This is a genomic window from Acidovorax sp. 62 (assembly GCF_002754495.1).
GTDB lineage: Bacteria > Pseudomonadota > Gammaproteobacteria > Burkholderiales > Burkholderiaceae_C > Acidovorax.
Window position 1 is genome coordinate 961,906 of sequence record NZ_PEFJ01000001.1, and the last position, 56,673, is coordinate 1,018,578.

The 56,673-nt window shown below is 65.7% G+C and carries 50 protein-coding genes and 1 pseudogene (2 of these 51 cut by a window edge); 23 read left to right on the forward strand and 28 right to left on the reverse strand.

Going from position 1 to position 56,673, the window contains the following annotated elements; translation table 11 throughout:
• The 6 genes from modC to CLU86_RS04360 all read right to left on the reverse strand — a co-directional run.
• Positions 1–570, reverse strand: partial view of a molybdenum ABC transporter ATP-binding protein gene (gene modC, locus CLU86_RS04335; RefSeq protein ID WP_099740761.1) — the 5' portion only. It extends 558 nt beyond the left edge of the window; only the first 570 of its 1,128 coding nucleotides appear in the window; it begins with the start codon at positions 568–570; its stop codon lies beyond the left edge, outside the window.
• Between the two features lie 2 nt (positions 571–572).
• Entirely contained in the window at positions 573–1,253 is a 681-nt protein-coding gene (gene modB, locus CLU86_RS04340; protein WP_099740762.1) for a molybdate ABC transporter permease subunit, read from the reverse strand.
• 28 nt (positions 1,254–1,281) lie between these two features.
• Positions 1,282–2,049, reverse strand: coding sequence for a molybdate ABC transporter substrate-binding protein (gene modA / locus CLU86_RS04345; RefSeq protein WP_099740763.1), 768 nt, complete (start codon positions 2,047–2,049; stop codon positions 1,282–1,284).
• A gap of 82 nt (positions 2,050–2,131) precedes the next feature.
• Complete coding sequence (locus CLU86_RS04350; protein WP_099655009.1) at positions 2,132–2,377, reverse strand: DUF2798 domain-containing protein; 246 nt, start codon at positions 2,375–2,377, stop codon at positions 2,132–2,134.
• Positions 2,374–2,973 carry a flavodoxin family protein gene (locus CLU86_RS04355; RefSeq protein ID WP_099740764.1) on the reverse strand — a complete coding sequence of 200 codons (600 nt, stop codon included), beginning with the start codon at positions 2,971–2,973 and terminating at the stop codon, positions 2,374–2,376. The genes CLU86_RS04350 and CLU86_RS04355 overlap by 4 nt, the downstream gene beginning before the upstream one ends.
• A gap of 46 nt (positions 2,974–3,019) precedes the next feature.
• The gene (locus tag CLU86_RS04360) at positions 3,020–3,517 is read right to left on the reverse strand and encodes a DUF2938 domain-containing protein (protein WP_099740765.1); all 498 of its coding nucleotides are present in this window, start codon (positions 3,515–3,517) and stop codon (positions 3,020–3,022) included.
• A 94-nt stretch (positions 3,518–3,611) separates the two neighbouring features.
• On the opposite strand from CLU86_RS04360, the gene CLU86_RS04365 reads away from it, so the two are divergent.
• Positions 3,612–4,055, forward strand: a complete 444-nt coding sequence (locus CLU86_RS04365; protein WP_099740766.1) for a helix-turn-helix domain-containing protein — start codon at positions 3,612–3,614, stop codon at positions 4,053–4,055.
• 48 nt (positions 4,056–4,103) lie between these two features.
• Complete coding sequence (locus CLU86_RS04370; RefSeq protein WP_099740767.1) at positions 4,104–4,949, forward strand: TOBE domain-containing protein; 846 nt, start codon at positions 4,104–4,106, stop codon at positions 4,947–4,949.
• 31 nt (positions 4,950–4,980) lie between these two features.
• Here the strand turns inward: CLU86_RS04370 and CLU86_RS04375 are convergent, their stop codons facing one another.
• From CLU86_RS04375 to CLU86_RS04385, 4 genes are all read right to left on the reverse strand, one after another.
• Positions 4,981–6,096, reverse strand: coding sequence for an ISAs1 family transposase (locus CLU86_RS04375; protein ID WP_099740747.1), 1,116 nt, complete (start codon positions 6,094–6,096; stop codon positions 4,981–4,983).
• Positions 6,097–6,391: 295 nt separating this feature from the next.
• Complete coding sequence (locus CLU86_RS04380; protein ID WP_158235567.1) at positions 6,392–7,258, reverse strand: SPFH domain-containing protein; 867 nt, start codon at positions 7,256–7,258, stop codon at positions 6,392–6,394.
• Positions 7,259–7,266: 8 nt separating this feature from the next.
• Positions 7,267–7,458, reverse strand: a complete 192-nt coding sequence (locus tag CLU86_RS22790) for a hypothetical protein (protein WP_158236308.1) — start codon at positions 7,456–7,458, stop codon at positions 7,267–7,269.
• 486 nt (positions 7,459–7,944) lie between these two features.
• The gene (locus tag CLU86_RS04385; protein ID WP_099740769.1) at positions 7,945–9,018 is read right to left on the reverse strand and encodes a sigma-54-dependent Fis family transcriptional regulator; all 1,074 of its coding nucleotides are present in this window, start codon (positions 9,016–9,018) and stop codon (positions 7,945–7,947) included.
• 226 nt (positions 9,019–9,244) lie between these two features.
• Here CLU86_RS04385 and CLU86_RS04390 point away from each other — a divergent pair, with 226 nt between their 5' ends.
• From CLU86_RS04390 to CLU86_RS04420, 7 genes are all read left to right on the forward strand, one after another.
• On the forward strand, positions 9,245–9,715 hold the full coding sequence (locus CLU86_RS04390; protein WP_099655016.1) for a (2Fe-2S)-binding protein: 471 nt from the start codon (positions 9,245–9,247) through the stop codon (positions 9,713–9,715).
• 18 nt (positions 9,716–9,733) lie between these two features.
• On the forward strand, positions 9,734–12,121 hold the full coding sequence (locus CLU86_RS04395; RefSeq protein WP_099740770.1) for a xanthine dehydrogenase family protein molybdopterin-binding subunit: 2,388 nt from the start codon (positions 9,734–9,736) through the stop codon (positions 12,119–12,121).
• An 11-nt stretch (positions 12,122–12,132) separates the two neighbouring features.
• Positions 12,133–12,924: a xanthine dehydrogenase family protein subunit M gene (locus CLU86_RS04400; RefSeq protein WP_099740771.1), complete on the forward strand. Its 792-nt coding sequence runs from the start codon at positions 12,133–12,135 to the stop codon at positions 12,922–12,924.
• Between the two features lie 218 nt (positions 12,925–13,142).
• Positions 13,143–14,045 carry a MoxR family ATPase gene (locus CLU86_RS04405; RefSeq protein WP_099740772.1) on the forward strand — a complete coding sequence of 301 codons (903 nt, stop codon included), beginning with the start codon at positions 13,143–13,145 and terminating at the stop codon, positions 14,043–14,045.
• A gap of 20 nt (positions 14,046–14,065) precedes the next feature.
• Positions 14,066–15,280 (forward strand): VWA domain-containing protein, encoded by a 1,215-nt coding sequence (locus CLU86_RS04410; protein ID WP_099740773.1) that lies wholly within the window; start codon positions 14,066–14,068, stop codon positions 15,278–15,280.
• Between the two features lie 42 nt (positions 15,281–15,322).
• Positions 15,323–15,982: a CoxG family protein gene (locus CLU86_RS04415; protein ID WP_099740774.1), complete on the forward strand. Its 660-nt coding sequence runs from the start codon at positions 15,323–15,325 to the stop codon at positions 15,980–15,982.
• Positions 15,983–16,021: 39 nt separating this feature from the next.
• A complete protein-coding gene (locus CLU86_RS04420; RefSeq protein WP_099740775.1) occupies positions 16,022–17,095 on the forward strand; it encodes an XdhC family protein in 1,074 nt (357 codons plus the stop codon).
• A gap of 14 nt (positions 17,096–17,109) precedes the next feature.
• On the opposite strand, the gene CLU86_RS04425 is transcribed toward CLU86_RS04420, so the two are convergent.
• The 3 genes from CLU86_RS04425 to CLU86_RS04435 form a co-directional block, all read right to left on the reverse strand.
• The gene (locus CLU86_RS04425) at positions 17,110–17,799 is read right to left on the reverse strand and encodes a glutathione S-transferase family protein (protein ID WP_099740776.1); all 690 of its coding nucleotides are present in this window, start codon (positions 17,797–17,799) and stop codon (positions 17,110–17,112) included.
• Positions 17,800–17,887: 88 nt separating this feature from the next.
• Positions 17,888–18,679: a two-component system response regulator gene (locus CLU86_RS04430; RefSeq protein ID WP_099740777.1), complete on the reverse strand. Its 792-nt coding sequence runs from the start codon at positions 18,677–18,679 to the stop codon at positions 17,888–17,890.
• On the reverse strand, positions 18,676–19,347 hold the full coding sequence (locus CLU86_RS04435; protein WP_099740778.1) for a response regulator: 672 nt from the start codon (positions 19,345–19,347) through the stop codon (positions 18,676–18,678). The genes CLU86_RS04430 and CLU86_RS04435 overlap by 4 nt, the downstream gene beginning before the upstream one ends.
• A 151-nt stretch (positions 19,348–19,498) precedes the next feature.
• On the opposite strand from CLU86_RS04435, the gene CLU86_RS04440 reads away from it, so the two are divergent.
• The 3 genes from CLU86_RS04440 to CLU86_RS04450 all read left to right on the forward strand — a co-directional run bounded on the left by CLU86_RS04440 (position 19,499) and on the right by CLU86_RS04450 (position 23,336).
• Positions 19,499–19,870: a response regulator transcription factor gene (locus tag CLU86_RS04440; RefSeq protein WP_099740779.1), complete on the forward strand. Its 372-nt coding sequence runs from the start codon at positions 19,499–19,501 to the stop codon at positions 19,868–19,870.
• 134 nt (positions 19,871–20,004) lie between these two features.
• Positions 20,005–20,799, forward strand: coding sequence for an ABC transporter substrate-binding protein (locus CLU86_RS04445; protein WP_099740780.1), 795 nt, complete (start codon positions 20,005–20,007; stop codon positions 20,797–20,799).
• A 2-nt stretch (positions 20,800–20,801) separates the two neighbouring features.
• Complete coding sequence (locus tag CLU86_RS04450) at positions 20,802–23,336, forward strand: ATP-binding protein (RefSeq protein ID WP_099740781.1); 2,535 nt, start codon at positions 20,802–20,804, stop codon at positions 23,334–23,336.
• Positions 23,337–23,421: 85 nt separating this feature from the next.
• On the opposite strand, the gene CLU86_RS22885 is transcribed toward CLU86_RS04450, so the two are convergent.
• The 4 genes from CLU86_RS22885 to CLU86_RS04465 form a co-directional block, all read right to left on the reverse strand.
• Positions 23,422–23,592, reverse strand: coding sequence for a hypothetical protein (locus CLU86_RS22885; RefSeq protein WP_162995995.1), 171 nt, complete (start codon positions 23,590–23,592; stop codon positions 23,422–23,424).
• Positions 23,593–23,740: 148 nt separating this feature from the next.
• Positions 23,741–24,331, reverse strand: a complete 591-nt coding sequence (locus tag CLU86_RS04455; protein WP_099740782.1) for a histidine phosphatase family protein — start codon at positions 24,329–24,331, stop codon at positions 23,741–23,743.
• On the reverse strand, positions 24,331–25,299 hold the full coding sequence (locus CLU86_RS04460; RefSeq protein WP_099740783.1) for an MBL fold metallo-hydrolase: 969 nt from the start codon (positions 25,297–25,299) through the stop codon (positions 24,331–24,333). Before CLU86_RS04460 ends, CLU86_RS04455 begins: the two co-directional genes overlap by 1 nt.
• A gap of 112 nt (positions 25,300–25,411) precedes the next feature.
• On the reverse strand, positions 25,412–25,780 hold the full coding sequence (locus tag CLU86_RS04465; protein WP_099740784.1) for a hypothetical protein: 369 nt from the start codon (positions 25,778–25,780) through the stop codon (positions 25,412–25,414).
• A 128-nt stretch (positions 25,781–25,908) separates the two neighbouring features.
• On the opposite strand from CLU86_RS04465, the gene CLU86_RS04470 reads away from it, so the two are divergent.
• The 6 genes from CLU86_RS04470 (at position 25,909) to CLU86_RS04495 (ending at position 37,735) form a co-directional block, all read left to right on the forward strand.
• The gene (locus CLU86_RS04470; protein WP_099740785.1) at positions 25,909–26,544 is read left to right on the forward strand and encodes an ATP-binding cassette domain-containing protein; all 636 of its coding nucleotides are present in this window, start codon (positions 25,909–25,911) and stop codon (positions 26,542–26,544) included.
• A 146-nt stretch (positions 26,545–26,690) separates the two neighbouring features.
• The gene (locus tag CLU86_RS04475; protein WP_099743273.1) at positions 26,691–27,323 is read left to right on the forward strand and encodes a LysE family translocator; all 633 of its coding nucleotides are present in this window, start codon (positions 26,691–26,693) and stop codon (positions 27,321–27,323) included.
• A gap of 125 nt (positions 27,324–27,448) precedes the next feature.
• Entirely contained in the window at positions 27,449–28,924 is a 1,476-nt protein-coding gene (locus tag CLU86_RS04480) for an MdtA/MuxA family multidrug efflux RND transporter periplasmic adaptor subunit (protein ID WP_099740786.1), read from the forward strand.
• A gap of 72 nt (positions 28,925–28,996) precedes the next feature.
• A complete protein-coding gene (locus tag CLU86_RS04485) occupies positions 28,997–32,104 on the forward strand; it encodes an MdtB/MuxB family multidrug efflux RND transporter permease subunit (protein ID WP_099740787.1) in 3,108 nt (1,035 codons plus the stop codon).
• A 931-nt stretch (positions 32,105–33,035) separates the two neighbouring features.
• Entirely contained in the window at positions 33,036–36,209 is a 3,174-nt protein-coding gene (locus CLU86_RS04490) for an efflux RND transporter permease subunit (RefSeq protein ID WP_233194784.1), read from the forward strand.
• A 68-nt stretch (positions 36,210–36,277) separates the two neighbouring features.
• Positions 36,278–37,735: an efflux transporter outer membrane subunit gene (locus tag CLU86_RS04495; RefSeq protein ID WP_099740788.1), complete on the forward strand. Its 1,458-nt coding sequence runs from the start codon at positions 36,278–36,280 to the stop codon at positions 37,733–37,735.
• A gap of 74 nt (positions 37,736–37,809) precedes the next feature.
• Here CLU86_RS04495 and CLU86_RS04500 read toward each other — a convergent pair whose 3' ends face one another.
• The 5 genes from CLU86_RS04500 to CLU86_RS04520 form a co-directional block, all read right to left on the reverse strand.
• Positions 37,810–39,078, reverse strand: a complete 1,269-nt coding sequence (locus tag CLU86_RS04500) for a putative Na+/H+ antiporter (RefSeq protein WP_099740789.1) — start codon at positions 39,076–39,078, stop codon at positions 37,810–37,812.
• A 148-nt stretch (positions 39,079–39,226) separates the two neighbouring features.
• The gene (locus CLU86_RS04505) at positions 39,227–40,165 is read right to left on the reverse strand and encodes a LytTR family DNA-binding domain-containing protein (RefSeq protein WP_099740790.1); all 939 of its coding nucleotides are present in this window, start codon (positions 40,163–40,165) and stop codon (positions 39,227–39,229) included.
• Positions 40,162–41,343, reverse strand: a complete 1,182-nt coding sequence (locus tag CLU86_RS04510; protein ID WP_233194786.1) for a sensor histidine kinase — start codon at positions 41,341–41,343, stop codon at positions 40,162–40,164. Before CLU86_RS04510 ends, CLU86_RS04505 begins: the two co-directional genes overlap by 4 nt.
• A gap of 70 nt (positions 41,344–41,413) precedes the next feature.
• Positions 41,414–41,740: a 2TM domain-containing protein gene (locus CLU86_RS04515; RefSeq protein WP_099740791.1), complete on the reverse strand. Its 327-nt coding sequence runs from the start codon at positions 41,738–41,740 to the stop codon at positions 41,414–41,416.
• Between the two features lie 79 nt (positions 41,741–41,819).
• The gene (locus CLU86_RS04520) at positions 41,820–42,242 is read right to left on the reverse strand and encodes a DUF2306 domain-containing protein (RefSeq protein WP_099740792.1); all 423 of its coding nucleotides are present in this window, start codon (positions 42,240–42,242) and stop codon (positions 41,820–41,822) included.
• A gap of 259 nt (positions 42,243–42,501) precedes the next feature.
• On the opposite strand from CLU86_RS04520, the gene CLU86_RS04525 reads away from it, so the two are divergent.
• Entirely contained in the window at positions 42,502–43,326 is an 825-nt protein-coding gene (locus CLU86_RS04525) for an undecaprenyl-diphosphate phosphatase (RefSeq protein ID WP_099743277.1), read from the forward strand.
• Positions 43,314–44,249, forward strand: coding sequence for a MipA/OmpV family protein (locus CLU86_RS04530; protein ID WP_099743278.1), 936 nt, complete (start codon positions 43,314–43,316; stop codon positions 44,247–44,249). Before CLU86_RS04525 ends, CLU86_RS04530 begins: the two co-directional genes overlap by 13 nt.
• Before the next feature lie 119 nt (positions 44,250–44,368).
• Here CLU86_RS04530 and CLU86_RS04535 read toward each other — a convergent pair whose 3' ends face one another.
• From CLU86_RS04535 to mutS, 6 genes are all read right to left on the reverse strand, one after another.
• Positions 44,369–46,135 carry a diguanylate cyclase gene (locus CLU86_RS04535; protein WP_233194789.1) on the reverse strand — a complete coding sequence of 589 codons (1,767 nt, stop codon included), beginning with the start codon at positions 46,133–46,135 and terminating at the stop codon, positions 44,369–44,371.
• Positions 46,136–46,227: 92 nt separating this feature from the next.
• Entirely contained in the window at positions 46,228–47,664 is a 1,437-nt protein-coding gene (locus CLU86_RS04540) for an oxygenase MpaB family protein (protein WP_099740794.1), read from the reverse strand.
• Positions 47,661–48,476, reverse strand: a complete 816-nt coding sequence (locus CLU86_RS04545) for a carotenoid biosynthesis protein (protein WP_099740795.1) — start codon at positions 48,474–48,476, stop codon at positions 47,661–47,663. Before CLU86_RS04545 ends, CLU86_RS04540 begins: the two co-directional genes overlap by 4 nt.
• Positions 48,477–48,619: 143 nt before the next feature.
• Positions 48,620–49,474 carry an alpha/beta fold hydrolase gene (locus tag CLU86_RS04550; protein WP_099740796.1) on the reverse strand — a complete coding sequence of 285 codons (855 nt, stop codon included), beginning with the start codon at positions 49,472–49,474 and terminating at the stop codon, positions 48,620–48,622.
• A gap of 298 nt (positions 49,475–49,772) precedes the next feature.
• Entirely contained in the window at positions 49,773–50,600 is an 828-nt protein-coding gene (locus CLU86_RS04560; protein ID WP_099740797.1) for a proteasome-type protease, read from the reverse strand.
• Between the two features lie 218 nt (positions 50,601–50,818).
• Positions 50,819–53,446 (reverse strand): DNA mismatch repair protein MutS, encoded by a 2,628-nt coding sequence (gene mutS, locus CLU86_RS04565; RefSeq protein WP_099740798.1) that lies wholly within the window; start codon positions 53,444–53,446, stop codon positions 50,819–50,821.
• A 714-nt stretch (positions 53,447–54,160) separates the two neighbouring features.
• On the opposite strand from mutS, the pseudogene CLU86_RS23270 reads away from it, so the two are divergent.
• The 3 genes and pseudogenes from CLU86_RS23270 to CLU86_RS04575 all read left to right on the forward strand — a co-directional run.
• Positions 54,161–54,493, forward strand: a pseudogene (locus CLU86_RS23270) (PAS domain-containing protein); the annotation flags it as partial.
• 105 nt (positions 54,494–54,598) lie between these two features.
• Positions 54,599–56,209 (forward strand): putative bifunctional diguanylate cyclase/phosphodiesterase, encoded by a 1,611-nt coding sequence (locus CLU86_RS23275; RefSeq protein ID WP_369803872.1) that lies wholly within the window; start codon positions 54,599–54,601, stop codon positions 56,207–56,209.
• A gap of 204 nt (positions 56,210–56,413) precedes the next feature.
• Positions 56,414–56,673 carry the 5' portion of a PAS domain S-box protein gene (locus CLU86_RS04575; RefSeq protein WP_099740799.1) on the forward strand. 4,633 nt of this gene lie beyond the right edge of the window, so 260 of the gene's 4,893 nt are visible here — the first part of the coding sequence; the start codon lies at positions 56,414–56,416; its stop codon lies off the right edge, out of view.

A 56,673-nucleotide genomic window follows, 5' to 3' on the forward strand; every position in this document is an offset into this window, starting at 1 on the left:
CAGCACCTCGGCCTTGCGCTGGGCGTCCAGCGCGGCCAGCGGCTCATCCATCAGCAGCAGGCGCGGGCTGGTGGCCAGGGCCCGTGCGATGGCCACGCGCTGGCGCTCGCCGCCCGACAGCGTGGCGGGCTTGCGCTCCATCAGGGCGCCAATGCCGAGCAGCTCCACCAATTGCTCCACCGCCACCCTGCGCTGCGCGGCCGGGGTGCGCTGAAGGCCGTAGCCAATGTTGCCGCGCACGTCCAGGTGCTCAAACAGCTGCGAGTCCTGAAACACATAGCCCAGCGCGCGCTGGTGCGCGGGGCGCCAAATGCGGGGCGCGCCTTGCACGCCATCGTTTTGCCACACCTCGCCATGCACCCGCACCCAGCCCAGGGGCGCATGCTCCAGCCCCGCCATGGCGCGCAGGCAGGTGGTTTTGCCGCAGCCCGAGGGGCCAAACAGTGCGGTGATGCCGCGCCCGGGCAGTTGCATGTCTACATCCAGCGCAAAGGCGCTGCGCTGCAGTTGCAGGCGCACTTCGATGGGCGGGGCGGGCGAAGTCGTGGGCGCGCTGTGGGGGTTTTGCATGATCAAAACGCTGCAGCGGCTTTGCGGCGGGTGAGGTTCAGGCCCAGCAGCACCACGAACGAAAACAGCACCATGCCCCCTGCCAGCCAATGGGCCTGGGTGTACTCGAGCGCCTCCACATGGTCATAGATTTGCACCGACACCACGCGCGTCACGCCGGGGATATTGCCCCCCAGCATCAGCACCACGCCAAACTCGCCCACGGTGTGCGCAAAGCTCAGGATGGCGGCAGTGATGAACCCGGGCCCTGCCAGCGGCAACGCCACGGTAAAAAAGCGGTCCAGCGGCCCGGCACCCAGCGTGGCGGCGGCCTCCAGGGGTTTCTTGCCGACAGACTCGAACGCGTGCTGCAGTGGCTGCACCGCAAAGGGCAGGGAATAGATGAGCGAGCCCACCACCAAGCCCCAAAACGTGAAGGGCAGGGTGCCCAGCCCCAGCCATTGGGTGAGCTGCCCCAGGGCTCCGTTGGGCCCCAGCGTCACCAGCAGGTAAAAGCCGATGACTGTGGGCGGCAACACCAGTGGCAAGGCCACCACCGCCGACACGGCGCCGCGCCAGCGCGAGGGCGTGTGCGCCAGCCACCAAGCCAGTGGTGTGCTCAGCACTAGCAGCAGCGCCATGGTGGTGCCCGCCAGCCGCAGCGTGAGGCCAATGGCGGCAAGGTCGGCGCTGGAAAAAGGCATGGAGCAGGGCGGTGGCTGGGGAGGGGGGTTAGAAACTATAGCCGTAGGCCTGGATGATGGCGCGGGCTTTGTCACCGCGCAGGTACTTCAGCAGCGCCGCTGCCGCCGCGCTGTCTTTGCCTGGCAGCAGCAGCGCGGCATCCTGGCGGATGGGGTCGTGCAGTTGTGCGGGCACCTGCCAGGCCGATCCCTGGGCGATCTTGCCGTCCACCATCACCTGAGACAAGGCCACAAAGCCCAGCTGCGCATTGCCGCTGGCGACAAACTGGTAGGTCTGGGCAATGTTCTCGCCCTGCACCCAGCGCGGTTGCAGTTTGGCAGTCAGCCCCAGTTTGTCCATGGCTTGCGTGGCGGCCAGGCCGTAGGGGGCCAGCTTGGGGTTGGCCAGCGCCAGGTGCTTGAAATCTCCGGTCTGCAGGACCTGGCCCTGGGCGTCCACATAGCCGGGCTGGGCACTCCACAGCACCAGCGTGCCGATGGCGTAGGTGAAGCGCATCTGGGCCACGGCTTTGCCATCCTTCTCCAGCTTGGCGGGGGTGGTGTCGTCGGCCGACAGCAGGATCTGGAACGGCGCACCGTTGGTGATCTGCGCATAAAACTTGCCCGTGGCACCGAACGACAGCTCGGCTTTGTGGCCGGTGTCGGCTTCAAAGGCGGCCGCAATCTTCTGCATGGGGGCAGTGAAGTTGGCCGCCACGGCAACCGAGACGGTGTCGGCGTGCGCGGCCTGCAGCACAGAGAAGGCGAACCCCGTCAGCAAAAGGTGGCGGGTCAGGGGCGCGACGCGATGGAGCATGGGGTGGCGGCGTAAAACGCTATTCATTAATGGAATAGCGAGAGTATAGGCACTGGCCTGCAATCACCTTCTGGGCGCATTGCTATGGGCTGGGTTTTGCAGGGTTTGGACGGGTGAGCCAGGCCACCACCCGGCGGGCCAGCGGCGCGGCCAGCATCACCGCTGGGAAGGCGAACAACCACCCGCTCAGCCAGGCGTTCATCCACAGGCCTGCAAAGCCCGGGTGCAGCGGCAGCGTGCGGTAGGTGGCAATGCCCGACACCAGCAGCGACATGGTGCCCGACAGGATCAGGCTGAACAGCACGGGGCCATAGCGGGCGGGGATCATGCGGCGACCTTATCTTTTGGCTGCAGGGTGGCCGCAGCCCCCAGGCGCTGCAGGGTTTGCGCGAAATGGTGGCCAAACATCCGGGCCGTTTTCACATCGCCCGGGGCAAACGCATCAGCGGGCGAGCCATGGCCTGCCTGCGCCATCAGGCCCGACCAGGAGCCCAGCCGGTTGGCGGCTTCGTCGTACGGCACGCCCGCATGCTGCTCAGGCAGGATGGGGTTGCCCACCCACACCATGCCGTGCTGCATGGCAAACACAAACATCGACAGCAGGGTGGACTGCTTGTCGCCCGCAGGCAGAGATGACACGGTGAAGCCCGCCGCGAGTCGGCTTTTGAGCTGCTGCGTTTTCCACAGGCCGCCAGTGGCGTCCATGAAGGTTTTGAACGGCCCGGACACCCCGCCCAGGTAGGTGGGCGAGCCGAGGATGAGGCCGTCGTAGCGCAGCAGTGCATTTGGATTGAGGGCCAGGTCTTCGGCCCGAAGCAGCTCGGCCTGGATGCCTGGAACGCTTTGGGCACCCTCGCAGACCTGCTGCGCAATGTGGGCGGTGTGGCCGTGGGCGCTGTGATAGGCGATGGCTATGTTTTGCATGGTGTGATTTCCTTGAAGGGCTTCTGGGGGTTGAGCGTGATAGCGGTCATCGTGAAACCAGTCCGATGGCCAGCGCGGACAGGTACAGGCCGAAGCCAAACACGGTGTGGTTGGCCAGGCTGCGCAGGCAGTTTTTGAGTGGAGTGGGTGTGCGCGATGCGGCAAAGCCAGAGCCCATGGCCGGTTGCATCACCAGCAGTGGCGCAGCCACGGTGACAACGCCCATGGCCAGTGCGGGCAGCAGGGTGGGGTGGTGCACCCAGTCCGCGCCCACCATGCCCAGCAGCACGGCGGCAAAGCCCACACCCACGGCGTAGTGCGTGAGCCAGCCCCAGGCCAGCTCGCCCCAGATGGGTGGCGCCTTGGCGATGGCGGTATGGGCGATGCGGCCTTGCAGCAAATGCCCGACCCAACGGCCGATGAACGCGAAGTTGAGCGTGGGCACGCCCAGGTGCCGCAGCAGCACCAGCCAGGTGTCCATGACGGCGGTGGCGCCCACGCCCATGAGCAGGGCGAGCGGAAAGTCTTGCCATTGAAAAGCCATAAAAACCCCTTGAACCATTGACGCAGGAACGGTATGAATTCACTATAGAAGTTCAAGTCAACTTGAAGTCAACAGATTTCTAAGAGGTTTTTTCATGGACATTTCGGAAGTTGCCAAACGCTCGGGCCTGCGGGCATCGACGCTGCGCTACTACGAGGAAAAGGGGTTGGTGAGTTCGGTGGGGCAGCCGGGTGAGCGCCGCCGGTTTGCCCCGGGGGTGCTGGAGCAGTTGGCATTGATTGCGCTGGGGCAGTCGGCGGGGTTCTCGCTGGACGAGATCCGCTCCATGTTCCTGCCCAGCGGCCAGCCCAGCATCGACCGGCAATTGCTCTCGGCCAAGGCCGATGAGATCGACGTGATGGTCAAACGCCTCAAGGCCATGAGCCATGGCCTGCGGCACGCAGCGGCCTGCCCGGCCGAGAGCCACGCGCAATGCCCGTCGTTCCAGCGGCTGCTCAAGGCCGCTGCGGCGGGCGCGCTGGAGCGCAAACAGAAGTCTTTGAAGCCCGTGACTGGGGCGCGGCGCAAGCCTTCATGAGTTGCGGGAGAGGCCTGCGCGCCATCACCGCTCAGGCATCATCGACCCATGCCTGCTTCTCTTTCTCTCTCTGACGCGCTGGGCCATGCGCTGTCTGACAAACGCATCGACATCCTGCGCCAGATTGGCCAGGGCGGCTCCATCTCGCAAGCTGCCCGAGCCGTGGGTGTGAGCTACAAGGCCGCGTGGCAGGCGGTGGACACCCTCACCAATCTGGCGGGCACCCCCCTGGTCAAGCGCGCGGTGGGTGGGGCAGGCGGCGGCGGTGCGGTGCTGACCGAGGCGGGCCAGCAGCTGCTGACCGCAGCCGATGCCATGGCCCAGGCGCGTGGCGCCGTGCTGGCGCGCTGGCAGGCCGACCCCCATGCAGGCCGTGCGGTGGCCCGCTTGGCGGTGCGCACCAGCATGCGCAACCAGTGGCCTTGCCTGGTGCAGGGCCTGCAAGTGCATGGGCAAATTGTGCTGGTGCACCTGGGCTTGGCCCTGGCTGCGGCGGGCGAGGGGGCCTGCGAGCCGCCCGAGAGTGACAGGAGCGACGGCGCTGATTTTCTGGCCGCGCGCATCACGCGCGAAAGCGCCGAGTTGCTAGGCCTGCAACCCGGCCTTGCGGTGCAGGCGCTGTGCAAGGCCACCGCCGTGCGGGTAGAGCGGGCGGCGCCGGGCGCCCCCGTGCCGCAGGCCCCCGCCAGCACCTACCGCCTGCCCGCCAAGGCGGTGCGGGTGGTGCGCGGTGCCTTGGGCGATGAGGTGGCCGCTGAGCTGATGCTGGGCACCCGTGCCACGGGCGTGCAGATGGTGGGCTTTGCGGCGCCGGGCAGTGGCTTGCGCGTGGGCAGCCGGGTGGTGCTGGTGGTGGAAGACACGGCCGTGGTACTGGCCCTGTCGGGCCTGTGAAACGCAGGCCATGTCATCAGGGCAATCGCATCTAAACCCTGATGCCCAGGACATGTGCCAGATAGCCCACATCCCAGCCAGCGCGCTTGCGCTTTGCCTGCACACCCACCTTCACCGACGTGTCACTCTTGAGCAACTGCAGCGCCATGCGCCGCAGCAGCGTCTGGTTGTGCTGTCCCTGGTCTTTATAGGACTGCGCCGCATCCTCGCGCATCGCCACATCCAGACTCCAGTGCAACTGGTTCTCCACCGCCCAGTGCGAACGGATACTGTGCGCCAGCACCCGTGCAGGCGTGTGCACTGGCAAGCTGCTCAGGTAGTAGCTGACTTCTTCGCTGGCCTCGCCTCCTGTTTGTTGGCGCTGGCGCGTGACTTGCACCACGCTGGCCAGCCCCGGCCAGTGCACTGCCGCTCGCTGCAATGCCTCGGGCACGGGGCTGAGCCGGTAGCTGCGCAGCTCCTGGCGCCCATGGCCGCTTGAGCGCTCGGTGTAGGTGTTCTCATCGGGCGGCTCTTGGCTCGCCTGCACTTCAAAGTGCTTTTGAACCACTGCGTGCATGTGCCGCTGGTTGCCTTTGAGGGACAGAACATAAGCCGCACCATGCTCGTGAAGCTGCTGGGCGATGCTCTTTTGGCAGCCGATGGCATCGATGGTGACGATGCAGCCTTTGAGGTGCAGCAGCCTGAGCAACTCGGGGATGGCGGTGATCTCGTTGCTCTTGCCGTCAACCTTGCACTGGCCCAGTAGCAATCCCATGTCTGCAGCCCAGGCGCTGACCATGTGCAGTGGCCTGCGAGCGTCCCCTTTGCTGCTGCCGCGCACGCTTTTACCGTCAATCGCCACTGTGCCGTATACCCGGCCCGCCACTTGGGCCAGCCACTGTTGGCAGGCCAGCTCCAGTTGCTTGGCGTCAAGCAGGCGAAACACTCGCGCGAAGGTGTCGTGCGAGGCAATGCCTGAGGGCAGCGGAACGAAACGAATGAACCAGTCGTGGAGCAACTCGCCGAACTCGGCTACTTCCACCCAGTTGTCTGCGCCTGCGATGGTTGCGCACAGCGCTATGGCCAGGATGGATTGGAGTTCATGGCGACGCGTGCGCTCTAGGCGCGGGTCGGGGATGACTTGCAGGTGCTGCAGCAGGGTCACGGGAGCGTTGGTTGGGTGATCACACGCTGCAGTTTCGCCGCAAATAGCTGCATCTATTTAGATGCGATTGCCCTGGCCATGTCATGGATTCGCTATATATTTGATAGCTTGTAGCGCTTGCTTCATAAGCGCTAGAGGCCAATTTCATCTGATTTTTGGCCTGCCTCAGGCTGCTCAGGCCTCATTTTTTTGAGCTGAGCCCGTCGAAGTTTTTGCGCCGGGGAGCCCTTCACTGCGGGCCCGGGGCGAGTGCGGGGCCTGCCTTCACCCGCCGCAACCAGCAAGCCGCGCCTCGTTACTTGCTGCCGCCCACACTGACCAACGGCGTGCCGCCATTGAGCAGCACCGTGTTGCCCGCCTTGCCTGCGATGGCGATGGCCGCATCGCGCTGCAACTCGGCCAGCTTGATCTCCTTGAGGGCCGGGGTGAGCGAGCGGCTGATGATCTCGTTGGCTTCGGCCTGGCCCTTGGCCTCCACCACCAGGCGCTCGGCTTCGGCCTTGGCCAGCTCCACCTCTTTGCGCTTGCGCTCGATGGCCTGGTCGGTCTCGGCACGTTGGCGTATGGCCGCTTCAATGGCGGGGTCCGTCAGCAGATTGCGCACGTTCACGGCCGTTACGGTGAAGGCGCCTTTGTCGTTGGCGTCCAGCTCTTTTTGCAGCCCGTCGCGCACCATTTCGGCCAGCTCGGTGCGCTTGGTGTGCATGGTGGTGGCGTCCAGCTGGGCGATGGCCTTGTAGATGGCCTCGCGGGCTTCGCGGGATACGCGGCTGTAGGCAATCACGTAGTCTGCAGTGCCTTCGCGCACCACTTGCCGGTGCTGCACCATGTCGCCCTGGTACTTGGTGAACAGGCCGGGCACGGCACTGGGGGTGGTCTTGTAATAGATGTCGATGTCCACGTCCTTCATGGTGAGGTTGTCGCGGCTTTTCGGGGTCAGGTTTTCCAGCGAGAAGCTGACCTCTTTGGCCGTGAACTCGTCCACCGTTTTGAACAGGGTGAAGTAAATGCCCGGGGGCAGCGCCTCAGGGCTGACCTTGCCCAGCGTGCGCTCTACGCCGACGTTGCCGGTGTCGATCTGGCTGCAGGCGCTCAGCCAGGCGGCTGCAACCAGCAGCAAAGGGGTGCGCAGGTGGCGGGTGATGGTTTTCATGGATGGCATGGTGGTCTTCACAGAATGGGGAGGGCGGGCAGGTAGTAAGCCAGTGCCAGCAGGGCCAGCAGCAGTGCAACGATGGCGGCAACGCGGCGTGCATGGGTGTGCAGCAGCCGCTGCGTGCGTTGGCGGGCAGAGGCGCCAGCCAGTTGCCATGCGCCATACAGCCCCAGGGCGATGGCCAGCAAAAGCAGCAGGTGCTTCATGGTTGGCCTGGGTGGGCGGTGTTGGTCTGCTGGCACCACGGCCAGTGGGTGCGGTCCTGAGGGTGTGGCATGGTTCTCCCTTTCCTGTTGTTGGTGTGTCTTTGGGTGCCAAAGATACCGCAGCCAAGGCGGTGCGGTGCCAGTGCCCCTTGGGCGCAAAAGGCATCCACTATGGCGTCACGCGCTGCGGGCGCACTGCGGGTTTGGGGGCAACCAGGGGCGATCCCGCAGGGCTGCAAAGAGGTGACCCGTGGCGGGGTGACCGGCCTTGGGTGTGCTATTTATTTAATAGCTGCTTGCGATTGTTGAATAAGCGCTGGAGGTCGTTTTTGTTTTGACCTTTGATGCCCCAGGGGGCTTTGCGCACCACGGCGGCAAGTGAGCGTTGCAGATCGGCAGGGGCGGCGAGGCTTGGCAGCAACGCAGGCTGCCCGAGGCTGCAGGCGCACGCTGCGCGGTGATGCGTGGTGATGTATGCAGAGGGCCCTAATGCCTGCCCAGCTTGCGGTACACCGTGGCGCGGCTGATGCCCAGGGCGCGTGCGGCCTGCGCCACGTTGCCACGGGCGTCTTGCACCGCTTGGTGGATCAGAGCGGCTTCCGTCGCGCGCAGCGGGGTGGGTGCGGTGGCGCTGGGGCGCTGCGCCAGGGCATGCAAGCGCAGCCCTGACCACAGCGGCAAATCCAGCGGCGCAGGGTGGTGGCGCGCTGCTGCGTCAAACAGCTGGGCCCAGGGCAGGGCCAGCACATCGGAGCAGTGCATGCGCGTGCCTGGCGGCTGCAAAGGCGTGGGAATCAGCTGGCGGGCGGTGCTGTTGCTGCCGAGCAGGTAGCCGTCCGCGTCCAGCAGCACCAGGCCGTCGTTGTCTCCCCCCAGCGGGCTGCCGGGCCAATTCAAGCGCAGGCGCAGGCTGTGGGGGCGCTGCAGCAGCAGGGCGTCTTCCATCGCTCGGGCAGACCGCGCCACCAGGTGCCGCAGTTCAGGCCGCTCGGGCACGTCCACCCCCGTCAAGTCCAGCATGCCCACGCAGTGCCCTTCCGGGTCAAAAAGCGGGGCACCTGCGCAGCTATAGGCTCCGTTGTCGTCGCAAAAGTGTTCGCCCCGGTGCAGCCAGACGGGCGCCAGCTCGTTCAATGCCGTGCCGATGGCGGTGGTGCCCACGGCGGCTTCGGACAGGTCCACCCCCACGCGGCCGATCAGCCGGGTGCGTGGGTCTTGCCGGTCTACGGCACCTTGCACATCGATCACCACGCCGCGTGCGTTGGTGAGCATGGCGAAGTAGCGCATGCCTGCGATGGCGCGGGTGAGTTGCTCCAGCACCGGGCGCGCTGCATGCACCAGCGCATGGCTCTCCTCGGCCAGGTGGCGCAGCGTGGGGCCGGTGATGGGCTCGAACACCACGCGCTGGCCGGGGCTGAGACCGGCCGCCAGGCAGCGTTGCCACGAGCGGGTGATCCACGGCTCCAGCGGCGCCTCGCCGCCCGCGCCCAGCAGCACGCTTTGCCGGGCCCTCTGGATCAGGGCCTGGCGGTGGGATGGCGGATCGGAAGCAGCAAGCATCGAAGTCCCCGGGGCAGGGCCTGCGGCGCGCCGGGAGGCGGGGGCGTGCGAGGCTGGGTGGCAAGGGCGTTCCATGCTGGGCGGGTGTGCAGTGCAGCATGTTTCATTTTGAGAATATCCCGTGCGGCGCTCGGCGTTTCTAGGGTTCTCCCTAGGGAGGCGGGGACAGGGGCGTTTCAAGATGCTGTGTGCGAATCCAGCCAACCCCCCTCCAGGAGACAGCCAGATGCAAGTGCAGTTCACCGTCAATGGCCGTGCGGCCAGCGTAGATGTGCCTCCCAACACCCTGCTGGTCCATGCGCTGCGAGAGCACCTGCTGCTGACCGGCACCCATGTGGGCTGCGACACCAGCCAGTGCGGCGCGTGCACCGTGCACGTCAACGGCCAGGCCGTCAAATCCTGCGCCATGCTGGCTGTGCAGGCCCAGGGGGCCGAGGTGACCACCATCGAAGGCATGGCCGCCCCCGACGGCACCATGCACCCCATGCAGGCAGCGTTCAAGGAATGCCACGGCCTGCAGTGCGGCTTCTGCACGCCGGGCATGGTGATGAGCGCGGTGGACCTGTGCAAGAACCACCCGAACGCCAGCGAAGGCGAGATCCGCGAGCTGCTCGAAGGCAACATCTGCCGCTGCACGGGTTACCAGAACATCGTGCGCGCAGTGCAGGTCGGCCAAAAGGCCATGGCTTCCGCTTAAACACAAAGGAGAAGAACCATGGGTGCATCCGACTTTTCCAAGCTGCCGCACATTGGCGAATCGCTCAAGCGCAAGGAGGACTACCGCTTCCTCACCGGCGCGGGCCAGTACACCGACGACGTGGTGCTGGCCGCTCAAAGCCATGCGGTGTTTGTGCGCTCGCCGCACGCCCATGCCGCCATCAACAGCATCAACACCAGCGCTGCCAAGGCCGCGCCCGGTGTGCTGGGTGTGTTTGTGGGCACCGATGTGGCCGCCGACAACATCAACGGCCTGCCCTGCGGTTGGCTCATCACCAGCACCAATGGCGAGCCCATGAAGGAGCCGCCCCACCCCATCCTGGCGCAGGGCAAGGTGCGCTACGTGGGTGACCATGTGGCCATGGTCGTGGCGCAGACGCTGCAGCAGGCGCGCGATGCGGCCGAGCTGGTGGAGGTGGACTACGACGTGCTGCCCGCCGTGGTCAATGTGGCCGATGCCGCTGCGGGCGCGGTGGCGGGTGCGGCGCTGCACGACATTGCGCCCGACAACCACTGCTTCAAATGGGCCATTGGCGACAAGGGCGCGGTGGACGCCGCGTTTGCGGGCGCCGCCCATGTCACCCAGCTGGACCTGATCAACAACCGGCTCATCCCCAACGCCATGGAGCCGCGTGCCGCCATCGGCAGCTACAGCCGTGCCAATGACGAGTACACGCTGTACGTGAGCAACCAGAACCCGCACGTCGAGCGCCTGCTCATGACGGCCTTTGTAATGGGCCTGCCCGAGCACAAGGTGCGTGTGATTGCGCCGGATGTGGGCGGCGGCTTCGGCTCCAAGATCTACCTGTATGCCGAGGACGTGTGCCTGACCTGGGCCGCCAAGAAGCTCAACCGCAACATCAAGTGGGTGGCGGACCGCAGCGAGTCCTTTCTGTCGGACGCGCATGGCCGCGACCACATCAGCCACGCCGAGATGGCCATGGACAAGGACGGCAAGTTCCTCGCCATGCGCGTGCACACCGACGCCAACCTGGGTGCCTACCTGAGCACCTTTGCCAGCGCTGTGCCCACCATCCTGTACGCCACGCTGCTGGCGGGGCAGTACACCACGCCGCAGGTCTATGTGGAGGTGGATTCGTGGTTCACCAACACCGCGCCGGTGGATGCCTACCGGGGCGCGGGCCGGCCCGAGGCCACCTACCTGCTGGAGCGCCTGGTCACCCGCTGCGCGTGGGAGCTGGGCCTAGGCCAGGACGAGATCCGCAAGCGCAACTTCATCACCAGCTTTCCGTACCAGACGCCGGTGGCGCTGCAGTACGACATTGGCGACTACCACGCGTGCATGACGCAGGCGCAGCAGCTGGCCGACGTGGCCGGGTTTGCGGCGCGCAAGGCGGCCAGCGAGGCCAAGGGCTTCAAGCGTGGCCTGGGCTATTCGTCGTACATCGAGGCCTGCGGCATTGCGCCGTCCAACATCGCAGGCGCCCTGGGCGCACGCGCCGGGCTGTTTGAATGCGGCGAGGTGCGCGTGCACCCCACGGGCAGCGTGACGGTGTTCACCGGCTCGCACAGCCACGGCCAGGGGCACGAAACCACGTTTGCGCAGGTGGTGGCAGCGCGCCTGGGCATCCCGGTGGAGAACGTGGACATCGTGCACGGCGACACGGGCCGCGTGCCCTTCGGCATGGGCACCTATGGGTCGCGGTCCATCAGCGTGGGCGGTGCGGCCATCATGAAGGCGCTGGACAAGATCGAGGCCAAAGCCAAGAAGATCGCCGCGCACTTGATGGAGGCCAGTGACGCCGACATCGACTTCAGTGGCGGCGAATTTACCGTGCGCGGCACCGACAAGAAGATCCCGTTCGGCCAGGTGGCGCTCACGGCCTACGTGCCGCACAACTACCCGCTGGACAAACTGGAGCCGGGCCTGAACGAAACGGCCTTCTACGACCCGACCAACTTCACCTTCCCTGCAGGCACCTACATCTGCGAAGTGGAAATCGACCCCGCAACCGGCAGCACACGCGTGGACAAGTTCACGGCCGTGGACGACTTCGGCACCATCATCAACCCCATGATCGTCGAAGGCCAGGTGCATGGCGGCCTGGTGCAGGGCATTGGCCAGGCGCTGCTGGAGAACTGCGTGTACGACCGCGAGACGGGCCAGCTGCTCACCGGCAGCTTCATGGACTACGCCATGCCGCGCGCCGACGACTTCCCCGAGTTCAAGCTCGGCCATGTGTGCACCCCCTGCACGCACAACCCCCTGGGCACCAAGGGCTGCGGTGAGGCTGGGGCCATCGGCTCGCCACCGGCGGTGATCAACGCCGTGCTCGACGCCCTGCGCCCGCTGGGCGTAAAGGACTTCGACATGCCCGCGTCACCGCACCGCGTCTGGGAAGCGATTCAACACGCCAAGGCATAAGGAGACCCACCATGTACGCATTCACCTTTGAGGCTCCTTCCTCCACCGCTGCGGCCGCGCAGCTCATCGCCCAGGGCGGCAAGCTGCTGGCGGGCGGGCAGAGCCTGTTGCCGTCCATGCGCCTGCGCCTGGCCAACCCCGAGAAGATCGTGGACCTGAACGGCGTGGCCGAGCTGGCGGGCATCCGCCGCGAGGGCAACGCGCTGGTCATCGGCGCCATGACGCGCCATGCCGACGTGGCATCCAGTGCGGATGTGAAATCCGCCATCCCTGCGCTGGCCGACCTGGCTGCCCACATTGGCGACCGCCAGGTGCGCGCACGCGGCACGCTGGGCGGCTCGGTGGCCAACAACGACCCTGCGGCCTGCTACCCCAGTGCCGTGCTCGGGCTGGGCGCTACGGTCATCACCAACCAGCGCGAGATCAAGGCCGACGACTTCTTTGTGGGCATGTACACCACAGCGCTGGAAGAGGGCGAGATCATCACCGCCATCCGTTTTCCGATTCCGAAACGCGCGGCGTACCTCAAGTTCAAGCAGGCGGCGTCGCGCTTCTCGCTGGTGGGCGTGTTTGTGGCGCAGACGGACAGCGGCGTGCGCGTGGCCATCACTGGCGCGGCCACCAGCGTGTTCCGCCACGCCGGGCTGGAGGCAGCGCTCAACCAGAGCTTCACCCCACAAGCCGCCGCTGCCGTACAGATCGACGCCAGCGACCTGAACAGCGACATCCACGCGAGTGCCGCCTACCGCGCCAACCTCATCAGCGTGCAAACCCAGCGGGCGGTGCAGAAGATGCTTGGTTGAGCAGGGCGCGTAACACCGTAGGTCGGGTTAGCCCGCAAGGGCGTAACCCGACAACGCAGCCGGGGGCGCGGCGACCCTAAGGCCTGCGGCGCGGGCCGCGCCAACCGTTCGGGCGGAGCTTGCAGGAGCCAGGGCGCCGCATTGGAAAGAGTGATTTATAGCCAAATTGGCCTCTAGCGCTTATCTATCAAGCGCAAGCAGCTATCAAAAGAGAAGCAATGAGTTCCCCAGCCTCTGTTGATGCCCTGGTGCAAGCCCTGCAAAGCGTGGGCTACTTTGCCGACCGGCGCCTGGCCACGGCGGTGTTCCTGGCGCTCAAACTCCAGCGCCCGCTGCTGCTCGAGGGCGAGCCCGGCGTGGGCAAGACCGCGCTGGCCAAAGCCCTCTCGGAAGTGCTTGCGCGCAGCCTGATTCGCCTGCAGTGCTACGACGGCCTGGAGCAGCGCGAGGCGCTGTACGAATGGAACTACGCGGCCCAACTGCTGCACATGCGCGCCGCCGAAGGCAAGGGCAGTGCCGACATGGCGCAGGTGGAGCGCGAGGTGTACCAGGACCGCTACCTGATCCGCCGCCCCTTGCTGCAAGCGCTGCAGGCACCTGCGCCGGGTGCGGTGCTGCTCATCGACGAGGTGGATCGTGCCGACGAGCCCTTCGAGGCCTTTTTGCTCGAATACCTGGGCGAGTACCAGGTCAGCATCCCCGAGATCGGCACGGTGCGCGCCACGGCCACACCGGTCACCATCCTCACCAGCAACCGCACGCGCGACCTGCACGACGCCGTCAAGCGCCGCTGCCTGTACCACTGGCTGGACTACCCCGAGCGAGAACGCGAGTTGGCCATCGTGCGTGCCCAGGTGCCGGGCGCTAGCGCAGCGCTGGCCCAGCAGGTGGCCGAGTTTGTGGGCCGCCTGCGCAGCCAGCCGTTTGCCAACGCTTTTCAGCGCGCGCCGGGCATTGCCGAAAGCGTGGAATGGGCCAAGGCACTGGTGGCGCTCGACACCATCGTGGTGGACCCGGAGGTGGTTTCCGACACGGCGGGCATCTTGTTCAAGCAGCGCGAGGATGTGGCGGCGCTCACGCGCGACATGGCGGCGCAGCTGCTGCAGCCCGCAGAAGCCTGAGGCGGTGTGAAGGCGCAGCCATGGCCCAAGGTGCAACCATCTCCCAGCTCGGCGATGCCCGCACGGGCAAGCTCGCCGACAACCTGAGCGGCTTTGGCCGCACCTTGCGCCGCGCCGGTGTGCGCGTGGATGCCGCCCGCATGGCGCTGGCCCAGCAGGCCGTGATGCTGGTGGGGCTGCAGCGCGAGGACTTTTGCGCCGCGCTGGAGGCCGTGCTCGTCAGCCGAGAGCAAGACCGGCTGGTTTTTCGCGAACTGTTCGATGCCTACTTTCGCAACCCCAACGTGGCCCAGAAGCTGCTGGCACAGATGCTGCCCAGCGCCGAGTCCAAGGCCGAGCCCGCCAAGCGCCGCCCGCGTGTGAGCGAGGCACTGGCCCCGGTGCGCGCCGCGCGCAACGCACCGCCGCCGCGCGAAGAAGACAAGGTGGACTTCGATGCCGCCATGACGGCCAGCGACCTGCAGCGCCTGCGGCAGGCCGATTTCAACCAGCTCTCGGCCAGCGAATACCTGCTGGTGGAGCGCCTGGCCCGCGAGGTGCCCTTGTCCCTGCCGCACTACGCGGCCCGCCGCACCCGGCCGGGTGCACGGGGCCACCGCCCGCACTGGCCGGGCGCTATGCACCTGGCGGCGTGCAGCGGTGGCGAGGTGCTGCGCGTGCCGTTGCTGCAGCGGCGCCAGCAACCCTTGCCGCTGCTGGTGCTGGTGGATGTGTCGGGCTCCATGGAGCGCTATGCGCGGCTGCTGCTGGCCTTTTTGCATGCCGCCACCGCGCCGCGCAACATGGGCGCAAGTGTTCGGCGCGATGTGTTCGCGTTTGGCACGGGGCTTACGGACCTCACGCCTGCGTTCCGCCTGGCCGACACGGACGCCATGCTGCAGGTGGCCAGCCATGCCATCAACGACTTTGCAGGTGGCACTCGCATGGGCGACAGCCTGGCGCAGTTGCGGAAGCAGCACGCCCGGCGCCTGGTGGGGCGGCGCACGCTGGTGCTGCTGATCAGCGACGGGCTGGACACGGGCGAGCCCGAGGTGCTGGCGCAGGAGCTGGGCTGGCTGCGCCGCCACGGTGGCCGCCTGCTGTGGCTCAACCCCCTGCTGCGCTTTGAGGGTTATGCCCCCACGGCGCGGGGTGCCAGCGAGCTGCATCGCCAGGCCCATGGCATGGTGGCGGTGCACAACCTGGGCCGTCTGCAGGACCTGGCGGCCAGTCTGGCCAGGGTGCTGCGGCTGTGACCGATTTCAGAAAAACCCGCCCAAAACCAAGAGGAAACCACCATGGAAATGCAAGCCAGCCGCACCCTTGCCGTCAGCCAGCAGCAGGCTTGGGATGCCCTCAATGACCCTGAGGTTCTCAAACTATGCATCCCCGGTTGCGACAAGGTAGAGGCCAGCGGCGAGAATCAGTACGCCGTGGCCATGGCGCTCAAGATTGGGCCCGTGTCTGCCAAGTTCGCCGGCAAGATCACCCTGGCAGACATCGTGCCGCCCGAGAGCTACACCATTGCCTTCGATGGCTCGGGTGGGGTGGCCGGATTTGGCAAAGGCCAAGCGCAAGTCAAGCTGGTGCCCTTGCCCGCAGATGCCGCTGGGCAGTCCAGCTGTGAGCTGCACTACACCGTGCATGCCACGGTGGGCGGCAAGATTGCCCAGCTGGGCCAGCGGCTGATCGATGGTGCCGCCAAGACCATGGCGGAAGATTTTTTCAAACGGTTCGACAACGAAATGCAACGCCGCTACCCCCGAGACGCCGCCGACACCCAGATCCAGGACACCCTGTTGCAAGACACGGTGATGCTGGAAACCCCCACCCAGCCCGATGCGCTGCAGGTGCTGCCTGCAGCGGCAGCTGCCAACACCCCCAGTGTTTTCCCCCCTTGGGTGTGGGTAGCCATTGGCGCGGGGGGAATGGCGGCACTTTTCTGGCTGGCCAAGTGAGCGATCGGCGTTGCCAAGTGCGTGGATGACGGAGGCCGTATGGAAAACCTGGATGTGATGGTGCTGCGCACTTTGCTGGGCTGGCGCGTGGCCGGGCAGCGCGCCATGCTGGCCACGGTGGTGCGCACTTGGGGTTCTTCCCCCAGGCCAGTGGGCTCCATCATGGCGCTGTGCGAGACCGGGGCGGTGGTGGGTTCCGTGTCTGGCGGGTGCATTGAGGACGACCTGATCGACCGCCACACCCGCGCCTATGCCCAGCCCGCCGCGGCCGACCGGGGCTTGCCCCACACCATCCCCAGCGGCCCGCCCACGTTCGTCAAATACGGCATCACCGCCGACGAAGCGCACCGCTTTGGCCTGCCCTGTGGGGGCACGCTGGAGCTGTTGCTGGAATACGACCCACAGCCCCAAAGCCTGGCCCAGCTGGTGGCGCAGCTGGAGCAGGGCCAGCTGGTGCAACGCACCGTGCAGCTGGCCGATGGGGCGGTGAGCCTGCAGCCTGCTGCTGCGCCCGCCGAGCTGACGGTGGACGCGCAGCAGCTCACCAACACCTTTGGCCCCGAGTACCGCATGCTGCTCATCGGCGCGGGGCAATTGGCAGAGTACCTGGCCACCATGGCGCTGTTCAATGGTTTTGCCGTCACGGTGTGCGACCCGCGTGAGGAATACCGGGGCAGCTGGAATGTGCCGGGCGCCAAGGTGGTGAACGACATGCCTGACGATGTGGTGACGGCCTTTAAGCCCGATCGGCGCAGTTGCGTGGTGGCCCTCACGCACGATCCCAAGTTGGACGACCTCGCCTTGCTGGAGGCCTTGGCCTCTGAGGCGTTTTACATCGGTGGCATTGGCTCCCGGCGCAACAACGAGGCGCGCCGCGCCCGCATGGTGGAGCACTTCGGGCAGACAGAGGCGTCACTGCAGCGCTTGCGTGGCCCTATCGGCGTGTACATCGGCAGCAAGACGCCACCCGAGATCGCTGTGAGCGTGATGGCGGAGATCCTGGCCGTCAAGAACGGGGTGGCCTTGCCCCGCGACATGGCCGTGGCCCAGGCCAAGAACGAGCGCGAGGTGCTGCACAACGATGCAGGCGCGCTGGTGTGCGGGGTGCGCTAAGAACCTGTTCAAAGTCAGCTGGACATCACCACGGGCCCGCCCTTGGCGATGCCACGCTGGTAGGCGGGGCGGGCCAGCATGCGTTGTTGGTAGGCCAGCAGGTGCGGGCGGGGCTTGCCCGGCTTGGCGCGAGAAAGCGCAGCCTCGACCGCAAAGCTCATCTGAAAGTCAGCCATGGTGAGGTGCTGGCCTGCAAACCAGGGGTGCTGTGCCAGATGGTCCTCCATGAAGTCGAGGGCCGTGTCCACATTCGGGTCCACCAGCTTTTGCTGCACGGTGCCGCACAGTGCCTTGGCGATGGGGCGCACAAAAAAGGGCATGGGCTGCTTGGGGATGCTCATGAACACCAGCTTCATCACAAGCCAGTTCATCAGCGAGCCTTCCGCATAGTGCATCCAGAAGCGGCATTGGCGGTACTCTGGCGTGCCCAGGGCCGGTTGCAGCGTCGGCATGGCTTGTGGGGCCTGCGCTGCGTAGGTCTCTACCAAATATTCAATGATGGCCCCGGACTCTGCCACCACGGTATCCCCGTCGGTGATCACCGGGGATTTGCCCAGGGGGTGGATTTTCTTGAGTTCCGGGGGCGCCAGCTTGGTGCGCGGATCGCGCTGGTACACCTTGAGTTCGTACGGAAGCCCCAGCTCTTCCAGAAGCCACAGGATGCGCTGCGAGCGCGAAGTTTCGAGGTGGTGAACGGTGATCATGGTGGCGTATTGGAGCAGCTTTACTCGCTTTGTCCACACGCCCTTGATCCCGTGGGTGACAGCGAATAGGCGCTGCCTGGGCTGCGTTTCAGATGCTGGTGCCCAGGCGGGTGCGCAATTGGCCCCAGCCTGTGAGGCAGGCGGGTGCTGCATTGGCCGCTGCAGCGTCTTCCAGGGCGCGGGCGGTCAGGCTGTCTTCGGGGCGGCCCAAGGTCAGCAGCACGGTGGCCAGGCTGTGGGCCAGCCTGCGCAAGGCAGGCCAGTCTTGCGCTTGTGCAGCCGTGTCCCCTGTGTGCACATCGGCGGCAAATTGCTTGAGGCAGGCGGCTCGGTAGGTGGTGAACAGCTGGGCATCGCCCCCAAAGTGGGTGGTGATGGCCAGTTTTTCTGCTGGTGTGCAAGGCGCGCCGGCCCCCTCTGCATCGATGGGGTTTGGCGGTGGCGGTGGGGGAAAGGGCGCTGGAGCGGATGCTGGAGCCAAGGCGTCTGCAGCGGCTTGGGTTGCCAGCGCATCGCGCACGCAGTTTTCCAGCTCTTGCACCGCAATGGGTTTCGACAAAACGCGCCAGAGGTTCAAGTCCTCCAGCTGGTCTTTAACAACAGGCGTCAGGCCTGCGCTGAACACCGCCACCCGCGTATCGCGCCCCAGCAGGGGGTCTGCTGCCATGCGCTTTACCAGCGAAATGCCTGATTCGCCTGGCAGCATCAAATCGGTGATGACCAGCTTCACATCGCGTTGTTGCAGTAGCGCGACAGCGGCAGGCACGGTGGTGCAGGTCAGCAACTCAATGGGCAGCTGGTCCAGAGCCATCTCAACAAAGCGGGTAATGGAGGAGTCGTCCTCCACCAGCAAAACGCAGGGGGCAGCGGCGTGGCTCATGCGGCTTTGGCTGGCAGGGTTTGCGCCAAGGCTGCCGGCAGCTCTGCGACCAGTTGGGGCTTGTGGATGACGGTCACGCCTTGCAAGGCAAAGGCGTAAGGCTCCCGCTGCTGCTCGTCCAGCGAGGTCACCACGATCAGGCGGCTGCGTGCAAATTGAGGGTGCGAGCGCAGGGTGGTGATCAGGGTGGCGCCGTCAATGCCGGGCAACAGGATGTCCACGATCAGTACGTCGGGCTGAATCTGGCCGTACATGGCCAGCCCCGTGATGCCATCGTTGGCCGTGTGCAGCACGGCGCCAGGAAAGTGCTGGTTGACGAGCAGCGTCACCAGATTCTGGAAGTGGATGGAGTCCTCGATCAGCAGAATCTGGGCACTGCCACGTGCGCGGGTGGATGGCGCGCTTGAAGCGCTGCCATCCGCAGCGTGCGCCGCTGCTTGCGGCACTGCAGCGGTTTTGCCACTGGCGCCTGTTCGTGCATTGATCCACTGTTCAACCGAGGCCCGCGAAATGCGCCGGTGACCGCCTGGGGTCTTCCAGGCTTCCAGTTCATTGCGGTCCACCATCAGCTGCACCGAGCGCACCGCCAAGCCCAGCATGCTGGCGACTTCCAGGGTGGTGTAGTGATCCTGTACCAAAGAAGGTGGTGGAGTTTTTTCAGATTTCATGAGTTGCGCATTTTCCTCTTTTTTTTATCGCTTTAAAAGGATTTGCATTTGATACAAATGATTGATATGATTGCTTTACGTCGGGTTTAAGCCCTGGCGCCAACCGGCTTCGCTGTGGAGCAGATTGTTAAAACATTCGCAAGAGCATGCCATGAAAAAAATTCTGATCGTTGAAGACCATGCCGACATTCGCAAACTGTTGAAGATGACGCTGGAATTCGATGATTTCGAAATCCATGAAGCATCGACCGGTGATGCGGGTTTGGCCTTGAGCCGGGAGATCTGCCCCGACATCGTGCTGCTGGACATCATGATGCCCGGCAGCTTGAATGGGCTGGAAGTGTGCCGCCAAATCAAAGCCGACCACGCCACCCGCTTCACCAAAGTGATTTTGTTGACAGCACGCGTGCAGGCCGGTGATCGCGAGGCTGGCATGGCCGCCGGTGCCGACGACTACCTTATGAAGCCCTTCAGCACCTTGCAGGTGTTGGAAACCATCTACCGCATAGAGGCCGCAGCATGATTTGGATCACTGCCTGCGTGTTGAGTGCCACCACCGTGGTCTGGTTGCGCTCCCGGCTTCGCCGGGTCCCTGTCAATCGGGGTTGAGTGCCGGTTGTTCCTCACCATTTCTTCCCTCTTTTGAGAGCGATTGCCATGCGGTTTTTATCGTTGCTTCGTTGCACAGCGGTTGCTGGCAGCTTGCTGGCTGCTGTGGCTGCCCACGCGCAGACGGTGCTTGAGAGGGTGAGTGCCAGTGGCGTGGTGCGGGTGTGCATCTGGCCCGAGTACTACGGCGTGACCTACCGCCATGCGCGCACGCAGGAGTTGGGGGGCGTAGACATTGAGTTGTCTGCCCAGCTTGCGTCCGACCTGAAAGTGCGCGTGGAGTATGTGGATTCATCTTTTCCCGCACTGGTGGGGGACCTCACTGCAGACCGCTGCGACGTAGCCATGTTTGCGATTGGGGTGACTGAGCAGCGCGCCGAGAAGCTGCGCTTCACCCAACCGTACTTGCGCAGTGACATCTACGGCATCACCACCAAGAGCAACCAGGTCATAAGGCAGTGGGCTGATATCGACAAGCCCGGCGTGCTGGTGGCGGTGCAGGCGGGCACTTTCATGGAGCCCGTCATGGAGCAGCGCCTCAAGCATGCGCAACTGGTGCGGGTGAAGCTGCCAGCGACCCGCGAGCGCGAGCTGGTGGCTGGCCGGGTGGATGTGTTCATGACGGACTATCCGTACAGTCGACGTTTGCTGGACAACGCAGACTGGGCCCGCCTGATCACCTCGCCCGCCCCCTTTTCGGTGATTCCTTACGCCTACGCAGTCAAGCCTGGTGACGCCAAGTGGCTTGCCACGGTCGACGATTTTGTGGCCCGCATCAAACGCGATGGGCGGCTGGAGCGTGCGGCGGGTAACCATGGCCTGGGGCCGATCGTGGTGCGGTAAGCATGGCCCGCACACGCGCACCTGCCAGCACTTCTGCCACTGCACTGGGGCGTTGGTCGAAGGCCAGCACCTTGGTGCTGGTGGGCGGGGCCCTGGCAGCGCTCGGCGCCTTGCTGGCAGTGGTCTTGCTGGCGGTGAGTGACTTTCGCAGCACGATTGCCGCAGACCAAGCCCACGCAGCATTGCTGGCCCGGGTGCTGGAAGACCAAGCCACGCGCACGCTGGAGTCGGGGGAGATGGCGCTGGATGCGCTGTCGGCATCTCCTGTTTTGCGAGCCTCTGCACCAGACGCTGAGCGCATGCAGGCTGCGCTGAACCAAGCGCTGTTGGGTTTGCCTTTTTTGCGAGCGATTGCCGTGGTGGACGTGCATGGCAATGTGGTGGCCAGCACCAATGGCGGCGAAGCGGGCATGCGCATTAATATGGACCAGCTCGGACCGCGAGGCCCCGTGGGGCGCAGCAGCATTGGGCCGTTGATCATGGGCCGTGGGTTGGGTGCCATACGTGCCGCAGGGGCCGCGCAAGAGGTGCCCCAAGGCTTGGCCTTCCTTCCACTGCTGCAGTCTTTTGTGACCGAGGCTGGCCGGCCCCTGGTGCTGGTGGGCTTGGCCAATCCGGATGCGTTCTCCAACTTCCAGTACCTGACGCTGGAGACCGAAAGCTATGACTCCGTCATCACCACCTACCGGGGCGGCGTGCTGGCAGGGTCCCGGGAAGGCGCACGCCTGGTGGGCTCCAGCGTGGGCAGCATCCCAGTGTTTACTAATTTTCTGCCGGCGCGCGAGCATGCTTCTTACATCGGCAAGGGCGCCCTGGGCGAGCGGCAAATCCTGGCGTTTCGCACCTCTGGCACCAAGCCGCTGGTGGTGATTGTGGAAGAGTCGTACAGCCATGCCGCCTGGAGTTGGTTTTACAGTGCCAGCGCATTGTTGGGGGTGGGCGGCGTGCTGGTGCTGCTGGTGGTGGGGCTTACTTTTGCCATTTGGCGAACGGTGCGGCTGCGTGAGTCGGCCCGCCTGGCCGCAGACCGTGCGCAGCAGCGCATTGCCCAGAGCGAGCGCGAACTGAGCGTGCTGATGCGCAGCGTGCAAGAGCTCATCTTCCGCACCGACGTGCATGGGGTCATCACCTACGTCAATGCCCATTGGCTTGCTTTCAGTGGCAGCCCGGCCGAGCAGGCCATTGGCAAGCGCCTGCAAGACATCGTCGATCCCGCCAGCCGCAGTGCCGTCACGGCCGCCTTGGACCCGCTGGCCGCCGCTGGGGTGCGAAACTGCCAAGCCATGGTCCGCTTGGGTGACGGGCGTGAGTTGCAGTTCGACGTGGCCCTGGTGGCCTTGCAGGCGGAAGGGCGCTTTGTTGGCTTTGCCGGCAGCGCTGTGAATGTGACCGAGCGCTGGGCCGCGCAGCGCCGTTTGCAGGAGCAGATTGCCTTTCAGAACCTGCTGCTGGACACCAACCCATTGCCCATTGCGGTCACCCAGGCCGATGGGGTGGTGGTGCAGGTCAACCGTGCGTGGGAAGAGTACAAAGGCCTGGAGCGGGCCATGGTGGTGGGGCGCCGGTTGAGCGGCTTTTTACCCGCCAACGAAGCGCAGGAAGAGCAAGAGCACAACCGGCAATTGGTGGCTTGCGGCGGGCAGACCTTCTACGAGACCAAGGTGCTTCATGGCAATGGGACGCGGCGTGAAACGCGTGTCATCAAGGCTGTCATCCCCGATGTGCAGAGCAAGGCCTCGGGTGTGCTCACCATCTTTGTGGACGTGAGTGAATTCCGCCAAGCCGAGCGTGCCACCCAGGAGGCCCGGCAAGCTGCCGAGGAGGCATCGCGGGCCAAGTCCGAGTTCGTGGCCAACATGAGCCACGAACTGCGCACCCCCTTGCAGTCGATCCTGGGGTTTGCTGAACTGGGCGCCTTGCGTGGACGCGCGGAGCCGCGCCTGGCGGGTATGTTTGAAGACATTCACTCTGCCGGGCAGCGCATGCTGGCCCTGGTCAATGATTTGCTGGAGGTCTCCAAGCTCGAAAGCACGGTGGGCACATTCCATCTGGAACGCATCGACTTGCGGGGGCTGGTGCACCCGGTGGTGCAGGAGCTGGAGCCTTTGCTCACCCGCAACCAACAATCGATGCACGTGCAAATGTCCGACCTGCCCCTGGTTGCCAAGGTCGATCCTTTGCGGTTGCAGCAGGTCATTCGCAACGTGGTGGCCAATGCCATCAAGTTCTCGCCCCAAGGCTCAGCTATCAGGCTGCTGGGGCGCGTGGATTCGCAAGGGCAGGTGCACCTGGAAGTGCGTGACGAAGGCCCCGGGGTGCCCGAGGCAGAGCTGGAGACGATTTTTGAGGCCTTCGTTCAGTCCAGCAAAACCAAGGACGGCTCGGGCGGTACGGGCTTGGGTCTGGCCATTTGCCGCAAAATCATCGAAGCCATGGGGGGGCAGATATTTGCCCGCAATTTGTCACCCAAAGGCGCGTCATTCCACATCGTCCTGCCTGCTCGCGGGTTCTCCGAGACACAACCAGCTCCACTGTGACGGCGGTTGCGCATCGGCCATGAAAAAAGCCAACCGAACGGTTGGCTTTTTTTGTTCTGAGGCCCTCGACGGACCCCAGCAGGCTTTAGCCGCCCTTCTTGGAGCGCTTGCCAGGGTTCTTCTTGCTGCGGGTTGCAACACCGCGCTCCAGGCTCACGCGCTGGCCACGGCCTGGGGTGGCCAATGTGTAGCCGGGCACGGGCGTGGGGCGGGGAGTGCGCTTGCGGTCTGCTTCGGTAACGATCTTGTTGCCCATGGAAGGTCTCTGGAAAAATGGTGGAAAACAGATATTAGGCCATAGGTCGCGGGCCACCACCAAAAAAAGGTTGTCGCACGCGTGCTTCAGTGCCTTTGAGTAGCGCTATTTGAAGTCTTCGGTGAGTGGTTCGGATACACGCGCTGTGCTATGCAATCTGCAGCCGCGCAAGGACGCGCACCGCACCAGATGCCTGCGCTTGCAGCACCAGCCCTTCGCCCGACTGGGTGTTGGTCTGGGCCAAGTCTTGCAAAACGAACATGTGGGTCACCCAAACCTCGAACTGCCCAGTGCGCTGCGACGCCATTTGCAGCGCACCGCGCAGTTCGCGCAAGTGGTTGGCGCTGGTGGTTTCCACTGCCCCATGGGGGGAGCCCAATGCGTTCCAAACCTGGGGTGGACTGAAGGCCAGTGCAGCAGTGTCGATGCACCGGCACCAAGGGCTGGATTTGACTTGCGCTGGCTGCAACTGGCGCTGCGTAAACCAGTCACCCATGCGCCGGGCCTGCGATCGCCCCGCCTCGCTCAGGTTGCGCTGGGTGCCGCAGTCGTCCAGGCGAAACTGCGGTGGATCGAAGGTGCCAGGCGCAGTGGCGTGCCGAAATGCCATCACCACGCCGCCTGCCCGCAACAGGGCCTGCACATCGCCGTCGGCCCAAGCGGGGAGGACTTCCATGCCCAGGCCTGCCGCCAGCAGAGTGCGCCGGGTGGGCCGATGGAGCATGGGACTCAGGGGCATCACACGCCAGGCTCAAAGGCAAACCCATTGCCCGAAGCGGCCACCTTGCCAAAAGCCGGGAACGGGAAGTGGAATCCGCCCACCAGTGCCTTGCTCGCGGTCACCCGCGCAAAGACTTCGCGGCGTACCTTGCGGGCCGCTTCGGCATCCATGTCAAAGGTCACTGCCCAATCGGGGTTGCGGGCGAAGAGGGCAGGCACGTTGGTCAGGTCGGCCAGGTAAAAGAAGTTCTGGCCGGCAGATGCCACTTCAAACAACGTGTGCCCAGGGGTGTGACCGTAGGCCGCCACAGAACGGACACCCGGCAGCACCTCGCTGCCCGCAGCGAACTGCACCAGCATGTCCGGCGCCATGCCGTTGAATGTGCGGCGTGCATTTTCGAAAGCCCCTTTTTGCCCAGCGGGGGCCGCGGCCATGCGGGCGTCATCCATCCAGAACGCGTATTCAGCCGCAGGCACCATCACCTTGGCCTTTGGAAACGCCAGCTCACCTGCCTTGTTGCGCAGACCGTTGATGTGATCCCCATGGAAGTGGCTGATCAGCACGGTGTCGATGTCAGATGCGGGCACACCCGCTGCGCGCAGGTTCTCCAGCAACTTGCCTGCGGTAGGGCCACCAAAATCGCCCAGCCCGGTATCGATGAGCACCTTGTGCCCGCCTGTGATCACCACAAAGGGGGTGAAGGGCACATCGATGTAGTCGGTGGGCAGGCCCTGTGTCGCCAGCAGAGCGCGCACTTCGACCAATGGGGCATTTTTGACAAACTCTTCACCCAGCGGGCGCCGCGCAATGCCGTCGTTCACGGCAATGATTTCGGCATCGCCCACCTTGGTGCGGCGAAAACCCGGCGAGGGCAGTGCGGGGGTACCCAAGTTCGGCGCGTTTTGGGCCCACACAGGCACAAACGAGCCAGCGGCGTAGGCGCATGCGCCCAGGCCGGCACCCAGAAATTGGCGGCGTTTCAGCATCGATACTCTCCAGTCATTTAAAAACCGTTAAGTTTCGGACTGTAGCTTTGGGCCGCGGGGCCTGCTGCGCCGATGCTTTTCCCCTTGCCCTCAAGGGGGTTTGCGAGCGCTTTTACGTAAGGTCAAACGCGCTGCGCAGGGCCTGGCAAAACGACGGGCTGCCGCTGATGGACAGGGTGAGGGTGATGCGGGGCGCACCTGGGGCTCCGGCCCTGCGTTCAATGGCGCCTGTAGCGGCGTTGAATTGCAACGCCAACGGTGCGACGGTTTCCTCGCTGCCTTGCAGGTCGTAGTCCCAGTCGCCTCCGTCTTCCAAGGGAGCCGGGCCTTGCGGGAACTGCTGTTGGCACCACGTCAGCACCTGGGCCACCTCGGATTGCAATGCCGGCCATTGCTGGGGACTGACACTGGCCATCGCGTCGAAGGTGCCGACGCCTTCATAGTCTTCGCTGTAGTCAAAATCAAGGTAGCTGAGTGTCATGGTCGGTGGGGTGCAATGGTGGCTGGAACGGGCGCTTAGGGCAGGCATTGTGCGGCTTGTCGCGGTGGTGGCGGAGCACAATGCGCCACCCAACCCCCGGCTCTCGCCACCTTCATCTGCTTGTCACCATGCCATCCGCCAGCCCTTTGTTGTCCATCGACGATCTGCATTTCGGTTATCCCAGCGCCCCTGTTTTTTCAGGCTTCCAAGCCCGCATTGGGGCCGGTCTGGTGCTGGTGTGTGGGGACGAAAGCACGGGCAAGACCACCCTGCTGCGCTTGCTGGCGGGAGAGCTGACGCCCCAGCAAGGGCGCCTCACGCTGCATGGCATCAGTGCAGGGCAGTCTTCTGAGGCGTATCGCGCCCAGGTATTCCACGCCGACCCTCGCTCTGACACCCTCGAGCCATGGACCGCACAGGCCTGGCTGGACGCCCAGGCCCGGCGCTACCCTGGCTGGGATGCTGACGCCCTGGCGCTGCACATCCAGGGCTTTGCGCTGGCAGAGCATCTGGACAAAACCTTTTACGCCCTGTCCACCGGCACACGCCGCAAGGTCTGCATGGCCGCAGCCCTGGCCAGCCAGGCGCTGCTGACCTTGATCGACGAGCCTATTGCCGGGTTGGATAAGCCCTCGGTGGTCTATTTGGCCCAGGCCCTGGGCCGCAGTTGCCAGGGGGCCGAGCGTGCCGTGGTGGTGGCCCACTACGCGCCTTTGCCTGGGGTGCGGTGGACACAGGTGCTGGAGCTGCCCCCGCGCGAATGATCTGTGGGTTACGTCGCCGCCCACAATGTCCCCGCACTGCAGGGCCGGGGGCGCGGGTCTACACTCTGAGCCTGTTTACGATCCCGCAAAGACCGGTGTGCGGCCCCGGGGTGATCGTGGGCAGACTCTTCCTGGAGATTTACCGCATGGATGCCCTGCTTTTTGTTCCGGTGGCGATTGCCATCTCCCTCACGCCCGGCCCCAACAATTTTTGCGGCCTGAACAACGGCATTCGCGCCGGGGTGGGCGCTGCGTTGATTGCGACGCTGGGGCGTGTGGCCGCGTTTGCGATTTTTCTGACCGTGTCTGCGGTGGGCTTGGGCGCCATGCTGCTGGCGTCTGAAACCGCCTTCACGGTCGTGAAATGGGTGGGCGCTTGTTACCTGTTCTGGCTGGGTTGGCGCGCCTGGCGCAGCCGCGAATTTGGCGGCCTGCAAATGCTGGACAACGGTGAGGTGGCGCCAACCCAGGCCCCCGTCCAGCTCAAAGCCCTGATCTCCCAGGAGTTTTTGCTGGGCATCACCAACCCCAAGGCCATCGTGCTGTTTGCGGCCATCTTCCCGCAATTCATCGACCCGTCGCGGCCCGCAGCGTCCCAGTTTCTGGCGCTGGGCTCTATCTATTTGATGTCTGAATTTGTCTCGACGGCGGTGTATGCCACCGGCGGGCGCCAGATTCGCCGCTTCATCCGCACATCGCGTGGGGTGGTGCGTTTGAACAAGGCCACAGGCGGCTTCTTCATGGGGGCGGGCGGCCTGCTGCTGGCCTCTCAGCGCTGAAGCCTTCAGGCCCCGCGCGTGCATGCGGGCCATCGTAAAGCCTTGGTAAATCCAGCCCCCTGCCTGGGGGCAAATTGGAGTGCGTGGCTACCATACGGCTCCGGTTTTCACTTTGCTGCGCCTTCATGCCTGCCCAATCATTCCTTCGCCGTTTCCCTTCTGCTGCGCGCCAAACTGGTCGCGCCCTGTGGTGGTTTGTGTTGCTGGTCTTGGTCGCACTGGCCGGTGCAGGCGGCTGGTGGTGGAAGCAGCAGCAAGCCCCTGTGGCCCCTGCCGCTGGCACCCCTGCTGCCGGTGCGGCCCGGGCGCCGGGGCGGTTCAGCGGGGCAGGGGGCGCGCAGCCCGTGTCGGTGGGCGTGGTGCAGCGCCAGGATGTGCGCGTCATGGTCAGCGCCATTGGCACCCTGAGCGCCCGCGCCACCGCTGTGGTGCGCGCCAAGGCAAGTGGCGAGTTGCTGTCCATCAAGTTCAAGGAAGGCGACGAGGTCAAAGCCGGGCAACTGCTGGCCGAGATCGACCCCCGCAGCTACCAGGCCACGCTGACGCAGGTGCAAGGCAACTTGCAACGCGACCAGGCCCAGCTCAAGAACGCGCAGCTCGATTTGCAGCGCTACCAGGACCTGCTGGCCAAAGACTCGATTGCCAGCCAGCAGGTAGACACTCAAAAAGCCCTGGTGCGCCAACTGGAAGGCACCGTGGCCGCCGACCAGGCGCAGGTGGATGCGGCCAAGCTGCAGCTGAGCTACACCCGCATCACCGCACCCATCGGCGGGCGGCTGGGCCTGCGCCAGGCCGACCGGGGCAACGTGGTCGGCCCGTCAGACGCTACGGGCATCGTCACCATCAACCAGGTGCGTCCGATTGATGCGGTGTTTTCGGTGCCTGAGGCCCAACTGGTCGTCATCAACCAGCGACTGGCCAGCGGCGCCAGCCTGCCGGTGGAGCTGTGGGACCGCGACCAGAAGCAGCGCCTAGCGCGGGGTCGCCTGGGCGCGGTAGACAACGCCATCGACGCCACCACCGGCACCATCAAGGCCAAGGCGGCGTTCGACAACGAAGAGGGCCTGCTCTTCCCCAACCAGTTCGTCAACGTGAAGCTGCAGGTCAACCTGCTCAAAGACGTGCTTACGGTGCCCAGCACGGCGGTGCAAAACAACTACGTGTACCTGGTGCGCCCCGATGGCACCGTGACGCAGCGGCGCATCCGCGTGGGCGTGGCCGATGGCGACCGCGTGAGCGTGGAGGGCGAGCTGCAAGACGGTGAGCAGGTGGTGACCGATGGCATTGACCGCCTGCGCGAAGGCGCCAAGGTGGCTGTGATTGACGCCGCCGTGGCCACCCGTGCCGACGCCGCTGCGCAGGACGCGGGCGCCCGACGCGCCGCCCTGATGGCCAGCCTGACCCCGCAGGAGCGCGAGCAGGTTGCCAAGATGTCGCAGGAAGAGCGCCGGGCCTTCTTCCGCAACCGGCGTGCACAGGCACCCGCAGGCCCGCAAGGGGCGGCCAGCGGCGCTGCGGCGCCTGCACCGGCTGCCGGGGCATCCCGCGCCAGTGCTCCGGCCTCGGCGGCTACGGCCCCGGCCTCTGCGGCCTCGCGCTGACCGGCCGCGCGCCTTCCTCTACCGCGCTGCGCAGGCCCAGTTGTTGCCGCTGCCACCATCGCCCTTGTCGCCATGAACCTGTCCCGCCTCTTCATCCTGCGCCCCATCGCCACCTCGCTGTTGATGGTGGCGCTGCTCATCGCGGGCTTGCTGGCTTACCGGCTGCTGCCCATCTCGGCCCTGCCCGAGGTGGACTACCCCACCATCCAGGTCACCACGCTCTACCCCGGCGCCAGCCCCGATGTGATGACGTCCAACGTCACCGCACCGCTGGAGCGCCAGTTTGGCCAGATGCCGGGCCTGTCGCAAATGTCCTCCACCAGCTCGGGCGGGGCTTCGGTCATCACGCTGCGCTTTGCGCTCGATATGTCGATGGACGTGGCCGAGCAGCAGGTGCAGGCGGCCATCAACGCAGGCAGCAACCTGCTGCCAAACGACCTGCCCATGCCGCCGCTGTACAGCAAGGTCAACCCGGCCGACGCGCCCGTGCTCACGCTGGCCATCACCTCGCCCTCGCTGCCCGTCATTCGCTTGAACGACTTGGTGGAAAACCGCCTGGCGCCCAAGCTCTCGCAGGTCAACGGCGTGGGCTTGGTGGCCATTGCGGGAGGGCGCCGCCCGGCGGTGCGCATCCAGGCCAACCCGACCGCGCTGGCCAACCTGGGCCTCACGCTCGAAGACGTGCGCAGCGCCATCGCCGCGGCCAACGTCAAGCAGGCCAAGGGCGGCTTTGACGGCCCCGCGCGCGCCTCCACCATCGACGCCAACGACCAGCTGCAGTCGGCGCAGGAATACCGCGACCTGATCCTCGCCTTCAAAAACGGCAACCCCATCCGCCTGCGCGATGTGGCGCAAACCGTGGACGATGCCGAAAACACGCGCCTAGCCGCCTGGGCGGGCACGCCCGAGACGGGCTCCAAGTCCGGCGTCATCCTCAACATCCGCCGCCAGCCCGGCGCCAACGTGATCGACACGGTTGATCGCATCAAGGCCCTGCTGCCCCAGTTGCAAAGCACGCTGCCCGCGTCGCTGGACGTGCAGGTGCTCACCGACCGCACCACCACCATCCGCGCCTCGGTCAAAGACATGCAGGTCGAGCTGGCCCTGGCCATTGGCCTGGTGGTGGCGGTGATCTTTGTGTTCTTGCGCAGTGCCTCGGCCACGCTCATCCCCAGCTTTGCGGTGCCGCTGTCGCTGGTGGGCACGTTTGGTGTGATGTACCTGGCGGGCTTTTCCATCAACAACCTCACGCTGATGGCGCTGACGATTTCCACCGGCTTTGTGGTGGACGACGCCATCGTCATGATCGAAAACATTGCCCGCTATGTGGAAGAGGGCGAGCCACCGCTGCAGGCCGCACTCAAGGGCGCCAAGCAAATTGGCTTCACCATCATCTCGCTCACCATCTCGCTCATTGCGGTGCTGATTCCGCTGCTGTTCATGGGCGATGTGGTGGGGCGCTTGTTCCATGAATTCGCCATCACCATGGCAGTAGCCATTTTGCTGTCGGCCGTGGTGTCGCTCACGCTCACGCCCATGCTGTGCGCCCGCCTGCTGCGCCACACGCCCGAAGAAAGCCACGGCCGCCTGTACCAGGCCACCGGCCGGTTTTTTGACCGCACCATCGCCCTGTATGGCCGTGCGCTGCAGTGGGTGCTGAACCGCCGGGGCCTGACCTGGCTGGCCTTTGGCGCCACGCTGGTGCTGACGGTGGTGCTGTACCTGGTGGTGCCCAAAGGCTTTTTTCCGGTGCAAGACACCGGCACGCTGCAGGCCACTACCGAGGCTGACCAGTCCATCTCGTTCGCCGCCATGGCCGAGCGCCAGCAGCTACTGGCCGAGCGCATCCTGCAAGACCCGGCCGTCAAAAGCGTGTCGTCCTTCATTGGTGTGGATGGCGCCAACACCACGCTCAACACCGGCCGCCTGCTCATTGACCTCAAGCCCCACGCCCAGCGCGACCGCGCCCCCGTGGTGCTGCGGCGCCTGGCCGATGACACCCGCGATCTGGCAGGCATTCGCCTGTATGCCCAGCCGGTGCAAGACCTCACCATCGAAGACCGCGTGGCGCGCACGCAGTACCAGTTGCTGATCTCCTCGCCCGACATGGCCCAGCTGCAGACCAGCACCGCCGATCTGGTGCAGCGCATGCGCGCCCTGTCGCAACTGGCCGATGTGGCCAGCGACCTGCAAAACCAGGGCCTGCAGGCCTTTGTGCAGATCGACCGCGCCCAGGCCAGCCGCCTGGGCGTGACGGTGGCGGGCATCGACACCGCGCTGTACAACGCCTTTGGCCAGCGGCTCATCTCCACCATCTTCACCCAGTCCAACCAGTACCGCGTGGTGCTGGAGGTGGCACCCCAGTTCAAGCTGGGGCCAGAGGCGCTCAGCAGCATCTACGTCACATCAAGCGCTGGCAAGCCGGTGGCCTTGTCGTCTGTAGCCCGCATTGAAGAGCGCCCCATGCCTCTGGCGGTGAACCACGTGGGCCAGCTGCCTGCGGCCACCATCTCGTTCAACACCGCGCCGGGCGTGGCGCTGGGCGATGCGGTCAAAGCCATTCAGGCCGAGCAAGCAGCGGCGCGTGCGGAGGGCTTGCTGCCCCTGTCGGTGGACACCAACTTCCAGGGCGCGGCGCTGGCGTTTCAGGCGTCGTTGTCGAACACGCTGCTGCTCATCCTGGCGGCCGTGGTCACCATGTACATCGTGCTGGGGGTGTTGTACGAAAGCACCATCCATCCGGTCACCATCCTCTCTACCTTGCCATCGGCGGGCGTGGGGGCGTTGCTGGCGTTGTGGATGGCGGGGCTGGATGTGGACATCGTGGCGGTGATCGGCATCGTCCTGCTGATCGGGATCGTCAAGAAGAACGCGATCATGATGATCGACTTTGCGCTGGAGGCGCAGCGCGACCAGGGGCTGCCTGCGCGTGAGGCGATTTACCAGGCTTGTTTGTTGCGGTTTCGGCCGATTTTGATGACGACGTTGGCTGCTCTGTTGGGTGCCTTGCCGTTGATGTTGGGCACGGGTGTGGGCAGTGAGTTGCGGCATCCGCTGGGGGTGACGATGGTGGGGGGGCTGATCGTGAGCCAGTTGCTCACGCTGTTTACTACGCCGGTGATTTATTTGACGTTTGAGGGGTGGGCTGAGCGGTGGCGGGCGCGGCGGGGGGCTGTGTGATGGGCGCTCCTGTTTTTGTAGCTGGTGGCGCTTTATTGGTAGGTGCTGGAGGTCGTTTTTTCTTCATGCCTTTGCATTGGGCGGGAGCCGGGAAGTGCGCCCGGCGGCGCAGTAACTTTCTTTTGCTTCGCCAAAAGAAAGTCACCAAAGAAAAGGCGACCCCACTGTCTGCGTCCCCTGCGCTGCGCTGCGGGGCAACCTGCGGTGCTCACGAGCGGGGTGCGCTGCGGAACTCGCTGCGCGCCTACGGCGCTCCGCTCAGACAGCCGCAGCGAGTCAGTTCACGAAGCGCGTGTGTCCTGCGGCACACGCGCCACCCCGCCCGTTGCGCTCCTCAGCGCATACAGAGGGGATGGGGTGCGGACATCCATTCGGGCCATTGCTTCGCTCGGCCTCGTTTCACGGGCGCAGGCGCTTCGCGCTGCGCAGACCGGGTCGAGCGCAGCGACGACCCGTGTGGCTGTTTGGGTATTCGGCTGTTTGGCTACCCACCCCCTGTGGCTGCGCCTGCGTCGGGGCGGTTGCGGGGTGGCATGGGCGTCGAAGCGCCCATGCTTCGTGACCTGACTCGCTGCGGCTGTCTGAGCGGAGCTGCTACGCAGCGCAGTGAGTTCCGCAGCGCACCCCGCAACCGCCCCGACGCAGGTTTGCCCCGTAGCAAAGCGAAGGGGTCGCAGACTTGGGGTCGCCCTTTCTTTGGTGACTTTCTTTCGGCGACGCGAAAGAAAGTTACTGCGCCGCCGGGCGCACTCCCCGGCTCCCGCCCCATGCAAAGGCATGCAGCCAAATCAACCCATAAGCCCCGGCTTCGACAAGCTCAGCCCGAACGGGCGGCGGCATTGCATGCGGAAACTATCAATTTCATAGCTGCCTGCGCTTATTCCACAAGCGCTAGAGCCCAAAAATATCTTAAAACCCAGAGGCCCGCCCCATGAGCCTCTCCACCCCCTTCATCCACCGCCCCATCGCCACCATGCTCCTCACCCTGGGCCTGGCCCTGGTGGGCGCGGTGTCGTACTTCCTCCTGCCCGTCGCCCCACTGCCCCAGGTCGACTACCCCACGATCTCCGTCAGCGCCAGCCTGCCCGGCGCCAGCCCCGACACCGTGGCCGCCACCGTCGCCACCCCGCTAGAGCGGGCGCTGGGCTCCATCGCCGGGGTCAACGAAATCACCTCGCGCTCCATCCTGGGCAGCACCAGCATCACCCTGCAGTTTGATTTGAGCCGCGACGTGGACAGCGCCGCGCGCGACGTGCAGGCCGCCATCAACGCGGCCCGCACGCTGCTGCCCACGGGCATGCCCAGCAACCCGACCTACCGCAAGGTCAACCCGGCCGATTCGCCCATCATGATCCTGGCGCTCACGTCCGGCTCGCTCACACGCGGGCAGATGTACGACGCGGCTTCCACGGTGCTGGCGCAAAAGCTCTCGCAGGTCGAAGGCGTCGGGCAGGCCTCCGTCAGCGGCGGGGCACTGCCTGCGGTGCGCGTGTCGCTCGACCCGGTGCGGCTGGCGGCCAACGGCGTGTCGCTGGAGCAGGTGCGCAGCGCCATCAGCACCACCAACGCCAACCGTCCCCTGGGCGCGGTGGAGCGTGAAGACCACTACTGGCAGATTGCCGCCAACGACCAGGCCCGCGTGGCGGCCGACTATGCGCCGCTGGTGCTGCGCTGGAAGGACGGCAACGCCATTCGCCTGTCGGATGTGGCCGATGTGACCGACTCGGTGCAGGACGTGCGCAACTTTGGCGTAGCCAACGGCAAGCCTGCCATCTTGCTGCAGGTGTTCAAGCAGCCCGGCGCCAACATCCTCGAAGCCGTAGACCGCGTGCGCGCCATGCTGCCGCAGTTGAAGGCGTCCATTCCGGCGGCCATCGACATTGAGATCGTCTCGGACCGCACGCCCACGCTGCGTGCCTCGGTCAAAGAGGTGGAGCACGCGCTGCTCATCGCCGTGGCGCTGGTGATCCTAGTGGTGTTTCTGTTCTTGCGCAACGGGCGCGCCACGCTCATCCCTGCGGTGGCCGTGCCGGTGTCGCTGGCGGGCACGTTTGGGGTGATGTACTTGGCGGGCTACACGCTCGACAACCTCTCGCTCATGGCGCTGACCATTGCCACCGGCTTTGTGGTGGACGACGCCATCGTGGTGCTCGAAAACATCATGCGCCACATGGAGCGGGGCAAGTCGGCGCTGAAGGCCTCGCTCGATGGCGCGCGCGAGATCGGCTTCACCGTCGTGTCCATGAGCATCTCGCTCATCGCCGTGTTCGTGCCCATCCTGTTCATGGGCGGCATCGTGGGCCGCTTCTTTCGCGAATTCGCCATCGTCATGTCGGCGGCCATTCTGGTGTCGCTGCTGGTGTCGCTCACCACCACGCCCATGATGTGTGCGGCTTTGCTCAAGCACCCCAAGCCCACACCGGCCTCGCCACGCCAAGGTGCGTGGGCGCGTTTCTCGCGGTGGGTCGATGGCTTGCAGGTCCGTGGCCTGCGCGGCTACCGCAAAAGCCTGGCCTGGTGCCTGCGCCACCAGCCGGTGCTGCTGCTGGTGCTGGCGGGGGTGGTGGGGCTCAACGTCTACCTCTACACCGCCATCGACAAAGGCTTCATGCCCGAGCAGGACACGGGCCGCATCTCCGGCTTCATCCGGGCCGACCAGGCCACCTCGTACCAGGCCATGGAGCAGCGGCTGCAGCGCTTTTTGTCGATTGTGCAGGCTGACCCGGCGGTGGAATACGTCACTGGCTCCACCGGCGGCTGGCAGCGCAATGCGGCGCAGATGTTCATGACGCTCAAGCGCGGACCGGGGCAAGAGTCGTCTGACGCGGTGATTGCGCGGCTGCGCGAGCAGCTCAAGAACGAGCCCGGCGCTCGCCTGTTCATGTCGCCGCAGCGCGATATTCGCATTGGCGGGCGGCAAAGCAGCGCGTCGTTTGACTACACGCTGCAGGCCGACGACATTGCTGAGCTGCGCACCTGGGAGCCACGCATCCGCCAGGCCCTGTCGCAACTGCCCGAGCTGGAGGACGTGAACAGCGACGTGTCGGACTACGGCCTGCAAACCACGCTGGTGATCGACCGCGACGCCGCCACCCGTGCGGGGCTGACCATGGCGCAGATCGACGCCACCCTGAACGACGCCTTTGGCCAGCGGCAGGTGGGCGTCATCTACAACCCCCTCAACCAATACCGCGTGGTGATGGAGGCCGCGCCGCAATACCTTCAAAGCCCCGAGACACTGCGCGGCTTCTTCTTCGTGAACAGCGCAGGCCAGCAGGTGCCGCTCACCGCGTTTGCGCGCATCACCACCACCAACACGCCGCTGTCTGTGAACCACGAGCGCGGCACGCCTGCCAGCACCATCAGCTTCAGCCTGGCGCCGGGCGTGTCGCTGTCGCAGGCGGCCGATGTGGTGAACAACGCCGTGGCCGAGCTGGGCGTGCCCGTGGGCATTCGCGGCAGCTTCAGTGGCACGGCGGGGGCGTTCCAGTCGGCGCTGGCGGGGCAGCCGCTGCTCATTCTGGCGGCCATCATCACCATCTACCTGGTGCTCGGCATCTTGTATGAAAACCTGGTGCACCCCATCACCATCCTCTCCACGCTGCCCTCGGCCGGGGTGGGGGCACTGCTGGCGCTGATGTGGTTCAAGACCGAGTTCTCGCTCATCGCGCTCATCGGCGTCATCTTGCTGATCGGCATCGTCAAGAAGAACGCGATCATGATGATCGACTTTGCGCTGGTGCGGCAACGTGCAGGCAACGTCACGGCTGCGCAGTCCATCTACCGCGCCTGCAGCCTGCGCCTGCGCCCCATCCTCATGACCACCATGGCCGCCATTTTTGGCGCGCTGCCCCTGGCCATCAACCGCGCCGACGGGGCCGAGCTGCGCCAGCCGCTGGGCATTGCCGTGGTGGGCGGGCTGCTGGTGAGCCAGCTGCTCACGCTCTACACCACGCCGGTGGTCTACGTGGCGCTGGACCGCTTGCGCCAGCGCGTGCTGCGCACCGTGCGCCGCCTGCGGGGCGGCTTGCCCCAGGCCCCTACGGCGTTCAACGCGCCCACCACACCGACCTCGGCGACCCCGGCGCTTGAAGGAAACGATTGATGCCTGCCACCCCCATTCCATTCGGCACACCGTCCATGACACCACCCACCCGGTCGCCTTCTTCTGCAATGCCTGCCGCTCTGCGCTGCGTGCCCACGCTGCTGGCGGTATCTGCGCTGACCGTGCTGGCCGCCTGCAGCACCCAGCCGGGGTACGAGCGCCCCACGCAAACCGTGCCCGCCCACTACAAAGAAGCCCTGGCCGCCACCGCAGGCGGCATCTGGCAGCCCGCGCAAGCCGGGCAAGCAGGGCAGCAGGGCGCAGAAGTGCCCGCCGCGTGGTGGACGCTGTATGGCGATGCCACACTCAATACCTTGCAAGAGCAGGCCGCCAGCGGCAACCAGAACATTGCCTTGTCGCTGGCCCGCCTGCGCGCCGCCCAGGCCGCCGTGGCCAGCAGCCGCGCCAGCCAGGGCCCCACGCTGGGCACCAGCGCCAGCACATCGCGTGCGCGCAGCGGCAGCCAGGCGGCCGATGGCAGCAGCACCGCCCGCATCAGCACCAGCCATTCCATCGGCCTCAATGCCAGCTGGGAGCTGGACCTGTGGGGCCGCATCGCAGGCACCGTGGACGCCGCCCGCGCCAGCGCCCAGGCCAGTGGCGACGACCTGGCCGCCGCCCGCCTGTCGGTGCAGGCCAGCGTGGCGCAAACCTATTTTTCGTTGCGCGCCGCAGAGGCCAACGCACAGATCCTGCGCGAAACACTGCAGGCCTATGACCGCAGCTGGGAGCTGACACGCAACCGCCAACAAGCGGGCGTGGCCTCGGTGGCCGATGTGGCGCAGGCCGAGTCGCAATACAAATCCACCCAGGTGCAACTGCTCGAATCTGAAAGCAACCGCACCCAGCTAGAGCACGCCCTGGCCGCTTTGCTGGGCCAGGCCCCTGCCAGCTTCAGCCTGCCCGCCACGGGTACGCTGCCCCAGCCCCCCGTGGTACCCGCCCAGCTGCCTTCGCAACTGCTAGAGCGCCGCCCCGACATCGCCGCTGCCGAGCGCCGCGTGGCCGCCGCCAACGCGCAAATCGGTGTGGCCCAGGCCGCATTCTTCCCGGCGCTCACGCTGTCGGGCACGGCGGGGTACCGGGGCTCGGAGCTGTCCAACCTGTTCAACGCCCCCAACCTGTTCTGGTCGCTGGGGCCGCAGCTGGCGCTGTCGCTGTTCGATGGCGGTGCCCGCACCGCTGCGGTGGAATCTGCCCGCGCCGCCAATGAGCAAGCCGCCGCCACCTACCGCCAAACGGTGCTCACGGCCCTGCAAGAAGTGGAAGACAACCTGACCGCCGCCACCGCCCTGGCGCAAGAGCAGCAACTGCAAACCGAAGCCCTGGCTGCCGCCCAGCGTGCGCTGGATGTGGTGAGCAACCAGTACCGCGCAGGCACCGTGGGGTACCTCAATGTCATCACCGCCCAGGCCTCGGTGCTATCGGCGCAGCGCAGTTTGATTGACGTGCGCAGCCGCAGACTGGCGGCGGTGAATACGCTGCTGAAGAATGTGGCGGGGCGGTGGGAGGTGGAGGGTGTGTGATACGGGGAGGCCTGCGCTGTGGTGCTGCAGGCTGCTGAGTCCGCTGGGTGTGCGATGTCAGTCCCCAAGGCCGTTCACAACACCAAAAACGCCCCAGCCGCCACCGCCGTAGGCCCCAGCGCCCCCAGCAGCAGCCCGCCTGCCCCAATCGTCTGGTCGGCAAAGCCGTTTTTCAGCAGCGCGACCCCGGCTGGGTTGGGGGCGTTGGCGATGACGGTGAGGCCACCGCCTGCCACGGCGCCAGCCACCAGCGCGTATTGGGCGGCGGGTGAGATACCTTCGATGAGCGAGCCCAGGTAGGTGAGGGCGGCGTTGTCGGTGATGGCCGTGAGGCCCACAGCGCCCGCGAACAGGGCCAGAGGTTCCAGGCCTGAGACGATGGGCTGCAGCCACCATTGCTGCATGCCGCCCAGCACGACCAGTCCGGCCAGGAAGAAGCCCACCAGCAGTGCTTCTTTGAGGATGAGCGGGCTTTGGTGGCGTGCGTACGCCTGGGTGTAGCCCAGGAACATCAGGAACAGCCCCAGGAACACGACCGGGTGGTGCGCAAACAGCACCACGCCTGCCAGCAGGGCGATGTGCACGGCGGCGACGGACGCGGGCACGGGGCGTTGGTCTGCGGCCTCTTGCCCGGCCTGCAGGGCGGCGGCGGTGGGCAGGTGGCGGCGCAGCACCAGGGCGCACACGGTGGCGTTGACCAGCACGGCCACGGCGGCCTTCCAGCCAAAGGTGGTGAGCATGAAGGCGCTGTCCCAGCCCCAGGTGGCGGCCACCATCAGCACGGGTGGCGCGGCGTACGAGGTGAGCGTGCCGCCGATGGACACGTTGACGAACAGCACGCCCAGCGCCAGGTACTTGAGCCGCTCGGGCACGGCGGGGCGGAAGATTTGCGGGGCCAGCATGAGGGCAGCAATCGTCATCGCGGCGGGCTCGGTAATGAGCGAGCCGAGCAGCGGCACGGCGGCCAGGCCCAGCCAGGCGGTGACGAGCGGGGTGGGCAGTGGCGTGACGCGCGCCAGGGTGTCCACGGCCGCCATCACGGTGCGCAGCACGGGGCGCGATGCGGCGATGACCATGACGACGAAGACGAACAGGGGCTCGGTGTAGTTGCGCGATTCGGCGTACTGCAGGGCCTGCGGGCCGCCTGCGGCCAGCGCCATGGCCACGATGAGCACCATGGCCCAGAAGCCAAAGACCACCTCGACCTCACCGAGCAGGTGAAACAGCCCGGCATGGCGCGGGTAGCGGTGCGATAGCCGCTCGAAGCATTTGACGGAGAAGGTGTGCAGCAGCGCCAGGCCAAACAGGGCGGCGGCGATCCATTGGATGAGGGGGGTGTTCATACAGGCAAGCAGTCGTAGAAAAGCCGCGAGGCGGCCCGACCATCGCTGTACCTGTTGCGCCGATTTGCGCAGACACCCAACGCGTATTTTAACGGCTGGTCCCTGCGCAGCCGCGTAGGAGAAGGGCGCCCCTGGCGTACGGTCGCTGCTACATCGCCTTGAACAGGTGGGCGTAGAGGCGGCTCACGGCCAGGCGCTCGGGGCGCCCGCGCAGGTTCAGGTGCAGCTTGCCGGATTCGTCGCGAACCACTGTGGTGATGGCGCTGGCACGCACCAGGGTGCTGCGGTGCACTTGCCAGAATTCCTGCGGGTCGAGCTGGTCTGACAGCTCTTTGAGGGGGGTGCGGATGAGGTATTCGGCACCGGCTGTGAGCACGCGCACGTACTTGTCTGCCGCCTCAAAGTACAGCACGTCGCCCACGGGCACCATGTGGATCTGGCTGCCGTGGCTGGCCTGGATGACGGTGAGGCGCGGGGCCTGCTGCTGCGCTGCCAGTGGCGTGGGGGCGAGGGGGGCGCTGGTTGTGCTGGATGGTGCCCCGGGCCACAGGCCAGGCTGGGCCAGCAGGTGGCGCAACTGGTCTACGGTGCGTTGCAGGCTGGGCTCCAGCGCCTGTGTGTGCGCCTCAGTGTGTGCTGGGGTAAGGGTTGCAGTGCTTTGATTTGCTATTGAATTTGTAGCTGCTTGCGCTTTATGAATAAGCGCTAGACGCAGTTTTTGCACTGTTTTTTGCAGCCGGGCGCTTTGCACGGGCTTGAGCAGGTAGTCCACGGCCTGGGCCTCAAAGGCCTGCAAGGCGTACTGGTCGTAGGCGGTGACAAACACCAGCGCCGGAAAAGGCCGGTGGGCGGGCCAGGCGTCGGCCAGCGCCACGGCAGCGTCCAGCCCCGTCTGGCCGGGCATGCGGATGTCGAAGAACAGCACATCGGGCTGCAGCACCAGCGCTTGCTGCACGGCCGAGAGGCCGTCGCCCACGGTGGCTGCAATCTGCAGTTCGGGCCAGGCGGTGCGCAGCTCGTGCTGTAGCGCAGCGGCCAGCAGGGGCTCGTCTTCGGCGATGAGGGCACGCGGGGCTGCAGGTGTCATGGGTGCTGGATTTTTAAAGGAAAACGCACGCTAGCGCTAGTACCTCCAGCGCTGGCAGCTATCAAATCAAGAGTGCCTGCGCTGCCATGCAGGGTGGCCAGCCGCTCGCGCACCTGGGCCAGACCAAAGTGGGTGCTGGCGGCGGGGGCGGTGGTGCCGGGCGTGGGGCGGGCGTTATGGCCCAGGCCCACGCCGGTGTCGCTCACCTCCAGCACCAGATATTGCGTGGCTGGCGCTGACGGTGTGGAATGGGCGCCGGGCTGCACGCTGGCCCGCACGCTGATGTGCCCACCCGCGACCTGCGGCTCCAGCCCATGGCGGATCGCGTTTTCTACCAGCGGCTGCAGCAGCAGCGGGGGCACGGGCACCTGGCGCAGGGCCTCGGGCAAATCCAGCGCGTAGTGCAGGCGCGGGCCCATGCGCACGGCCATCAGCTCCAGGTAGTCGCGCAGGCGGTCAAACTCGTCGGCCAGGGGGTGATGGGTGGCGCGCGATGCGGTCAAGGTGGCGCGCAGGTAGGCGATCAGGTGGTCCAGCATGGCCTGGGCGCGCGCGGGGTCTAGTGCAATCAGCACGCGCAGGTTGGCCAGGGTGTTGAAGAGCATGTGCGGCTCTAGCTGGGTTTCGAGCAGTTTCAGACGCGCCTCGGCGGCGTCGCGCTCTGTCAGCGCGATGCGTGCCTGCAGGGCGCGGGCCGTGCCCCGGCTGTAGAAGAAGAACGATGCTGCCACCGTGGCCAGCGTGGTGATGACCAACACTGTGGCCAGCGCACCGGGGGTGGCCTGCCAGCGTGCCCAGGTGGAGCACTGGCACCACAGATCGCCCAGCGCGGTGCCCGCGCCAAAGCCGGTGACCGTGCCTGCGGCCACCAGGGCAATGCCCCGCCAGCCCCGGGGCCACATGCCTGCCTCATGGCGTGCCAGCGTGATGCGACCGGCCTCGATGACGGCCCAGGACACCATGCCGATGGCCAGGGAGTACACAAGGTTCTGGTCCCATGGCCCCTTGCCGCCCAGCGTCAGCGCCAGTGCAATGCTGCAGCAAAAGGTGGCCACGATGAGGGCGTGGCGCACCACGCCCACAGCCAGCGCGGCCCCGCCTGTGGCAGCCTCTGGTGCCAGTGTGTGGGCGGGTTGCCGATGCGGTGTGGGGGGCGGGTTGGGCTGCGGCATGGGCATGGTGGGGTGATTCTAGGAGCCACGTTGGCCACTGTAGCCGGGCGCCGAAATGGGCCCAGCGTTGTCGCTCTCAGCGGGGGCGGTGCGTTGCCTGCAGGCGTTCTCGCTCGGTGTGCACCATGCGCTCGCGCAGGCTGCTGCCGCTGCCCAGCACAAACACCGCCAGGCCATGCGCCGCCAACCCGATGGCCCAGCCCATGGCCGGGAAGATGGCCCAGTGCTTGCCGTGGGCCGATGACAGCAGGGCCAGCACCACATTGACGAGCACGTAGAGGGTGGCGTGCAGGTACCAGCCGAGCTTGGCGCCCGCGCGCTTGCGGGCGAGGCGGCCCAGCGCGTCGGTTGGCTCAGCATGGTTGGCGGGGTGCGATGCGTGCAGTGGTTCTGAGGGATGCATGGTGGCTCCTTGATGGACGATGAAAGGTCAAAGAAAACGGAAGCGGAAACAGCGTGAGAGGGAATCGGGCGGTTTGGGGTTAGATCAGCCCCAGGCTGCCCCACAGCCATTGGCCCAGCAGGCGCTGCGGCAGCAGGGTGAACGACCCCGCCACCACGCAGCCGCCGATGTACACGCCCTGCATGGTGCGCCGGTGGCCGCTGAGGTTGCCTTGCAGCAGGTAGCGGAACGACAGCACGATCATCCCCAGTGCAAACGGCACCAGCAGGTGGATGGGGCCAAAGCCCGCCAGGCGCGGCCCCCGGCTGCCGCTGATGAACAGGGCCGACAGCGCGGTAAGCACCATGAGCGTGACCCAGGCATAGCCTGCAGCGCGGTGCAGGCGTGGGTGCTGTGCCCGGCTACGGCGGGCCCACAGGGCCACAGGGCCCAGGGCGGTGGCCAGCACGGCGGCGGTGAGGTGGATGGCAACGGCGGGAGGCAGGGTGGAGAGCGTGGTCATGGCTGGTGTCTCGCGGGTGTCGCTTCAGTGCGGTGGGCGTTGGTTGTTTGCTGTGGGCAGAGCGTCTTGGGATGGCGTGACTGTGCCGGGCGCATCGGGTAGGGGCCAGGGCTTTGCGACGAAGTGCGCAGGGGCGGCGCAAAGTGCGGTTGGGCGGCGCGAAATGCTGGCGGTGCCGTGCGAGGTGCGGCAACAGGCCCGGTTGGGTCAGACGATAATTTGCGCTTTAGCTGGCCCGTGGGGCCTGAAGGAATTGCGCGTGGATATCGTTTTGCTGGCCAAGGCCGCCGTCATGGGGGTGGTAGAGGGGTTGACCGAGTTTCTCCCCATCTCGTCCACCGGCCACCTGATTCTTGCGGGCTCGCTGCTCGGTTTTGACGACGCCAAGGCCAAGGTGTTTGACATCGCTATCCAGACCGGCGCCATCTTTGCCGTGATCCTGGTGTATTGGCAAAAAATCCGCGCCACGCTGGTGGCGTTACCCACCGAGCGGCAGGCGCAGCGGTTTGCGCTCAATGTGTTCATCGGCTTTTTACCTGCCGTGGTGCTGGGGCTGCTGTTTGGCAAGGCCATCAAGGCGCACTTGTTTACGCCTGTGGTGGTGGCCACCACATTCATCGTGGGCGGCTTCATCATCCTTTGGGCAGAGCGCCGTGCGCCCGTGGCCACGCGCATTGAGGCGGTGGACGACATGACCCCGCTGGACGCCCTGAAGGTGGGCCTGGTGCAGTGCCTGGCCATGGTGCCGGGCACCAGCCGCAGCGGCTCCACCATCATTGGCGGCATGCTGCTGGGGCTGTCGCGCAAGGCGGCGACGGACTTCTCGTTTTTTCTCGCAATCCCCACGCTGATTGGCGCGGGCGTGTACAGCCTGTACAAGGAGCGTGCACTGTTGTCGATGGCCGATGCGCCGATGTTCCTGACCGGGCTGGTGTTTTCGTTCATCAGCGCCTGGCTGTGTGTGCGCTGGTTGCTGCGCTACATCAGCACGCACAGCTTTGTGGCGTTTGCCTACTACCGCATTGTGTTTGGCGTGGTGGTGCTGGCCACCGCGTGGCTGGGGTGGGTGCAATGGGCCGAGTGAGCCATCACCTGCGCCCCCGCCTGAGGTCAGTGCTGGCCTGGGTGTGCTGCGGTGCGAGTGCGGCGGCGCTGGCTCAGGCGGCGGGCGCTGCCGCTGAGGTGCCCGGCGCGGCAAGTTCGGCAACTGTGACAACCACGGCCCCCCAAGAGGCCGCGCCCGCTCCTGCGTCTGCTGCTTCCAAGCCCACGTTGAACTATGTCCTGGGGGGCATCGTAGGCTCCAGCCCCGACTATGCGGGGGGCGCGGGCCGCTCTTACAGCCTGCGTCCGGCCTGGGCGCTGGAATACGGGCGGTTTCGCCTGAGCACCTCGCGTGGCAGCGCACTCATGGGGCACGGGCTGGCGGGGCGGTCTGATTCAGGCGCCAGTGCCACGCTGGCCCAAAGCGACCGCTTTGCCCTGAACGCATCGCTGCGCATTGACCAGGGGGACGATGGATCGGATTCGCCCATGCGCCGTGGCTTGCCCGAGGTGCGCTCCACCCTGCGTGCGCGCCTGAGCGCAGGCTATGCGCTCACCCCGCGCTGGTCGGTGGGAGCCGGGGTGTCGCAAGATATTTTGGGGCGCGATGGCGGCATGCTGCTGTCGACCAACCTGGGGTACAGCTTTCCCTATTCCGAGCAAACCCGCGTGTCGTTCGGCGTGGGGGCCAGCTTTGCCGACCGACAGTACCTGCGCAGCCACTTTGGGGTGCCAACCTCTGCGGCGGGCTCTACCAGCCCGCTGCCTGCGTTTGACCCCCACGCGGGTTTGTACAGCGTGGATGCGGGTGTGGACGTGATGGTGGCCCTGAGCCGCCACTGGGTCGCGCTTGGCGGCGTTCGGGTGTCGCAGCTGCAGGGGGATGCGCGGCGCAGCCCGCTCACGGTGCAGCCGGTGGGGTATTCGGCATCGGTGGGGCTGGCCTATCGCTGCTGCCGGTAAGAGCGGCTCACAAAACCCTTCTGGCGTTTTTACTGCGTCTTGTCGCACTGCTCGTACTGCCTGCGACGCAGCGCCTGGCCAGAACCGCTGCGCTGAGTTTTGTGAGCGGAGGCTCGCCCTCAAACCGACGACAGCGCCAAATCTCCGGTGTTACGCCGCACGCAGAACTTGCCACCTTGCTTGCCGCTGTACATGGCGGCGTCTGCCAGCTTGAGCAGCCCCGCGGCGTCCTGGCTGTCGTTGGGGGCAATGGCGTAGCCAATGGTCAGGCCGACCTGAACCTGGATGCTCCCCAGCGAAAACGGCGCGTGGAAGGCGTCCAGCAGCTTCAGGCCCAGGTCGTGCGCCTGCACCGGGTTTTGCAGCTGCCCAGTCATCACCACAAACTCATCGCCGCCCAGGCGGGCGATCACGTCGGTCTGGCGCAGGTGGCCTTGTAGCCGCTTGGTTACGGCCACCAGCAGTTCGTCGCCCACATCGTGGCCGTGCTGGTCGTTCACGGGTTTGAAGCCGTCCAGGTCCATCATGTAGACGGCCAGCAGGCTCTCTGGCCCCACGCGCGACAAGGCCGATGACAGGGCAATCTGCAGCCCGCGCCGGTTGGGCAAGCCCGTGAGGGGGTCGGTGTGGGCCAGCGAGTGCATGGCGTCCAGCTCTTGGCTGAAGTGCAGGGCCTTGGTATGCAATGCCTTGGTGCGCAGGCCCAGTACCCGCATGAACAGCAGCATGTCGATGGTGGCCGAGATCTGGAAGGAGTGCAGGCTCCAGAAGTTGACGGGGATGCCGCCATTGATCACACCGATGATGGCGGCCGAGCCCAGCCCGTAGATGAACCACGCCACCAGCAGCGTGGTGCCCACGCTGTCGCCACTGCGGGCGCGGCGCCAGGCGCCGGGGATGCTCATCATTGCGGGCAGTGGCCCCATCACGCTCACGATGATGGACAAGCCCTTGAGCGTGATGAAGTCCAGCGCATACACCACCGCCAATGCCACCGTGAAGACGGCGCCGCAGCGCATGGTGCGCAAAAAGCGGCTCTGTGGGTTGTGCCCCGCCAGTGCCTGGCTCATGAACAAGAAGCTGCCGGTGATGGCCATGAGCGATGCCAGTCCCACGGCGTGGCCGGTCAGCCACGGGCTGTGGCCCCACAGGTACTGTTGCCCCACCCCAAAAAAATGCAGCGAGTACAGCAGGCTGCCGGTGGTGAGCAAGGCGTATTGGATGAACAAGGGCTCGCGCAGGCTGAACCATTGGGCCAGGCTGTAAAAAATCAGGCACACCGCCAGGCCCGTCAGCACGCCTTGCAGCATTTGCTCATTCACGGTGCGGCTGAGCATGGCCGATGGTGTGTTGAGGGTGATGGGCAGGATCATGGCGCCGCGCGTTTGCACCCGCAGCAGCAACTCGTAGCTCTGGCCTGGTTGCAGGTGCAGGCTTTGCGCGGGGGTGCGGCCTTGCAGGGGGCGCTCGGCACGCGGGATGTCGGTGCCCAGCACGCTGCGCTGGAGCACCTGGCCGTCCTGCAGCAGCAACACGTCAATGCGGTTGAGGTCTGGGTGGTTGATGTCCAGAATCCAGCGCCCCTCCGACGCCGGATCAACCTGCATGGGAATCAGCAGCCACACCGCATCGCTGCGCACGCCCAGTGTGGCGCTCTTGTTGGGGCTGTTGAATTGGTCGCGCTGTTGCAGCACGGTCTCGGCGCTTTGGCCACCTGTCGGGTCTATCAGCAGCCTCACTGCTGGCCAGGCTTCAACGCTGCCTTGGGCATCGTGCAGCGCCAGGGGCTGGGCTGCATGGGCGGTGCCCATGCCCAGCCACCCCAGCCATACGACCAGCAGCCACGCGCTGGCAACGCACCACTGCCCCCAGGAGGCGGGAGGCATGCTGCGGCGCCATGCCATCGGCCGAGTGAGGAGCACAGAGGGGGCTTTCACGCGCACAGTATAGAAAGCGAGCGGCTTTGCGGGCTCTTGTGTCAGGCATTGGCCGGGGATACGGTCCTGCGGCCCAGCTTCCAGCGCCCAGGGGTGGTCAGGCGGTCTTCGAGCCGATTGAGCCAGCCCGGGGCGCGGGGGTCATCACTCCAGCGGGCCATGGCGTCGTCCATCTGGCCGAGCAGCTGGTCGGGCAGCTGCAGGGGGCGCGTCTGGCCCATGAGAACGCGGCTCATGAAGTGGTAGCCCAGCACCCGTGTCAGCGCCCGCACGATGGAGAACTCCGGCAATACCACGCGCACGGTGGCATCGATCACGCGGGCGGTCATCAGCACGCCCCAGAACACGGCGCGCGAGAGCCAGGGCACGGGCTGCTGCTGCAGTGCGAGGTCTTGCGCCGTCTGGGGGCCACACAGGTAGCGGGTCATCAGCGGAGGGAAGGGCTTGGCCAGCTTCCAGGGGATGGCGTGGGCCATGGTTTGCATCAGCGCCGTGCCCAGGGCAGGGCGGGGGTCTGGCGCCACCGGGCGTGCGCGGCCGCGCGTCTGCATTTGCTCCATCAGCGATTCGCCCTGGTGCATGTTGTGCACCATCAGGGCCGAGTCGATGCCCAGCACATGGCCCACCACGTTCCAGGCATGCAGGTAGGCCTCTTCATCGGCCGGGGGCAGGCCAATGCCCAGGCGGCGCATGCTGCGCAAGAACACGTAGCCAAAGGTCAGCAGGGTGTAGGCCAGCTCTTCCTGGTTGCAGGGGGCGCCTTGCTCCAGCAGGTTCCAGCCCCGGGCGTACAGCGCCTGGTGCATGGTGGGCGGGGTGGCAGCCGCCAGCGGCAGCGCGGGCAGCAGGCCGTCGCCGCGAATGCGGTGGCGGGCGTCCTGCGGGTTGCCCCGCAAAATCAGGTTGCGGATGGTGGCGTGGATCAGCCGCACCTTTAGCACCTGGGCAATGCCCGTGCCCCCAGGCTGCGTGAGCCCGCCGTGCAGCATGACCGGGAAAATCATCGCTGCCGTGGAGCGGATGCGGTGCTCGGTGTGCTGCTCCAGCTGGCCTGCGGTGTGCAGCACGCTGGAGAGGTCGGGGATCACATAGCACTCGGGCAGGCTGGCGCAGAACAGCAAGATGCACGACAGCGCGCCATGCTCCATGAACAGTTGCTCGGCCCGCTCGATCTTGCGGTGGTCTGCCCAGCTCGGCAGCACCTGGCCTGCGGCCACATAGTCTTGCAGTGCCTGGGCCAGGGCGGGGGCAATGCCTTCGCCTTCAGGGCGCCACTGGTGCAGCGCGGCGTTGCTGTTCCACTGCGCAAACAAGCGGTTGACGGTGCCAATGGCCTGCCACTGGCTGGCATCGGGGGCGGGCATGCCTGCGGGCCAGGGGCCCAGAATGCGGGCGATGGTGTCGTCGGCCAGTGGGTCGGTGTCCAACTGCATGGCGTTCAGCTCGGCCTCGTTGGCGGCGCGCAGGCGCGGGTTCATGCGGGGGCTCCTTGGTGGGCGGGTGTCCAGCGTTGCAGGCCTGCCAGTGCGCACAGCAGCGGGATGCCCATGGCAAAGGGGGCGATGGCGCGGGTTTCTGGCGGGTCGCCCAGCGCCATCTGGAACACCATGCCGGTGCCGTAGATGGCCAGGGGCACCAGCGCATCGCGGCGCTTGAACCCACTGGTGGGCACCAGCGGAACGTGCCGGGTGGCCAGGCGGAATGCGCTGATGATGCAGAAGCTCACGAACACCCAGCCAAAAAAGCCCTGCAGCGTCTCTCCAAACCAGTAGCCGGTGGTTTTTTCCATCTTCCAGGCGCCCACCACGCGGATCAGGTAGGGGTCTGCGCCCAGGTCAAACGCCGTGACCACCAGGGCGGCGATGAGGGACATCAGCGCTGCCTGGCCTAGGCTGGGGGCGCGGTAGACCGGGGTTTGCCAGACGATCAGGTTGGCGATGACGTAGCCCGCGTAGGTGAGCGAAAACCACATCAGCGGAATGACCACGGGCACATCGCCCAGTTGCAGGCCCAGCACCTCGGTGTAGTGGTAGCTGCCAAAAAACCAGCCGCGCGAGGCGCCCATTTGCTCGGCAAACCAGCCCAGGCACACCGCGATCAGTACAAAGCGCAGCGCCGCCTTGCCGCCCAGCAGGTGGATGGCGCTGGCCCAGCAACTGGCAAACATCAGCACCGAAGCCACCATGATGGCCACCGTGGTGCTGTTGTGGCTGCCCACGGCCGTGGCTACCAAAAAGCCGGCAAAGAGCAGGTAAACCAACGCAGAAAGACGCGCAGCGGAGATTGGCATGGCTGTGTATCACACTGTAACAATTGAGCAGTGTAGGGGAAAGCCAGCCAAAACCCCTCACGTTTTTTGTGCAACCGGGTCCGGGTATTTCACAAATCGGTAACGATGCGCGGTGTTACCCCGCCCGCCGACCGGGGCCGTGATCAGCGCTGCGGGTGTGCGGCGGTGCCCACGGCTTGCAGGTTCAGCACCGATGCCTCGATGGCAGCGGCCGTGGCCAGGGGCTGTTCCATGGGAAAGAGGTGGCTGCCGTCCAGCATCATGGTGCGGCCCTGGGTCACGCGCTGCGTCATGGCCATGCCCACCTGGCGCATTTCTTCCGAGTCGCGCCCGCCGATGAATGCGGCGGGGCACTGCAGCGGGTGGCTGCTCAGCAAGCGGCCCAGGTTGTGGGGCAGGGTGTTGTAGATGGCGGTCTCCACCGCCCGGTCAAACCCCAGCACGCGTTTGCCCGCGTGGTCTTGCAGGCCGTGCGCAATGTAGTCCTGCAGCACCTCGGGGTGCCATTGGGCAAAAGCCTTCTTTTTGCGAAAGTGCTCCAGCGCCTCTTCGTTACTGGCCCAGCTTTCACGGCGGCGGCTGCTCACCTTGCCGGGCGAGATGGAGCCCACCACCTGCGTGCTTTTGGCCACACCCAGTGCATTGGCGCGCCAGCCGCCAATCAGGGGCGAGTCGATCAGCACCACGCCGCGCACCAGAGTGGGGTGGCGGGCGGCGGCCATCACGCTCAAAAAGCCGCCCAGTGAATGCCCCACCAGGTACACCGGCCCCCCAATGCGCTGCACCTGCGCCTGGGCAAAGTCGGCCAGCTGCTGGACCAGGTGGGGCCAGTTGTTGCTGACCGGGTACTGCGGCTCGTGGCCAAAACGCTCCACGGCGCTCACGTCCATGTTCCGCTCGCGTAGGTGCTTGAACAGCAGCCGGTAGGTGCCGGCTGGAAAGCTGTTGGCGTGCGAGAAAACGATGGGCAGCGGAGGCTGGGTGGGTGTGCGTGGCATGGTGGGGCTGGGCTTAGCGCAGGGGGCTCAGAACCTGTTCAATGTCTTTTCGGGGTCGCACAAGTGTCTTGTAGGGATGGGATGCAAGGCGCGGTGCGCCGCCAATAGCCCGGCTATTGGCAAGCGCCGCAACGCCGCAGACCGCCCGGCAAGGCACTTGCCCTACGGGTTGGAATGAAATCGGGCGATTGAACGCCCCGGCCGCTTGCATGGGCACGAGCCCATGCGGCGCATCCGAGGCATCCACTCATCCCGATTGCACTCCAATGCGATCCCCGAAAAGACTTTGAACAGGTTCTCAGATCAGCTTGTCCTGCGGTGTGGTGATTTTGCGCAGCGGCTTGGCGCGCGTGGTGTTGGTCAGGATGGGCGCCTGGGTGCTGCCGCCGTTCCAGGCCGGGTCTTCAATGCTGTCGAACACCTCGCGCAGCTTTTGGCCCCAGCTGTTGTGCAGCATGCGGAAGTAGGGGTTGTTCTCGTCAATGCACACCACCTTGTCGGTGGCGAAGCGATCGGCCTCGTACACAACCAGGTCCAGCGGCAGGCCCACCGAGAGGTTGGATTTGAGCGTGCTGTCCATGGACACCAGCGCGCACTTGGCGGCCTCTTCCAGGGGCGTTTCGGGGGTCAGCACACGGTCGAGCACGGGCTTGCCGTACTTGGACTCGCCCACCTGGAAGTAAGGCGTCTCCGAGGTCGCTTCGATGAAGTTGCCCGCTGAGTAGACCTGGAACAGGCGCATGCCTTCGCCTTTGATCTGGCCGCCAAACACCATCGACACATTGAAATCCACGCCCGATCGCTTGAGGGCCGCGCCGTCACGGTCGTGCACATGGCGCACGGCCGCGCCCAGCACGCGGGCGGCGTCGAACATGCTCTTGGCGTTCCAGATGGTGACGGCCTCGCCGTCTTCGCGGTCTTTGACCTGGGTGGTTTGCAAGATCTCACGCACCGACTGGGAGATGCTCAGGTTGCCTGCCGACAGCAGCACCATGAAGCGGTCGCCCGTCTTCTCGTAGATCATCATCTTGCGAAACGAGCTGATCTGGTCCAGGCCTGCGTTGGTTCGGGAATCGGACAGGAACACCAGTCCGGCATTGAGTTTGATGGCGACGCAGTACGTCATGGATCGAATCAGGAAAAAGACAAAGCGTGAAGTGTAGTGCGCCGCCCAGCAAGTCAGCGGTCACCTGTTTGTCCATGCAGGGGCTGTGTGCGGGACCTCGCGTGCAGGCAGGCGGGCGCAAAGAGGCGTGCACTGCCTTTTGCATGGTCCCTTTTGCTATTGAAAATATAGCTTCTCACGCTTTTTGTTCAAGCGTTAGAGCCATATTTGACTGTGATTCAGGAGGACGAACCCGCCAACCGCTTGAGCTGGTACAGCGCATCCAGCGCTTCGCGCGGGCTGAGCGCATCGGGGTTGATGCCCGACAGGGCTGCCTCCACGGGGCTCGCGCCTGCGTTTTCCGGCTCGGGAGGGGCGGCAAACAGGTCGACCTGCACATCGTCCTCGCCCGCGCGCTCTTCCAGCGCGCTCAGGGTGTGGCGGGCGTGGTGCAGCACAGGCGAGGGCATGCCTGCCAGCTTGGCCACCTGGATACCGTAGCTGCGGTTGGCTGGCCCGGGCTGGATTTCGTGCAGGAAGACGATGTCGCTGCCCGCCTCGGCCGCGCTCACGTGCATGTTGACGGCGTGCCGCGCCTTGGTGGGCAGCTCGGTCAATTCAAAGTAGTGCGTGGCAAACAGCGTGAAGGCGCGGGTCTTGTCGTGCAGGTGCGTTGCAATGCCGCTGGCCAGGGCCAGTCCGTCAAAGGTGCTGGTGCCCCGGCCAATTTCGTCCATCAGCACCAGGCTGTGGGGCGTGGCGGCGTGCAATATCTGCGCGGCCTCGGTCATCTCCAGCATGAAGGTGGACTGCGCGTTGGCCAGGTCGTCCGCCGCGCCAATGCGGGTGTGGATGGCGTCGATGGGGCCGATGCGGCAACTCGTGGCGGGCACGTGGCTGCCCATGCAGGCCAGCAGCGTGATGAGTGCCACCTGCCGCATGTAGGTCGATTTACCGCCCATGTTGGGGCCGGTGATGATCTGCATGCGGGTGTTTGCGGTCAGCCGCGTGTGGTTGGCGATGAAGCTGGCGTTCGATGTCTCGGCCAGCCGCGCCTCCACCACCGGGTGGCGGCCGCCTTCGATGTCGATGCAGGGCTCGGGCGCAAACTGGGGCGCGCACCAGTTCAGCGTGAGCGAGCGCTCGGCCAGCGTGCACAGCACATCGAGCGTGGCCAGGGCCTGCGCCAATTGCGTGAGGGCGGGCACATGGGGCTGCAACTGGTCCAGGATCTGCTCGTACAGCCATTTCTCGCGGGCCAGCGCCCGCTCGTTGGCCGACAGCGCCTTGTCTTCAAACGCCTTGAGTTCGGGCGTGATGAAGCGCTCGGCATTCTTCAGCGTCTGGCGGCGGCGGTAGTCGTCGGGCACGCGGTCCAGGTAGCTGCCGGTCACTTCAATATAGAAGCCATGCACCTTGTTGAACTGCACGCGCAGGTTGGGGATGCCGGTGCGTGCCTTCTCGCGGGTTTCCAGCTCCAACAAAAAGCTGTCGCAGTTGGTCTGGATGGCGCGCAGCTCGTCCAGCTCGGTGTCGAAGCCGCCAGCGATCACGCCGCCATCGCGCACCAGGGCGGCGGGCTCCTCGGCAATGGCGCGGCGCAGCAAGTCGGTGCAGCCCTCTGGCGGCTGCAGGTGGCTGAAAATTTGAGCCAAATAGGCCTCTGGCGCTTGTGCATTAAGCGCTAGCAGCTCTGATTTTTGTAGCGTTTTGCCCAGGCCCACCAGTTCGCGGGGGCGCACTTGGCGCAGCGCAATGCGGGCGGTGATGCGTTCCACATCGCTCACGCCCTTGAGTTCGCTGCGCAGTTGCACCCACGGGCCCGATCCTCCACCCCCGCCCCCGGCGCCGCGCAGTGCGGTGGTGGCCGAGAGGCGGCGGCGGGCCTCGGTGCGCTCGCGCTGGGGCTCCAGCAGCCAGGTCTTGAGCAGGCGGCTGCCCATGCCTGTCATGCAGGTATCGAGCAGCGAGAACAGGGTGGGGGCGTCATCGCCGCGCAGTGTTTTGACCAGCTCCAGGTTGCGCCGCGTGGTGGCAGGCAGGTCGATGAGGTCGTCGCCCCGCTGCACCTGCACGGCGTGCACGTGCGTGAGCTGGCGGCCCTGGGTGTGTTCGGCGTACTGCAGCAGCCCGGCGGCGGCGGCATGGGCCTCGCCCAGTTCGTGCGCGCCCCAGGCCTGCAGGCTGGCCGCGCCCAGGTGCTCCAGCAGCTTGCGCTCGCCCAGGGCGCTGTCAAATTGCCAGTCGGGCCGCAGGCTCATGGGGCAGGTAAATACGCCACCCTGGCGCATCACCTGCAGTTGCTGCTCAAAGCGCTCGGTCACGCCCGCGCTGTAGATCACTTCGCTCGGGGCCACACGGCCCAGCCACTGGGCCAGCTCGTCCTGGGTGCATTCGGCCAGGTGCACGCGGCCTTGCGTCACGCTCAGCCACGCCAGGCCGCAGCGCGCACGCGGGCCCTGGTGCACGGCCAGCAGCATGGATTCGGTTTTGTCGGACAGCAGCTCCGTGTCCGTCAGCGTGCCGGGGGTGACCACGCGCACCACCTTGCGCTCCACCGGGCCCTTGGCGGCGCCCACTTCGCCCACCTGCTCGGCAATGGCGACGGATTCGCCCATCTTGATAAGGCGCGCCAGGTAGTTCTCAAGCGCGTGGAAGGGCACCCCCGCCATCACCACCGGCTGCCCGCCCGACTGGCCGCGCTGGGTCAGGGTGATGTCGAGCAGACGGGCCGCCTTCTCGGCGTCTTGCCAAAACACCTCGTAAAAATCGCCCATGCGGTAGAACAGCAGGGTGTCCGGGTACGCGGCTTTGAGGCCGAGGTACTGCTGCATCATGGGGGTGTGGTGTTCTAGCGTCTCGGGCATGCGTGCTAAAAGTGGCTAAAAGGGGCGGTTTGGCAGAGGGCTGCGGCAATGAGGCGTGGACTGTAGCAGGGTACAGAAGGGCGCGAGCTTGAGAAATCTCTGCCGCTTTGTTTCGATTTGCTGTTACCTTTTGACATACTGTCATCATTGCGGCGGCAATCGTCACCCATCGCCAGGTTCGGCCCTTCATTTTTCAGAGACTCCAGAGCGATCGTGATTTCTTCCGAACTGCTGACAGATCTTCTCTACCCCGAGGGCGACAGCCTGATGGGGCCCCAGGCGCATGGGCGGCTGCAAGCGCTGCTCGATGTGGTGCCTGTGGCGCTGCTGGAGTTTCGCCTGGAGGAAGACCACCTCTACCTGTGGGCGGCCAACGCCGCGGCCCGCCGCATGCCGGGCCTGGGCGCGGTGCGCGAGGAAGGCGTGGTGGCCGAGGTCGTTTTTGATTTGCTCGCCGGCACCTCGCTGGTGGACCAGCTGTGCGCCGTGGCGCGCCTGGGCGTGCCGCTGGACTGCCGCCAGGTGGTGCGCGAAGGCACGCGGGTGCAACTGGCGTGGGACTTGTCGGCCCGGCGCGTGGCCGACCACTGCATTGTGGTGAGCGTGCGCGACGCCTCCGAGGCCGAAAACCTGCGCGTGGCCCTGGCGGGCGCCGAGGCGGCCCTGGAGGATGCCCGCCGTGATCTGCACGAGCAGACCGAGGTCTTCAACACCATGGAAAGCCTGGCCCATGCAGGCCACTGGCGCCGCATCGAGGACCCGGGCGAGACGGTGCTGCTGTGGTCCCCCGGCCTGTGTGACATTGCCGGGTTTGAGCGCCAGGAGTGGCTCAGCACCGAGCGGGCGGTCAGCGGCATTCCTGCAGAAGACCGCCTGATTTACGACAAGGCCTGCCGACTGGGCGATGGCTCGGACATGGAATACCGCTGGCAGCGCCCCGATGGCGAGGTGCGCTGGATGCGTTCGCGCGTGCGGCATTCGCTGTCGCGCGATGGCATGTCGGTGCAGATGGGGGTGGTGCAGGACGTGACGGAAGAGCACCGTGCCGCCGAGCAACTGCGCGAGCAACTGCTCTTCATCCAGCGCATTGCCAGCCGCATTCCGGGGTTCATTTACCAATATCGTTTGCATACCGATGGCTCAACGGCCAGCGTGCAGTACATCAGCGATGCCGTGCGCCAGTTTCTGGGTGTCACCCCCAGCGATGTGGCGCGGGACCATGGCCTGCTGCTCAAGCATGTGGTGCCTGAGGATGCGCCACAGCTGCGCCGCTCGGCCCTGGTGTCGGTGCGCCGCATGGTGCCCTGGCAGTGCGAATACCGCGTCAACACGCCCGAGGGCGATGTGCGCTGGCACATGACCAGCGCCGTGCCTCACAAGGAGCCTGATGGCACGGTGCTGTCGCATGGCTTCACCATGGACATCACAGACCGCAAGCGAGCAGAGCAAGAGATCGAAAGGCTGGCGTTCTACGACGCCCTGACAGGCCTGCCCAACCGGCGCCTGCTGCTGGACCGGCTGCAACGCTCCATCGCCGCAGGCCAGCGCACCAAAGCCCAAGGGGCGCTGCTGTTCATCGACCTCGATAACTTCAAAGACTTGAACGACACCCTGGGCCACGACATGGGCGACCAGCTTTTGTCGCAAGTGGCCGCCCGCTTGGTGGGCAGCGTGCGCGAAGCCGACACCGTCTCACGCTTTGGGGGCGACGAATTCGTCGTCATGCTGGAAAACCTCAGCGCCGACCTGCACGAAGCCGCCAGCCAGGCAGAAATCGTCGCCGACAAACTCCTGGCCAGCCTGAACGAACCCTTCGCGCTGGACGGAGGCCAACACTACAGCACCCCCAGCATCGGCATCACCCTGTACGGAGAACAACGCCTGACGGTCGATGAACTGCTCAAACGCGCAGACCTGGCCATGTACCAGGCCAAAGCCGCAGGACGCAACACCCAACGCTTCTTTGACCCCGACATGCAAGCGGCGGTGAACGCCCGCTCCAACCTGGAAGCCGACCTGCGCCAAGGCCTGGCACGGGGCGAACTCATGGTGCACTACCAACCCGTGGTGGACCACGACGGCAAACTCGTGGGGGCAGAAGCCCTGGCACGCTGGCGCCACCCCCAGCGCGGCATGATCAGCCCGGCAGACTTCATCCCCCTGGCAGAGCAAACCGGCCTGATCCTGCCACTGGGGCAAACCGTACTGCACACCGCCTGCAGCCAACTGGCCGCCTGGGCGCAAAACCCGGCCACAGCGCACCTGACCCTGTCGGTGAACGTCAGCGCCCGGCAATTCAGACAAGCAGGCTTCGTGGCCCAAGTGCTGGGCACCTTGAAAGACTGCCAGGCCGACCCGCACCGACTCAAACTCGAACTCACGGAAAGCCTGCTGCTGGGAGACATCGAAGACACGATAGAGCGCATGGAGCAACTCAAGAAAGAAGGGGTGGGCTTTGCGCTGGACGACTTTGGCACGGGGTACTCGAGCTTGAGCTACCTCAAGCGGCTGCCGCTGGACCAGGTGAAGATAGACCAGAGCTTTGTGCGGGACGTGCTGAGCGACCCGAACGACGCGGCGATTGTGAGGACGATCCTGGCGCTGGCCAAGAGCCTGGACCTGGAGGTGGTGGCCGAGGGGGTGGAGACGGCGGGGCAGCTGGGGTTCTTGAGGCTGCATGGGTGCGAGGGGTTCCAGGGGTATCTGTTTGGCAGGCCTGTGCCTTTGGAAGAGATGGATGCGTTTTTGTACCCGCACCAGTAGCGCTGCGGCGGCGAGCGCGTGAGGCGGCACCACCACTTGGCGCAGGCGGGGTGCTACGGGCGCGCTGGCAGGGCCCATTCAGCGACGAAATATCTCAATCGATAGCGCGTGGGTGCGTTCAGTCTTTAGGGAGTGAGTGATGCGCGATAAGTCATTTGGGTCAGACCGTGGGGTGCGCAGCCGGGGTGCTGCGTTGCGCTGGGCATGAAGCGGGCAGGTGGCGGCGTGGGGGTGTTTGTGGACAAGGTTTTGGACCGCAATGCCCAGGGCTTCAGGGCGGTAGCTGTCGTGGCCGTGGCCGCATTGCTGGCGGCCTGGCTCACGGTGGAGCTGTTTGCCTACTGGCGAGGGGTGGACCGCAACGAAGACCGCCAGACCAAACTGCAGCAAGCGACCGATTTGCTCAACAACCAGGCCATGGGCTCCGGCATGTCGGGGGCTGTGTCGTTGCTGGGGCTGAGCGA

Bases quoted from the DNA above. Each gene is read 5' to 3' on its own strand.
- CLU86_RS04475 (WP_099743273.1), top strand. From the start codon at position 26,691: ATGGATGCCCTGCTTTTTGTTCCGGTGGCGATTGCCATCTCCCTCACG.
- CLU86_RS04390 (WP_099655016.1), top strand. From the start codon at position 9,245: ATGCAAGTGCAGTTCACCGTCAATGGCCGTGCGGCCAGCGTAGATGTG.
- CLU86_RS04540 (WP_099740794.1), bottom strand. From the start codon at position 47,664: ATGAACCCGCGCCTGCGCGCCGCCAACGAGGCCGAGCTGAACGCCATG.
- mutS (WP_099740798.1), bottom strand. From the start codon at position 53,446: ATGCCCGAGACGCTAGAACACCACACCCCCATGATGCAGCAGTACCTC.
- CLU86_RS04425 (WP_099740776.1), bottom strand. From the start codon at position 17,799: ATGATCACCGTTCACCACCTCGAAACTTCGCGCTCGCAGCGCATCCTG.
- CLU86_RS04515 (WP_099740791.1), bottom strand. From the start codon at position 41,740: ATGCATCCCTCAGAACCACTGCACGCATCGCACCCCGCCAACCATGCT.
- CLU86_RS04350 (WP_099655009.1), bottom strand. From the start codon at position 2,377: ATGATCCCCGCCCGCTATGGCCCCGTGCTGTTCAGCCTGATCCTGTCG.
- CLU86_RS04535 (WP_233194789.1), bottom strand. From the start codon at position 46,135: ATGCCTCCCGCCTCCTGGGGGCAGTGGTGCGTTGCCAGCGCGTGGCTG.
- CLU86_RS22790 (WP_158236308.1), bottom strand. From the start codon at position 7,458: ATGAAGCACCTGCTGCTTTTGCTGGCCATCGCCCTGGGGCTGTATGGC.
- CLU86_RS04505 (WP_099740790.1), bottom strand. From the start codon at position 40,165: ATGACACCTGCAGCCCCGCGTGCCCTCATCGCCGAAGACGAGCCCCTG.
- CLU86_RS04455 (WP_099740782.1), bottom strand. From the start codon at position 24,331: ATGCCCCTGAGTCCCATGCTCCATCGGCCCACCCGGCGCACTCTGCTG.
- CLU86_RS04545 (WP_099740795.1), bottom strand. From the start codon at position 48,476: ATGCCAATCTCCGCTGCGCGTCTTTCTGCGTTGGTTTACCTGCTCTTT.
- CLU86_RS04530 (WP_099743278.1), top strand. From the start codon at position 43,314: ATGGGCCGAGTGAGCCATCACCTGCGCCCCCGCCTGAGGTCAGTGCTG.
- CLU86_RS04355 (WP_099740764.1), bottom strand. From the start codon at position 2,973: ATGCAAAACATAGCCATCGCCTATCACAGCGCCCACGGCCACACCGCC.
- CLU86_RS04480 (WP_099740786.1), top strand. From the start codon at position 27,449: ATGCCTGCCCAATCATTCCTTCGCCGTTTCCCTTCTGCTGCGCGCCAA.
- CLU86_RS04385 (WP_099740769.1), bottom strand. From the start codon at position 9,018: ATGCTTGCTGCTTCCGATCCGCCATCCCACCGCCAGGCCCTGATCCAG.
- CLU86_RS04510 (WP_233194786.1), bottom strand. From the start codon at position 41,343: ATGCCCATGCCGCAGCCCAACCCGCCCCCCACACCGCATCGGCAACCC.
- CLU86_RS04550 (WP_099740796.1), bottom strand. From the start codon at position 49,474: ATGCCACGCACACCCACCCAGCCTCCGCTGCCCATCGTTTTCTCGCAC.
- CLU86_RS04470 (WP_099740785.1), top strand. From the start codon at position 25,909: ATGCCATCCGCCAGCCCTTTGTTGTCCATCGACGATCTGCATTTCGGT.
- CLU86_RS04465 (WP_099740784.1), bottom strand. From the start codon at position 25,780: ATGACACTCAGCTACCTTGATTTTGACTACAGCGAAGACTATGAAGGC.
- CLU86_RS04415 (WP_099740774.1), top strand. From the start codon at position 15,323: ATGGAAATGCAAGCCAGCCGCACCCTTGCCGTCAGCCAGCAGCAGGCT.
- CLU86_RS04495 (WP_099740788.1), top strand. From the start codon at position 36,278: ATGCCTGCCGCTCTGCGCTGCGTGCCCACGCTGCTGGCGGTATCTGCG.
- CLU86_RS04365 (WP_099740766.1), top strand. From the start codon at position 3,612: ATGGACATTTCGGAAGTTGCCAAACGCTCGGGCCTGCGGGCATCGACG.
- CLU86_RS04560 (WP_099740797.1), bottom strand. From the start codon at position 50,600: ATGACGTACTGCGTCGCCATCAAACTCAATGCCGGACTGGTGTTCCTG.
- CLU86_RS04400 (WP_099740771.1), top strand. From the start codon at position 12,133: ATGTACGCATTCACCTTTGAGGCTCCTTCCTCCACCGCTGCGGCCGCG.
- CLU86_RS04440 (WP_099740779.1), top strand. From the start codon at position 19,499: ATGAAAAAAATTCTGATCGTTGAAGACCATGCCGACATTCGCAAACTG.
- modA (WP_099740763.1), bottom strand. From the start codon at position 2,049: ATGCTCCATCGCGTCGCGCCCCTGACCCGCCACCTTTTGCTGACGGGG.
- CLU86_RS04490 (WP_233194784.1), top strand. From the start codon at position 33,036: ATGAGCCTCTCCACCCCCTTCATCCACCGCCCCATCGCCACCATGCTC.
- CLU86_RS04520 (WP_099740792.1), bottom strand. From the start codon at position 42,242: ATGACCACGCTCTCCACCCTGCCTCCCGCCGTTGCCATCCACCTCACC.
- CLU86_RS04395 (WP_099740770.1), top strand. From the start codon at position 9,734: ATGGGTGCATCCGACTTTTCCAAGCTGCCGCACATTGGCGAATCGCTC.
- CLU86_RS04500 (WP_099740789.1), bottom strand. From the start codon at position 39,078: ATGAACACCCCCCTCATCCAATGGATCGCCGCCGCCCTGTTTGGCCTG.
- CLU86_RS04450 (WP_099740781.1), top strand. From the start codon at position 20,802: ATGGCCCGCACACGCGCACCTGCCAGCACTTCTGCCACTGCACTGGGG.
- CLU86_RS04430 (WP_099740777.1), bottom strand. From the start codon at position 18,679: ATGAGCCACGCCGCTGCCCCCTGCGTTTTGCTGGTGGAGGACGACTCC.
- CLU86_RS04460 (WP_099740783.1), bottom strand. From the start codon at position 25,299: ATGCTGAAACGCCGCCAATTTCTGGGTGCCGGCCTGGGCGCATGCGCC.
- CLU86_RS04370 (WP_099740767.1), top strand. From the start codon at position 4,104: ATGCCTGCTTCTCTTTCTCTCTCTGACGCGCTGGGCCATGCGCTGTCT.
- CLU86_RS04445 (WP_099740780.1), top strand. From the start codon at position 20,005: ATGCGGTTTTTATCGTTGCTTCGTTGCACAGCGGTTGCTGGCAGCTTG.
- CLU86_RS04410 (WP_099740773.1), top strand. From the start codon at position 14,066: ATGGCCCAAGGTGCAACCATCTCCCAGCTCGGCGATGCCCGCACGGGC.
- CLU86_RS04380 (WP_158235567.1), bottom strand. From the start codon at position 7,258: ATGCCATCCATGAAAACCATCACCCGCCACCTGCGCACCCCTTTGCTG.
- CLU86_RS04405 (WP_099740772.1), top strand. From the start codon at position 13,143: ATGAGTTCCCCAGCCTCTGTTGATGCCCTGGTGCAAGCCCTGCAAAGC.
- modB (WP_099740762.1), bottom strand. From the start codon at position 1,253: ATGCCTTTTTCCAGCGCCGACCTTGCCGCCATTGGCCTCACGCTGCGG.
- CLU86_RS04485 (WP_099740787.1), top strand. From the start codon at position 28,997: ATGAACCTGTCCCGCCTCTTCATCCTGCGCCCCATCGCCACCTCGCTG.
- CLU86_RS04360 (WP_099740765.1), bottom strand. From the start codon at position 3,517: ATGGCTTTTCAATGGCAAGACTTTCCGCTCGCCCTGCTCATGGGCGTG.
- CLU86_RS04420 (WP_099740775.1), top strand. From the start codon at position 16,022: ATGGAAAACCTGGATGTGATGGTGCTGCGCACTTTGCTGGGCTGGCGC.
- CLU86_RS04435 (WP_099740778.1), bottom strand. From the start codon at position 19,347: ATGAAATCTGAAAAAACTCCACCACCTTCTTTGGTACAGGATCACTAC.
- CLU86_RS22885 (WP_162995995.1), bottom strand. From the start codon at position 23,592: ATGGGCAACAAGATCGTTACCGAAGCAGACCGCAAGCGCACTCCCCGC.